Source organism: Streptomyces sp. NPDC054796 (assembly GCF_053611545.1).
This window is the reverse complement of record NZ_JBSHAO010000051.1, coordinates 1-56108: the sequence shown is the minus strand read 5'-3', so window position 1 is coordinate 56108 and position 56108 is coordinate 1. Positions and strand designations below refer to the sequence as shown.

At 71.9% G+C, this 56108-nt stretch carries 52 protein-coding genes (1 of these 52 running past the window's edge); 32 read left to right on the top strand and 20 right to left on the bottom strand.

The window, feature by feature from the left end; all coding sequences use genetic code 11:
* Positions 1 to 1369: the 3' portion of an arylsulfatase gene (locus tag ACWGJ2_RS31780; protein ID WP_453349752.1), read on the top strand. It extends 158 nt beyond the left edge of the window; only the last 1369 of its 1527 coding nucleotides appear in the window; the start codon falls outside the window, past its left edge; it ends in the stop codon at positions 1367 to 1369.
* A 289-nt stretch (positions 1370 to 1658) separates the two neighbouring features.
* On the opposite strand, the gene ACWGJ2_RS31775 is transcribed toward ACWGJ2_RS31780, so the two are convergent.
* Positions 1659 to 2537: an SDR family NAD(P)-dependent oxidoreductase gene (locus ACWGJ2_RS31775; protein WP_453349751.1), complete on the bottom strand. Its 879-nt coding sequence runs from the start codon at positions 2535 to 2537 to the stop codon at positions 1659 to 1661.
* A gap of 69 nt (positions 2538 to 2606) precedes the next feature.
* On the opposite strand from ACWGJ2_RS31775, the gene ACWGJ2_RS31770 reads away from it, so the two are divergent.
* Together ACWGJ2_RS31770 and ACWGJ2_RS31765 are read left to right on the top strand one after the other, a co-directional pair.
* Positions 2607 to 3200 carry a TetR family transcriptional regulator gene (locus ACWGJ2_RS31770; RefSeq protein WP_453349750.1) on the top strand — a complete coding sequence of 198 codons (594 nt, stop codon included), beginning with the start codon at positions 2607 to 2609 and terminating at the stop codon, positions 3198 to 3200.
* A gap of 185 nt (positions 3201 to 3385) precedes the next feature.
* Positions 3386 to 4693 (top strand): sulfite oxidase, encoded by a 1308-nt coding sequence (locus ACWGJ2_RS31765; RefSeq protein ID WP_453349749.1) that lies wholly within the window; start codon positions 3386 to 3388, stop codon positions 4691 to 4693.
* 48 nt (positions 4694 to 4741) lie between these two features.
* On the opposite strand, the gene ACWGJ2_RS31760 is transcribed toward ACWGJ2_RS31765, so the two are convergent.
* Entirely contained in the window at positions 4742 to 5326 is a 585-nt protein-coding gene (locus ACWGJ2_RS31760) for a TetR/AcrR family transcriptional regulator (RefSeq protein ID WP_453349748.1), read from the bottom strand.
* 166 nt (positions 5327 to 5492) lie between these two features.
* On the opposite strand from ACWGJ2_RS31760, the gene ACWGJ2_RS31755 reads away from it, so the two are divergent.
* Complete coding sequence (locus ACWGJ2_RS31755) at positions 5493 to 6434, top strand: alpha/beta fold hydrolase (protein ID WP_453349747.1); 942 nt, start codon at positions 5493 to 5495, stop codon at positions 6432 to 6434.
* Positions 6435 to 6440: 6 nt separating this feature from the next.
* Here ACWGJ2_RS31755 and ACWGJ2_RS31750 read toward each other — a convergent pair whose 3' ends face one another.
* On the bottom strand, positions 6441 to 6848 hold the full coding sequence (locus ACWGJ2_RS31750) for a hypothetical protein (RefSeq protein WP_453349746.1): 408 nt from the start codon (positions 6846 to 6848) through the stop codon (positions 6441 to 6443).
* Positions 6849 to 6851: 3 nt separating this feature from the next.
* The gene (locus ACWGJ2_RS31745) at positions 6852 to 6989 is read right to left on the bottom strand and encodes a hypothetical protein (protein ID WP_453349745.1); all 138 of its coding nucleotides are present in this window, start codon (positions 6987 to 6989) and stop codon (positions 6852 to 6854) included.
* 803 nt (positions 6990 to 7792) lie between these two features.
* Here ACWGJ2_RS31745 and ACWGJ2_RS31740 point away from each other — a divergent pair.
* A complete protein-coding gene (locus tag ACWGJ2_RS31740; RefSeq protein WP_453349744.1) occupies positions 7793 to 8053 on the top strand; it encodes a hypothetical protein in 261 nt (86 codons plus the stop codon).
* Between the two features lie 226 nt (positions 8054 to 8279).
* On the opposite strand, the gene aceB is transcribed toward ACWGJ2_RS31740, so the two are convergent.
* The 3 genes from aceB to ACWGJ2_RS31725 all read right to left on the bottom strand — a co-directional run bounded on the left by aceB (position 8280) and on the right by ACWGJ2_RS31725 (position 11950).
* Positions 8280 to 9899, bottom strand: a complete 1620-nt coding sequence (gene aceB / locus ACWGJ2_RS31735) for a malate synthase A (protein ID WP_453349743.1) — start codon at positions 9897 to 9899, stop codon at positions 8280 to 8282.
* A gap of 282 nt (positions 9900 to 10181) precedes the next feature.
* Positions 10182 to 10826 carry a response regulator gene (locus tag ACWGJ2_RS31730; protein ID WP_453349742.1) on the bottom strand — a complete coding sequence of 215 codons (645 nt, stop codon included), beginning with the start codon at positions 10824 to 10826 and terminating at the stop codon, positions 10182 to 10184.
* Positions 10817 to 11950: a sensor histidine kinase gene (locus tag ACWGJ2_RS31725; protein WP_453349741.1), complete on the bottom strand. Its 1134-nt coding sequence runs from the start codon at positions 11948 to 11950 to the stop codon at positions 10817 to 10819. The genes ACWGJ2_RS31730 and ACWGJ2_RS31725 overlap by 10 nt, the downstream gene beginning before the upstream one ends.
* 158 nt (positions 11951 to 12108) lie before the next feature.
* Between ACWGJ2_RS31725 and ACWGJ2_RS31720 the strand changes: the two genes are divergently transcribed.
* Positions 12109 to 12783, top strand: a complete 675-nt coding sequence (locus ACWGJ2_RS31720) for a DedA family protein (RefSeq protein ID WP_453349757.1) — start codon at positions 12109 to 12111, stop codon at positions 12781 to 12783.
* A 39-nt stretch (positions 12784 to 12822) separates the two neighbouring features.
* On the opposite strand, the gene ACWGJ2_RS31715 is transcribed toward ACWGJ2_RS31720, so the two are convergent.
* Positions 12823 to 13437, bottom strand: a complete 615-nt coding sequence (locus ACWGJ2_RS31715) for a nucleotidyltransferase family protein (protein ID WP_453349740.1) — start codon at positions 13435 to 13437, stop codon at positions 12823 to 12825.
* Between the two features lie 211 nt (positions 13438 to 13648).
* Here ACWGJ2_RS31715 and ACWGJ2_RS31710 point away from each other — a divergent pair, with 211 nt between their 5' ends.
* Positions 13649 to 13972: a DUF5955 family protein gene (locus ACWGJ2_RS31710; protein WP_453349739.1), complete on the top strand. Its 324-nt coding sequence runs from the start codon at positions 13649 to 13651 to the stop codon at positions 13970 to 13972.
* Between the two features lie 512 nt (positions 13973 to 14484).
* Here the strand turns inward: ACWGJ2_RS31710 and ACWGJ2_RS31705 are convergent.
* Entirely contained in the window at positions 14485 to 15303 is an 819-nt protein-coding gene (locus ACWGJ2_RS31705) for an IclR family transcriptional regulator (RefSeq protein ID WP_453349738.1), read from the bottom strand.
* A 549-nt stretch (positions 15304 to 15852) separates the two neighbouring features.
* Between ACWGJ2_RS31705 and allB the strand changes: the two genes are divergently transcribed.
* The 5 genes from allB (at position 15853) to ACWGJ2_RS31680 (ending at position 20022) form a co-directional block, all read left to right on the top strand.
* Positions 15853 to 17193 carry an allantoinase AllB gene (allB, locus tag ACWGJ2_RS31700; protein ID WP_453349737.1) on the top strand — a complete coding sequence of 447 codons (1341 nt, stop codon included), beginning with the start codon at positions 15853 to 15855 and terminating at the stop codon, positions 17191 to 17193.
* Positions 17190 to 18362 carry an allantoicase gene (alc, locus tag ACWGJ2_RS31695; RefSeq protein WP_453349736.1) on the top strand — a complete coding sequence of 391 codons (1173 nt, stop codon included), beginning with the start codon at positions 17190 to 17192 and terminating at the stop codon, positions 18360 to 18362. The genes allB and alc overlap by 4 nt, the downstream gene beginning before the upstream one ends.
* Positions 18363 to 18519: 157 nt before the next feature.
* Positions 18520 to 19056 (top strand): hypothetical protein, encoded by a 537-nt coding sequence (locus ACWGJ2_RS31690; protein ID WP_453349735.1) that lies wholly within the window; start codon positions 18520 to 18522, stop codon positions 19054 to 19056.
* Positions 19043 to 19384, top strand: coding sequence for a transcriptional regulator (locus tag ACWGJ2_RS31685; RefSeq protein WP_453349734.1), 342 nt, complete (start codon positions 19043 to 19045; stop codon positions 19382 to 19384). The genes ACWGJ2_RS31690 and ACWGJ2_RS31685 overlap by 14 nt, the downstream gene beginning before the upstream one ends.
* A gap of 191 nt (positions 19385 to 19575) precedes the next feature.
* Positions 19576 to 20022, top strand: a complete 447-nt coding sequence (locus tag ACWGJ2_RS31680) for a ribonuclease domain-containing protein (protein ID WP_453349733.1) — start codon at positions 19576 to 19578, stop codon at positions 20020 to 20022.
* Positions 20023 to 20086: 64 nt separating this feature from the next.
* On the opposite strand, the gene ACWGJ2_RS31675 is transcribed toward ACWGJ2_RS31680, so the two are convergent.
* The 5 genes from ACWGJ2_RS31675 to ACWGJ2_RS31655 all read right to left on the bottom strand — a co-directional run bounded on the left by ACWGJ2_RS31675 (position 20087) and on the right by ACWGJ2_RS31655 (position 26432).
* The gene (locus tag ACWGJ2_RS31675; RefSeq protein ID WP_453349732.1) at positions 20087 to 21568 is read right to left on the bottom strand and encodes a glycoside hydrolase family 30 protein; all 1482 of its coding nucleotides are present in this window, start codon (positions 21566 to 21568) and stop codon (positions 20087 to 20089) included.
* 105 nt (positions 21569 to 21673) lie between these two features.
* Positions 21674 to 23080, bottom strand: coding sequence for a GH1 family beta-glucosidase (locus ACWGJ2_RS31670; RefSeq protein ID WP_453349731.1), 1407 nt, complete (start codon positions 23078 to 23080; stop codon positions 21674 to 21676).
* Between the two features lie 20 nt (positions 23081 to 23100).
* Entirely contained in the window at positions 23101 to 24003 is a 903-nt protein-coding gene (locus ACWGJ2_RS31665; protein ID WP_453349730.1) for a carbohydrate ABC transporter permease, read from the bottom strand.
* A complete protein-coding gene (locus tag ACWGJ2_RS31660; RefSeq protein WP_453349729.1) occupies positions 23996 to 25018 on the bottom strand; it encodes a carbohydrate ABC transporter permease in 1023 nt (340 codons plus the stop codon). The genes ACWGJ2_RS31665 and ACWGJ2_RS31660 overlap by 8 nt, the downstream gene beginning before the upstream one ends.
* A gap of 13 nt (positions 25019 to 25031) precedes the next feature.
* Positions 25032 to 26432 (bottom strand): ABC transporter substrate-binding protein, encoded by a 1401-nt coding sequence (locus ACWGJ2_RS31655; RefSeq protein WP_453349728.1) that lies wholly within the window; start codon positions 26430 to 26432, stop codon positions 25032 to 25034.
* A gap of 140 nt (positions 26433 to 26572) precedes the next feature.
* Here ACWGJ2_RS31655 and ACWGJ2_RS31650 point away from each other — a divergent pair, with 140 nt between their 5' ends.
* From ACWGJ2_RS31650 to ACWGJ2_RS31615, 8 genes are all read left to right on the top strand, one after another.
* Positions 26573 to 27874, top strand: coding sequence for an ROK family transcriptional regulator (locus tag ACWGJ2_RS31650; protein WP_453349727.1), 1302 nt, complete (start codon positions 26573 to 26575; stop codon positions 27872 to 27874).
* An 88-nt stretch (positions 27875 to 27962) separates the two neighbouring features.
* Positions 27963 to 28892, top strand: coding sequence for a sugar kinase (locus tag ACWGJ2_RS31645; protein WP_453349726.1), 930 nt, complete (start codon positions 27963 to 27965; stop codon positions 28890 to 28892).
* 294 nt (positions 28893 to 29186) lie between these two features.
* On the top strand, positions 29187 to 29837 hold the full coding sequence (locus tag ACWGJ2_RS31640; protein WP_453349725.1) for a bifunctional 4-hydroxy-2-oxoglutarate aldolase/2-dehydro-3-deoxy-phosphogluconate aldolase: 651 nt from the start codon (positions 29187 to 29189) through the stop codon (positions 29835 to 29837).
* Between the two features lie 145 nt (positions 29838 to 29982).
* Complete coding sequence (locus ACWGJ2_RS31635) at positions 29983 to 30984, top strand: NAD-dependent epimerase/dehydratase family protein (RefSeq protein ID WP_453349724.1); 1002 nt, start codon at positions 29983 to 29985, stop codon at positions 30982 to 30984.
* Between the two features lie 83 nt (positions 30985 to 31067).
* Complete coding sequence (locus ACWGJ2_RS31630; RefSeq protein WP_453349723.1) at positions 31068 to 32408, top strand: cytochrome P450 family protein; 1341 nt, start codon at positions 31068 to 31070, stop codon at positions 32406 to 32408.
* 1393 nt (positions 32409 to 33801) lie between these two features.
* Entirely contained in the window at positions 33802 to 34314 is a 513-nt protein-coding gene (locus tag ACWGJ2_RS31625) for a GNAT family N-acetyltransferase (RefSeq protein ID WP_453349722.1), read from the top strand.
* Positions 34307 to 35176 (top strand): class I SAM-dependent methyltransferase, encoded by an 870-nt coding sequence (locus ACWGJ2_RS31620; protein ID WP_453349721.1) that lies wholly within the window; start codon positions 34307 to 34309, stop codon positions 35174 to 35176. Before ACWGJ2_RS31625 ends, ACWGJ2_RS31620 begins: the two co-directional genes overlap by 8 nt.
* Positions 35177 to 35350: 174 nt before the next feature.
* On the top strand, positions 35351 to 36397 hold the full coding sequence (locus ACWGJ2_RS31615; protein WP_453349720.1) for a methyltransferase: 1047 nt from the start codon (positions 35351 to 35353) through the stop codon (positions 36395 to 36397).
* A gap of 230 nt (positions 36398 to 36627) precedes the next feature.
* Here the strand turns inward: ACWGJ2_RS31615 and ACWGJ2_RS31610 are convergent, their stop codons facing one another.
* Positions 36628 to 37644 carry a Gfo/Idh/MocA family protein gene (locus tag ACWGJ2_RS31610; RefSeq protein WP_453349719.1) on the bottom strand — a complete coding sequence of 339 codons (1017 nt, stop codon included), beginning with the start codon at positions 37642 to 37644 and terminating at the stop codon, positions 36628 to 36630.
* 137 nt (positions 37645 to 37781) lie between these two features.
* On the opposite strand from ACWGJ2_RS31610, the gene ACWGJ2_RS31605 reads away from it, so the two are divergent.
* The 8 genes from ACWGJ2_RS31605 to ACWGJ2_RS31570 all read left to right on the top strand — a co-directional run bounded on the left by ACWGJ2_RS31605 (position 37782) and on the right by ACWGJ2_RS31570 (position 47444).
* Complete coding sequence (locus ACWGJ2_RS31605; protein ID WP_453349756.1) at positions 37782 to 38501, top strand: GntR family transcriptional regulator; 720 nt, start codon at positions 37782 to 37784, stop codon at positions 38499 to 38501.
* A gap of 1259 nt (positions 38502 to 39760) precedes the next feature.
* The gene (locus ACWGJ2_RS31600; RefSeq protein ID WP_453349718.1) at positions 39761 to 41149 is read left to right on the top strand and encodes a hypothetical protein; all 1389 of its coding nucleotides are present in this window, start codon (positions 39761 to 39763) and stop codon (positions 41147 to 41149) included.
* A gap of 96 nt (positions 41150 to 41245) precedes the next feature.
* On the top strand, positions 41246 to 42247 hold the full coding sequence (locus ACWGJ2_RS31595) for a sugar ABC transporter substrate-binding protein (protein WP_453349717.1): 1002 nt from the start codon (positions 41246 to 41248) through the stop codon (positions 42245 to 42247).
* 238 nt (positions 42248 to 42485) lie between these two features.
* The gene (locus ACWGJ2_RS31590; RefSeq protein WP_453349716.1) at positions 42486 to 43454 is read left to right on the top strand and encodes a sugar ABC transporter substrate-binding protein; all 969 of its coding nucleotides are present in this window, start codon (positions 42486 to 42488) and stop codon (positions 43452 to 43454) included.
* Positions 43451 to 44539: an ABC transporter permease gene (locus tag ACWGJ2_RS31585; RefSeq protein WP_453349715.1), complete on the top strand. Its 1089-nt coding sequence runs from the start codon at positions 43451 to 43453 to the stop codon at positions 44537 to 44539. The genes ACWGJ2_RS31590 and ACWGJ2_RS31585 overlap by 4 nt, the downstream gene beginning before the upstream one ends.
* Positions 44536 to 45444: an ATP-binding cassette domain-containing protein gene (locus tag ACWGJ2_RS31580; RefSeq protein WP_453349714.1), complete on the top strand. Its 909-nt coding sequence runs from the start codon at positions 44536 to 44538 to the stop codon at positions 45442 to 45444. The genes ACWGJ2_RS31585 and ACWGJ2_RS31580 overlap by 4 nt, the downstream gene beginning before the upstream one ends.
* A gap of 291 nt (positions 45445 to 45735) precedes the next feature.
* Positions 45736 to 46899, top strand: coding sequence for an ROK family glucokinase (locus ACWGJ2_RS31575; RefSeq protein ID WP_453349755.1), 1164 nt, complete (start codon positions 45736 to 45738; stop codon positions 46897 to 46899).
* The gene (locus ACWGJ2_RS31570) at positions 46896 to 47444 is read left to right on the top strand and encodes a hypothetical protein (protein WP_453349713.1); all 549 of its coding nucleotides are present in this window, start codon (positions 46896 to 46898) and stop codon (positions 47442 to 47444) included. Before ACWGJ2_RS31575 ends, ACWGJ2_RS31570 begins: the two co-directional genes overlap by 4 nt.
* Here ACWGJ2_RS31570 and ACWGJ2_RS31565 read toward each other — a convergent pair.
* The 3 genes from ACWGJ2_RS31565 to ACWGJ2_RS31555 form a co-directional block, all read right to left on the bottom strand.
* Positions 47380 to 47889, bottom strand: a complete 510-nt coding sequence (locus ACWGJ2_RS31565) for an ASCH domain-containing protein (RefSeq protein ID WP_453349712.1) — start codon at positions 47887 to 47889, stop codon at positions 47380 to 47382. The two genes, ACWGJ2_RS31570 and ACWGJ2_RS31565, sit on opposite strands and share 65 nt — an antisense overlap.
* A gap of 24 nt (positions 47890 to 47913) precedes the next feature.
* Positions 47914 to 48897, bottom strand: a complete 984-nt coding sequence (locus ACWGJ2_RS31560; protein ID WP_453349711.1) for an XRE family transcriptional regulator — start codon at positions 48895 to 48897, stop codon at positions 47914 to 47916.
* A gap of 366 nt (positions 48898 to 49263) precedes the next feature.
* The gene (locus ACWGJ2_RS31555; RefSeq protein WP_453349710.1) at positions 49264 to 49485 is read right to left on the bottom strand and encodes a hypothetical protein; all 222 of its coding nucleotides are present in this window, start codon (positions 49483 to 49485) and stop codon (positions 49264 to 49266) included.
* Positions 49486 to 49500: 15 nt separating this feature from the next.
* Between ACWGJ2_RS31555 and pcaDC the strand changes: the two genes are divergently transcribed.
* The 3 genes from pcaDC to ACWGJ2_RS31540 are packed head-to-tail and all read left to right on the top strand — an operon-like array spanning position 49501 to position 52255.
* Complete coding sequence (gene pcaDC, locus ACWGJ2_RS31550) at positions 49501 to 50766, top strand: bifunctional 3-oxoadipate enol-lactonase/4-carboxymuconolactone decarboxylase PcaDC (protein WP_453349709.1); 1266 nt, start codon at positions 49501 to 49503, stop codon at positions 50764 to 50766.
* Positions 50767 to 50826: 60 nt separating this feature from the next.
* Complete coding sequence (locus ACWGJ2_RS31545) at positions 50827 to 51465, top strand: MBL fold metallo-hydrolase (protein ID WP_453349708.1); 639 nt, start codon at positions 50827 to 50829, stop codon at positions 51463 to 51465.
* Positions 51466 to 51475: 10 nt separating this feature from the next.
* Positions 51476 to 52255, top strand: coding sequence for an exodeoxyribonuclease III (locus ACWGJ2_RS31540; RefSeq protein ID WP_453349707.1), 780 nt, complete (start codon positions 51476 to 51478; stop codon positions 52253 to 52255).
* Positions 52256 to 52309: 54 nt separating this feature from the next.
* On the opposite strand, the gene ACWGJ2_RS31535 is transcribed toward ACWGJ2_RS31540, so the two are convergent.
* Positions 52310 to 54079, bottom strand: a complete 1770-nt coding sequence (locus tag ACWGJ2_RS31535; protein WP_453349706.1) for an SGNH/GDSL hydrolase family protein — start codon at positions 54077 to 54079, stop codon at positions 52310 to 52312.
* A gap of 233 nt (positions 54080 to 54312) precedes the next feature.
* Here ACWGJ2_RS31535 and ACWGJ2_RS31530 point away from each other — a divergent pair, with 233 nt between their 5' ends.
* Positions 54313 to 54753, top strand: a complete 441-nt coding sequence (locus tag ACWGJ2_RS31530) for a DUF6278 family protein (RefSeq protein ID WP_453349705.1) — start codon at positions 54313 to 54315, stop codon at positions 54751 to 54753.
* Between the two features lie 109 nt (positions 54754 to 54862).
* Here the strand turns inward: ACWGJ2_RS31530 and ACWGJ2_RS31525 are convergent, their stop codons facing one another.
* Positions 54863 to 55639: a GntR family transcriptional regulator gene (locus ACWGJ2_RS31525; RefSeq protein ID WP_453349704.1), complete on the bottom strand. Its 777-nt coding sequence runs from the start codon at positions 55637 to 55639 to the stop codon at positions 54863 to 54865.
* Positions 55640 to 56108: the final 469 nt, after the last annotated feature.

Sequence of the window (56108 nt, the reverse complement as noted above, 5' to 3'; positions counted from 1 at the left end):
CCGCCGCCGCCCCAATATCGTGCTCGTCGTCGCCGACGACCTGGGCCAGCGGGAGCTGGGCGCGTACGGACAGCGTCTCATCAAGACCCCGCGCCTCGACGAGGTGGCGGCGGAGGGGATGCGGTTCACGCAGGCCTACGCGGCTGCCGCCGTCTGCGCCCCCTCGCGCTGCTCCCTGCTGACGGGCATGCACGCGGGCCACGCCCGCGTCCGCCAGAACCCCTTCAACGGAGCCCAGGGCGCGCTCGGCGACGCCGACACCACCTTCGCCGAGGTGCTGAGGGAGCGCGGCTACCGCACCGGGTGCGTCGGCAAGTGGGGCTTCGGGCCCGAGGCGCCGGACCAGCCCAGCCATCCGAACAGCCGGGGTTTCGACGAGTTCTACGGCTACCTCACGCACCATCAGGCCCACGACTACTACCCGCCCTACCTCTGGGACAACGGCGAGCGCGCCTCGCTCCCCGGCAACACGCTGGGACGGCGCACCACCTACGCGCCCGACCTGTTCCGGCGCAGGGCGCTGGACTTCATCCGCAGGCACGCCGACGAGCCGTTCCTCCTCTACCTCACGCCGAACTCGCCCCACGCGCCGAGCCGCGCGCCGCACTCGGGCCCTTACGCCGCCGCGTACGAGGAGGAGCGGGGCTGGAGCCGGGCCGACAAGGCGCACGCGGCGCAGGTCGGGCATCTGGACGCGACGGTCGGCATGATCGTGGACGCGCTGCGCCGCGAGGGCATCGAGAAGGACACGGTCCTCCTCTTCACCAGCGACAACGGGCCCCACGAGGAGGGCGGCACCGACCCCGACCTGTTCGTCGGGAACGGGCCGCTGCGCGGCTACAAGCGCAACCTCTACGAGGGCGGCATCCGGGTGCCGCTCCTCGCCTGGTCGCCCGGCCGTATCGCGGCGGGCGGCAGCAGCGACCGCCCCACACCGCTCATCGACATGCTGCCCACCATCGCGCACCTGGGCGGGGCGCGGGCCCCCGGCGGCATCGACGGGCTGTCGGCGGCGCCGCTGATCGACGGGTCCAGGGGCACCCCGAAGTCGCACTCGTACCTCTACTGGTACCGGAACGACCCCATCAGCACGGCCCGGGCCGACGCCGTCGACAAGGGGCGCGGCAACACGGTCTGCGAGGCGCTGCGGCAGGACGACTGGAAGGCGGTCCGCTTCGCTCCGGGGCGTGACCGGCTGGTGCCGGACGACGAGTGGGACGTCGAGCTGTACGACCTGCGCGAGGACCCCGGCGAGCGCCACGACCTCGCGGCCCGCCACCCCGAAGTGGCCGACCGCATGGTGAGGCGGATGCGCCGCGCCTGGTCGGACCGGCCCAAGAGCGGCGCGCTGGAGGGGGCCGAGGTCTAGTTGTACGTGGGCTGGACGTCGGTGACGCCGTCCCGGAGGCGAGATGCCGGGGGCTTGCCGTCGGCGATCGCGTGAAGGCAGACGTAACCGCGCTTCGCTCCGGCCGCCTTCGCCCGGCTCGTTGCCTTGGCCTGATCGCTATTCTGGCCCGGCCGACGAGTCAGGTGGCGGCTGACCGTGCGTCGATTGATGACGACGGCCAGGTCGGCGAGTTCGTCGGTGACGCGTCGGGACTGAGCGGGGCGTTGCGGTGTGTCATGAGCGCTTCCGTCCTCGTCGATGGCGGGTGTTACGGCGTCAGCCGGTCGCGTTGTGTCTCGCACAGTTCCCAGATCGCGTTGCGATTGGTTTCGTCCAGGGCTGCTTCGGGCCACGGGGCCGGGGTGGCCTTGCTGTTGAAGTAGGTCCCGCTGATGTCCCGGACTTCGGGACTGGCCGCGAGGTACAGGCTGGAACGCGTGGCCTTGAGCAGCGCGCGATGCCCGTACACGATCGGCATCGCCAGGCGCAGGAGCGGCACGATCGGGCGTGCCAGCGGCGGGTAGGTGCCGATGGTCAGGTTCTTGTTCATCGAGGTGTAGGCGTGCCCGGGGTAGGCGACATTCAGCGTCACCGGCGACCCGTCGAGTTCCTGGGCGAAGCGGTAGCTCATCGCCATCTGCGCCAGCTTGGTCTGGTTGTAGAACGACAGCCCGACATATGACTTCTCGCCCTGTAAGTTGTCCAGGTCGATCCGCCCCTGCGGGATGCCGCCGGTGATATTGATGACCCGGGAGGGGCCCGAGGCCGTCAGGGCCGGCATCAGCCAGTGAGTGAGGCAGAACGGCGCGACCACGTTGACCGCGAACGCGGTCTCGATGCCGTCCTCGGTCAGCTCGCGGTGCGATCGGGTGGCACCCGCATTATTGATCAGCACATCCATGCCACCGGTCCGGGTGCCGGCCTCCTGGGCGAGGCGACGGACATCACGGAGCCGGGACATGTCGGCCGTGATCGCCGTGACGTTCTCATTTCCACTGGAGTGACGGATGTCCCCAACGGCAGCGTCGGCGCGGTCCTTGTCGCGGCCGACAAGGATGACGTCGGCGCCGAGCCCTGCCAGCCGTCGCGCGGTCTCCTTGCCGATGCCCCCGGTGCTACCGGTCACCAGCACGGTCTTGCCTTCCATGCCACCACCCCTTCGAAGTGTCACCTGGTGACACTATAGACATCGAGTGATTCAAAGTAGCCTGGGTGCATGAAGAAAGGGCTGCGCGAACGGACGCGCCGAGCGGTGCGGGCAGAGCTCGCCGAGGTGGCCATCGGCCTGTTCGCCCACCAGGGCTTTGACGAGACGACCGTCGAGGACATCGCTCGCGCAGCCGGAATGACCAAGCGCAGCTTCTTCCGGTACTTCCCCACCAAGGAAGACGTCGTCTTCGACGGCGTCGACCTCACCGGGGAGAAGGTGGTCGCCGACATCGCGGCGCGACCGGCGGACGAAGATCCTTGGGTCTCCCTGCATCACGTCCTACGGGCCTGGCAGGAAGAGATCCATGCCAGTGAGCAGGTACTCGAAACCCTGCGGCTCATCGAAGCCACACCCGCACTGGTCGGGCGGCTCCACCAACGCAGAACGGAATGGCGTCGACGGGTAAGCGACGCGCTCCAAGACCGGCCGGGGGCTGAAATCGACCCATATGCCGCGGACCTGCTCACCAACGCCGCCACCGCTGTCCTCGACGCCGTGTCCAGTCAGTGGGTGCGATCAAACGGGCAGGCGAACCGACCGGCTCTACTGGACCAGGGCTTCATGCAGATCCGCGTAGCCCCCGGCCCGCCACAGGCATGAACCCGTGGCGTCCGTCGACCGTCATCAACGTCCTACCCCGCAACATCTGGTCGGCGTCGTCAACCTCCCGTCCGGGCCGCGACGCCCGGCCTCCCGCACCCCGCATGCCAGAACCGGGTCAGAACGGCGTGAAGTTCACGCTGTCTCAATGGTTTCCGGCGGCCCCCGGCGACATCATCGACTCCATGTCACGGTTCCCCAGGACTCCTGTCGACGAAGGTGCCTACGACCGCAGCAGACTCCGCCAGTGGCTGGCGGGCGAGGCCCGCGCCGAGGGCGTCGCGCGGCGCGATCTGCTGAGGCTGGGCGCGGCGGCCGGTGCCGCCGTCGCGCTGCCGACGGCGTTGCCGTCCCCGGCCGTCGCCGCAGCTCGGACCGCCCCCGACGTCCCCACGACGCGGCCCGCCGCGGCCCCCGGCATCGTGAAGCCGCTGCCGCCCGACCTGTTCACCGTCCACGGCACCAACGCCGAAACGCGTTTCCAGGCCCTGCGCGGTACGGGCCTCCACACACCGGCCGACCGTTTCTTCGTCCGCAACCACACCTCCACCCCCGTCCTCGATCCGGCCACCTGGAGCCTGCGCGTGTGGGGCGGCGGGCTGGACGGCGGTGAGCGGGAGTTCGGGCTCGACGAGCTGCGCGCGCTGCCCGCCACCGAGTGCGGCGCGTTCGTCGAGTGCGCGGGCAACGCCCGCAGCTTCTACGCCACCCAGCAGGGCGAGCCCGTCTCCGGCACCCCCTGGGGCACCGGCGCCGTCGGCAACGCCCGCTGGCGCGGGGTGCGGCTCGGGGAGGTGCTGCGCAGGGCCGGGATCACCCGGCGCGCCGTGGACGTGATGCCGCGCGGCCTGGACGACGCGTACGTGACGGACGACGGCACGTCCTACGGCCGGGTGCGCAGGCCGATGCCGGTGGCGAAGGCGCTGGACGACGTGCTCCTCGCGTACGAGATGAACGGGGAACCCCTCCCGTACGACCACGGCTTCCCCGTCCGCGTCCTGGCGCCCTCCTGGGTGGGGATCGCGTCGGTGAAGTGGCTGGGCGACATCGAGGTGTCGGCCGAGCCGCTGTACTCGCCGTGGAACACCGTCCTCTACCGGCTGTTCGGGTCCGCCTACCCGCCGGAGGGCAGCGCCCCGCTGACCCGGCAGACGCTGAAGAGCGTCTTCGAACTGCCCCTGGACGCCGAGCTGCGCGCGGGGCGCACCCACCTCCTCACGGGCCGCTCCTGGTCGGGCGGCGGGGGCATCGCCGGGGTGGAGGTCAGCACGGACGACGGCGCGCACTGGGCGCCCGCGCGGCTGCTCGACAGGCCGAGGGCCGACAACTGGTCGCGCTGGTCGGTGAGCTGGCGCCCCACGGCGAAGGGCCCTGCGCGACTGCTGGCCCGCGCGACGGACGTACGCGGCACGACCCAGCCCGCGACCTCGGTCCACAACGAGCAGGGCTACCTCTTCGACGCGGTGATCCGCCACCCCGTGACGGTGACCTGAGCGGGGCGGGTGCGGGTGCGGGTGCGGGCCGGGGATGGGGGCGGGCCGTTACGCGCGCAACGCCCGCGACAGCGCGTCCACGGTCACGTCCACGATGGCCAGGAGCTGCGCCGGACTCGCCCCGGCCCTGCTCATGACGGCGAGCGACTGGTTCACGGCCGCCGCGTGTACGGCGAAGCCCTCGGCCTCCTGGTCGGTCAGCCGGCCGGTCTTCAGCGCGGTGAGCAGGCGCAGGCGCTGGGAGCCGAGCGCCTGCTTGGCGTGCTCCGCGACGGCCGGACTCAGCACGGGGACCGCCATGGCCGACTGGGCGATCAGGCATCCGTCGGGCAGTCCGGGATCGGCGATGCGGCCGAGGGTGACGTCGAAGAACGCGCGGACGGCGGCAACGGGTTCCGAGGCCGCACACGACAGGGCGGCGTCGTACTTCGCGCCGTAGCGCGCGGCGTAGAGATCCAGGCAGCGCAGGAAGAGCGTGTCCTTGCCGCCGAGGGAGGAGTAGATGGAACTGCGGTTCAGTCCGGTCGCCCGGGACAAGTCGTCCAGTGAGGTGTCGGCGTAGCCGTCGCGCCAGAACTGGATCATCGCGGCGTCGAGCGCCGTGTCCATGTCGAACTGCTTCTTGCCTGCCACGCGGTACTTCCTTGCCGTCGCGTCGATGGTCAGTGCTGTGCCGTGCGCCATTCTATCTTGAACTGATTGGTTCAAGATGTGTAGCCTTCAAGCGTGGTCATGACCGCGGCGCCCGCTGTCGGCCACACCGTCCCCACCGCACACGTGACACCGATGGAGAGTCCCCGTGACCAGCCAGGCAACCAGCACCCCGCACGTCTCCGAAAGCGACAACCCCGTCCCCGACCTGCCCCTGCGCCATCTGGACGGATTCACCCACCGCTGGGTCGACGCGGGCGGTGTCCGCCTCCATGCCGTCGAAGGCGGACGCCTCGACGGCCCGGCCGTCGTCCTGCTCGCCGGGTTCCCGCAGACCTGGTGGGCCTGGCGGAAGGTGATGCCCGGCCTCACCCGCCGGTTCCACGTCATCGCGCTCGACCTGCCGGGCCAGGGCCACTCCGAGCGACCGGAGCGCGGCTACGACACGCACACGGTCGCCGCGCACGTCCACGCCGCCGTGCAGGCGCTCGGAGTGTCGTCCTACTCCCTGGTCGCCCACGACGTCGGTGCCTGGGTCGCCTTCTCCCTCGCCCTCAACTTCGAGAGCCGGCTGCGCCGGGTCGCTCTGCTCGACGCCGGAATTCCCGGTATCACCCTCCCGGAGGCGATTCCCACCGACCCGGACCGCGCGTGGAAGACCTGGCATTTCGCGTTCCACACCGTGCCCGACCTGCCCGAGACGCTGCTCGCAGGGCGCGAACGCGAGTACATCGGCTGGTTCCTGAGGGCGAAGACCCTGTCTCCCGACACGTTCGACGACGCCGAGATCGACCACTACGCGGCGGCCGTCGCCGCCGACGGCGGCCTGCGCGCTTCCCTCGCGTACTACCGGGACGCCGCGGAGTCGGCGCGCAAGAACCGCGAGGCGCTCGAGCGGCGGCACCTGACCGTGCCGGTCCTCGGGATCTCCAGCAGCCACGGCTCCATTCCGGACATGGCGGCCTCCATCAGCCCGTGGGCCGACGACGCCACCCGCGTCGTCGTGCCCGGCGCCGGGCACTTCATCCCCGACGAGCAGCCCGAAGCCGTCGCCGCCGCGCTGGCGGACTTCATCGCCGACGGGGACTGACACCCCCTAGAACGGGCGTCGTTCGTCGCTCGCGAAGAAGAAGCCGAAGGCGGCGCTGGCGAGGGCCACGACCGGGGTGAACACGAGGCTCAGTTCGCGGTACGCCTCGGTGCTGAAGTGGGTCCAGTGCGCGAGGACGAGGGCGAGCGTGGGCAGCAGCGCGATGGCCGCGACGAGCCACAGCATGCCGACGGCCAGTGTGCGGCGCGTCTCGTCGAGGATCTTCTGCGGTTTGCCCTCGCGCACGGCGGCGCGGGACGGCGGCGCGGGATCCTCGTCCTCGACGAATTCCTCCGCGAGCGGGTCCGTGGGGTCCGTGGCGCCCCTGCTGTCGTCCGGGGTCCGGCCTACCGGTGTTCTCAGGAGATAGACGGCGCCGTTGTCGGGCACCTCGTCCTCCGCGAATGTGTCCACGTGCTATTCGTCCTCTTCGCGGCTGTGCGGCAGGGGGATCTCGGGGCCGATGCGCAGGAAACTCTCGTCCGTCGAGGGGATTTCGTCCTCCCACAGGACGGTGGGGACGGTGGGCGGGGGAGGGCGGTCCGCTGTGGTCACTCGTGCTCCCCTCGCCGGCACATGCAGATACGCACGGGGCGCGGTGGTCCGAAACCGCAGGTTTCCTCGTGCGCGGGTGGCGGGAAGTCCTCTTCGAACTCGCCCTTTCCCTTCCTCTGTCCCTGGTGTTTCACGAGCGTGGCGGTGACGCTGTTCCGAGTGGCCAGCTCCCTTTCACGTGAGGCCCGTTCGAGAGTCCGCACGTGAACTCGTTCGTTGTGCCACTCCTGAAATGGCGTGACGAACCGCCAGGCACCGTTGTGCAGTACCTCGAATGCGGAGTTCTGATCGGTCGCCATGCAGGGTGCCCCCTCCGATGGTCGCCACCGATGGGGCCCGGCCAGAGCGGCACGCAGGGCACCCAAGCGGCGCTTGGGCCAGATCGTAGCACATGCGATGTGATCATTTTCCACATCCAGTGTGGAATCGAGGCGCATTGGGTACACATTGGGTGCGCATCCGATGTGCTCTCGATGCTGATTCTCTTGACATCGGATGCTCATCGCTGCATGATGTCGGTATCCGGTTCCATCCGGCCCACGTAGGGGGGAGTTTCGTATGGGTCATTTACGCGCCCTTGATCTCGCCCGATGGGCCGGTTGGGCCATCGCTGATACCGCATCCTCGCGGGGGACCACGCAGGACCGGCCGTCGCCGGTTGCTTCGGTCATATGTGCGGGAAGGCGCTGACTCATTCACACAGAGCCGTTCGGGGGCCTCCGGCATCGACGCTGAGAGGTGAAGCCCGGACTTTGCCGTGTCCAGGTCTGCGTGAGCGACACCTCTATTCAAGGAGCCTTGGCATGCCCGAGAATTCGACCGATACCGATGCCGCGGTGAGGACGCAGTCCGAGCCATCGATCACCCGACTCAGTGTGAACATCAATGAAGACACGGCCGCGAGGCTGCGGTGGTACAAGGAGCACAAGGGAATCTCGATCACGGAGACGGTCAGGCGAGCGGTCGCGCTGCTCGATCTGGTGGAGCGGGAGACGGCCGATGGCAGTGAGGTTCTGCTGAAGTCGCGTGACGGCAAGTCCGTCCGTCAGCTCTGGCTCGTCTGAGCCCTCTCGTCCGAGTGATGCCGCCCGGGTGATGCCGAGCGAATCCGTGCCGTTCATGCTTCGTGGTTTGCCATAGCTCTTTCTCCGCCCGGCTCTGCTCGCCCAGCCACCCCCCGGTCCGATCCGACGCGTGAGCGCGTGGACGGGGACCTCGACACAGCGAAACGCGCCGTGGCACGGAGTCCTCCCGTGCCACGGCGCGCTCTTGTGCCGGTGCGTGCGGTGCTCAGCCCCGCAGTTGCTCGTAGGCGGGCAGCGTCAGGAACGCCTCATAGGTCTCGTCGAGACCCACCCGCAGCAGCAGGTCGTGCGCCTGCTGCCACTGGCCGCCGTCGAACGCCTCCTGGCCGACCTCTTCGCGGATCTCTGCGAGATCCCGGGCCGCGACCTCGCGGACCAGCTCGGGAGTGACCTTCTCGCCGTTGTCGAGGACGACGCCCGCGTCCACCCACTGCCAGATCTGCGAGCGCGAGATCTCGGCCGTCGCCGCGTCCTCCATCAGGCCGAAGATGGCGACGGCGCCCAGGCCGCGCAGCCACGCCTCGATGTAACGGATACCGACCTGCACGGCGTTGACCAGCCCGTCGTAGGTGGGCTTGGCCTCCAGCGTGTCGACGGCGATCAGGTCGGCGGCGGTGACGTGCACGTCCTCGCGCAGTTTTTCCTTCTGGTTCGGACGGTCGCCGAGCACCGCGTCGAAGGACTTCTTGGCGATCGGCACCAGGTCGGGGTGGGCGACCCAGGAGCCGTCGAAGCCGTCGCCCGCCTCGCGGTCCTTGTCGTTCCTGACCTTCTCCATGGCCTTCTCGTTGGCCTCGGGGTCCCGCCGGTTGGGGATGAAGGCCGCCATGCCGCCGATCGCGTGCGCGCCGCGCTTGTGGCAGGTGCGCACGAGCAGCTCGGTGTACGCGCGCATGAACGGCGCCGTCATGGTGATGGCGTTGCGGTCGGGGAGGACGAACTTCTCGCCGCCGTCGCGGAAGTTCTTGACGATCGAGAACAGGTAGTCCCAGCGGCCCGCGTTCAGCCCGGAGGCGTGGTCGCGCAGCTCGTAGAGGATCTCCTCCATCTCGTACGCTGCGGTGATCGTCTCGATCAGGACCGTGGCGCGGATGGTGCCCTGGGGGATGCCGCAGTAGTCCTGCGCGAAGACGAACACCTCGTTCCACAGCCGCGCCTCGAGGTGCGACTCGGTCTTGGGCAGGTAGAAGTACGGGCCCTTGCCGAGGTCGAGCAGGCGCTGCGCGTTGTGGAAGAAGTAGAGGCCGAAGTCGACGAGCGCTCCGGGCACCGGCTTCCCGTCGAGCTGGAGGTGCCGCTCGTCCAGGTGCCAGCCGCGCGGCCGGGTCACCACGGTGGCCAGCTCATCGGCGGGGCGCAGCGCGTACGACTTGCCGGAGCGCTCGTCGGTGAAGTCGATGCGGCGCTCGTAGGCGTCGATGAGGTTGAGCTGGCCGCCGACGACGTTCTCCCAGGTGGGGGCCGAGGCGTCCTCGAAGTCGGCGAGCCACACCTTGGCACCGGAGTTGAGCGCGTTGATGGTCATCTTCCGGTCGGTCGGACCGGTGATCTCCACCCTGCGGTCGTCGAGCGCCTCGGGGGAAGGGGCCACCTGCCAGTCGCCCTCGCGGATGTGCGCGGTCTCCGGGAGGAAGTCCAGCGTGGAGGTGCGGGCTATCTCGTCCCGGCGCTCGGCGCGCTTGGCCAGCAGCTCGTCACGGCGCGGCGTGAACCGGCGGTGCAGCTCGGCCAGGAAGGTCAGGGCGGCGTCGGTCAGCACCTCCCCCTGACGCTCCACGGGCGCTGCGTCGACGATGGCCAGCGGGGACGGCGCTGGTGCGGACATGGTGTGTCACTCCTTCATCGGGCGGTGCCTTACGGCCGCCGGTTCGCTTGCGTCGCGGCACGGGGTGCCGCGCCGTTCGCGGTACCCCGGAACACGGCGCCGGACGCCGTCGGCGCGTGCGGGCGCTTCTGACCAGTGGAGAGTAGTTTCCTCATGGTGGAACTTCAATAGTTTGTTGACGTCGAGATATCTCACACGGGCCGAGAGTGCCGCGCGGTGGCGCGCAGTGCCACCCTCGTCACAGCACGCGGCCGAAGATGCCCAGGAACGACCCCGCGGCGATCACGAACCGAGGTACCGCAGCACCGCGAGTACCCGTCGGCTGTAGCCCTCACCGCTCGCGAGCCCCAACTTGTCGAAGAGCGCGTTGCTGTGCTTCTCGACGGCGCTCCGCGAGACGTGCAGCCGCTCCGCGATGGCCGCGTTCGTGTGCCCCTGCGCCATCAGGTCCAGCACGTCGCGCTCGCGCGGGGTCAGCCGCTGGAGCGGATCGGTGTGGGTGCTGCGCGCCACCAACTGCCGTACGACCTCGGGGTCGAAGGCCGTACGGCCCGCGCCCACCCGCTCCAGCGCGTCCAGGAACTCGTCGATCTCGACGACCCGGTCCTTCAGCAGATAGCCGACGGCCTCCGAGTTCTCGCCCAGCAGCCGGGCCGCGTACCGCTTCTCCACGTACTGCGACAGCACCAGCACCCCCACCCGTGGCCACGTCTCGCGGATGCGCAGCGCGGCGCGCAGCCCCTCGTCGGAGTGGGTGGGCGGCATCCGTACGTCGATCACCGCCACGTCGGGCGGATCGGCCGCCACCGCCTTCAGCAGTGCCTCCGCGTCCCCGACGGCGGCGGTGATCTCGTGGCCCTCGTCGGCCAGCAGCCGCGCCAGGCCCTCGCGCAGCAGGATCGAGTCGTCGGCCAGCACTACGCGCACGGCAGCTCCGCCGTCACGGCCGTCGGCCCGCCGGGCGGGCTGGTCACCGTCAGGGTGCCGTCCAGCGCCGCCAGCCTGCGGGCCAGGCCCAGCAGCCCGCCGCCCGCCGAGGGGTCGGCGCCGCCGCACCCGTCGTCCTCCACCCGCACGCTGAGCCTCCCGTTCTCCTGCCGGACCCGCACCGTCACCCCGGAGGCGCCCGCGTGCTTGACCGCGTTCGTCACCGCCTCGCACACCACGAAGTACGCCGCCGTACGGACGGCGTCCCCCGGCTCCTCCGTCAAGCCGTACTCCAGGCGCACGGGCATCCCGCCCGAGCGCTCCGCCACCGTCTCCAGGGCCGCGCGCAGCCCCGCCTCGTCCAGCACCGACGGATACACCCTCCAGGCCACCTCCCGTAGTTCCTCCAGCGCCCGGCGGCTCTCCTCGTGCGCCTGGCGCAGCAGCAGCGAGGAGCGGGCGCTGTCCTCGCCGCCCTCCGCGCGCCTGGCCCGGCCCAGCAGCATGCCCAGGGCCACCAGCCGCTGTTGCAGGCCGTCGTGCAGATACCGCTCGATGCGGCGCCGTTCGTCGTGCACCGCCTCCACGACGGCGGCGCGGCTCGCGGCCAGTTCGGAGATCCGCCGCTGGAGCAGCTCCTGCTCGCTCGGCCCCAGGAAGCGCCGCGCGAGACGGTCCTCCAGCGAGACCACCGCGTACATGCCCTGCACGCCGAGGAAGAGCAGGAACAGGCCGCCGACGTCGGACGAGACCAGCGTCCACGGGTCGTCGACGGGGGAGAAGATCCACACCCAGGTGAGGACGGTGCCGTAGAGCGCGCCCGCCACGACCGTGGCCAGCACCAGGCCGCCGAGCAGCCCCGCCGTCCAGCGGGCCGCGAGGTAGTGCAGCGCACGCGCCGGTGCCTCGTCCGAGCCCGCCTCCACCGCGAAGTAGCGCGCCAGCCTGCGCCGCTCCAGGCGCACCAGCCGCTCGGCGCCGCGCAGCACGGGCGCGGGCACGGCCCGCCGAGGCAGCCAGGAGACCCCCACGACCAGCAGGAAGACCAGCTCCACGACGGCCGTCGCGGTCCCTGTCGCCACACCGGCCGCGGTCATCGCGCCACGGCGCAGCACTCCTCGCATGCCGTCACGCTAGCGGCGCGTGCCGCCCGCGCGTACTGCGGTTCTCCGCACCCCGGGGCTGCGGTCGGCCGCACAGGGAATGTACGGAGAGCACTTTGGCGCCGCACAGCCGGGGTTCTTAGGCTTGCCGCATGATCGAAGAATGGGCCACCGGCCTCATGAGTTCTCTGGGCGCGGTCGGCGCTGGTATCGCCATCGCGCTGGAGAACCTCTTCCCGCCGCTCCCCAGCGAAGTGATCCTTCCGCTGGCGGGCTTCACCGCGCACAAGGGCGGGATGAGCCTGGTTGCCGCGATCATCTGGACGACGGTCGGCTCGCTCGTCGGGGCCCTCGCCCTCTACGGGGTGGGCGCGGTACTCGGCCGGGAGCGCACCGTCGCGCTGGCGGCGAAGCTGCCGCTGCTGAAGGTCTCGGACATCGAGAAGACGGAGGCGTGGTTCGCGCGGCACGGCACCAAGGCGGTCTTCTTCGGGCGCATGATCCCCATCTTCCGCAGCCTGATCTCGGTTCCCGCCGGCGTGGAGCGGATGCGGCTGACCGTGTTCCTGGTGCTGACGGGGCTCGGCAGCCTGCTGTGGAACAGCATCTTCATCCTCGCCGGGTACGGGCTCGGCGCGCAGTGGCACCGGATCACCGAGTACGTGGGGCTGTACTCCAAGGTCGTGCTCGGGGTGGCCGTGCTCGCGGTGGTCGCCTTCGTCGTGCTGCGGGCGATGCGCGCCGGGGGCGGCAAGCGGCGGGCGCCGAAGGGGCGGGACGCGGAGGCCGGGCGCGACGGGGAAGCCGGCCGGGACCGTGAGGCCGAGCCGGGCCGGGGCCGCCGCGGGCGCTGACGCCGACGCCGCCCTTGGGGGCGTCCGCCCGTGCGGGGCTCACGGGCCGCCGAGCCGCGACAGGTCCTCCGGGGTGTCGATGTCGCCGGGGTCGGCGATGTCACCGCACTCCACCAGCGCGAGCGCGTCCGCGTGCTCCCGCAGATACGCGCGGGCCCCCTGGTCACCGGCGGCGCCCGCCGCCACCCCCGCCCAGTGCCCGGCGCCGACGAGGACGGGGTGCCCGCGCCGTCCCCCGTACGCGGCGGCGGCGAGCGAACCGGGCGAGCGGTACGCGGCACGGACGCGGGCGACCGCTTCCGCGCCCACCCCCGGCTGGTCCACCAGCGAGACCAGGGCCGCGTCGGCGCCCGTGGCGGCGAGGGTGCCGAGGCCGAGGCGCAGCGAACCGCCCATGCCCTCGGCCCAGTCCGGGTTGTCCAGCAGGACGCAGCCCTCCAGCGCGGCGCGCTCCCGCACCTCGCGCGCCGCCGCGCCCAGTACGACGTGCACCGTGTCGCAGCCCCCGTCGCGCAGTGCCCGCACCGCGTGCTCGACCAGCGGTCGGTCGTGGTGCGGCAGCAGCGCCTTCGGCCTGCCGCCGAGCCGCCGCCCGCCTCCGGCGGCGAGCAGCAGCCCTGCGACCAGCGGCGCCGTCCCGTTCGTGTCCGTCATGGCTCCTGCATACCTCATGGCATCGCGCCTCGGCGGAGTGCCTGAGGTGAACTGGTGAAGTCTGGTTGCCTTTGTTGCCCGAGGCACAAATCACGCCGTGAATCTTGCCCTCCGTGTGGCGTGATGCGCGGAGAGTGGCGTTTACTGTGGCGGGCGTTCGGCCCGTCGTCGCGAGGAGAGGGGAACGGTCCCGGTGTGGGGGGAACGAGCAGTGGTGCGCAGCGGCGCTGCGGAGCAGGGGACGGTCACGGACAGCGCGGTGGACCCGCGGGTTTCCGAGCTGGGCCGGGCCGTGACGAGACTGCGGCGTGAACTGGACTCCTACCCCGCCGACTTACGCGACAGAGAGGCCGCCGAGGACGCGCTCGACGCGCTCGGTGCGATGGCGGGCGCGGGCGTTCCCGAGGTGACGAGGCTGCGGCAGTCGCTGCTTCTGGTCGCCGCCGCGGTCGGGTCGGTCAGCGCGCTGGCCGCCGCGCTCGCGGACGTGCGCAACGCCGTCGAACTCTTCGGCGAGCCCCCGCGCACCGGCTGACGGTCCCTTCGCGGGGCGACGGGGCGGCCTCCGTGCCGTAGGAGGTGCCGTCGACGTCCCGTCCGGGCCGCGGCCTCTGGCGCGCACGCGCGCTCGCGGCGTTGTCGGTCGTCGGCGCAGCCCTCCCCAGGCCCTGCCGGGCCGGGAGGTGCCCCCTGCGGCCCCCGGCCCAACGGCCGGACGACGCCATGTTGAAGACACCCCTAGCGCCGTACGGTCTGCTGCCTGCTGCCTGCTGCCTGCTGTCTGCTGCCTGCTGTCTGCTGTCTGCTGTCTGCTGCCTGCTGCGGGCGGCCGGGCGACGGACATGGCGGGTCCGGCACCTCCAGGCCCGCCGACCGGCCGACCGGTCCGGCCCCGTCGGCCGGTTCAGCCGGTCCGGCGGCCGTCAACTGCCGACCGTCCGGCTGGTCCGAGCGGTCCGGCCCCGTCGAGCGTCGTCAACCGTCGGCCGTACGCGCACCGTGCCGACCGTGGCGCACGCTGTCACCCGTCGCCGACCGCCCGGCCGGTCAGGCCGAATTGGCGTTCGTGTTCGCCAGGGCCGTCGAGAGGTCCTGTGCGACCTCGTGGAGCAGTGGCACGAACTTGTCCGTCGCCGCGTCCGTGACCCGCCCCGCTGGACCCGAGATGGAGATCGCCGCGGCGGTCGGGGAGTCGGGCACGGAGACCGCGATGCAGCGCACGCCGATCTCCTGCTCGTTGTCGTCCACCGCGTATCCCGCGTCCCTGACCTGCTCCAGCGCGTGCAGGAAGCCGTCGGGCGTGGTGATCGTCTTCTCGGTGGCCGCGGGCATCCCCGTACGGGTGAGGAGTGCGCGCACCTCCTCGGGCGGGGTGTGCGCGAGCAGCACCTTGCCCACACCGGTGGAGTGCGGCAGTACGCGCCGCCCCACCTCGGTGAACATCCGCATCGAGTGGCGGGACGGCACCTGTGCGACGTAGACGACCTCGTCGCCGTCGAGCAGCGCCATGTTCGCCGTCTCGCCGGTCTCCTCGACCAGCCGCGCGAGGTACGGGCGCGCCCAGGTGCCCAGCAGGCGCGACGCGCTCTCGCCGAGACGGATGAGGCGCGGGCCCAGCGCGTAGCGCCGGTTGGGCTGCTGGCGCACGTAGCCGCAGGCGACGAGGGTGCGCATCAGGCGGTGGATGGTGGGCAGCGGGAGCCCGCTGCTGCTGGACAGCTCGCTCAGGCCGACCTCGCCCCCGGCGTCCGCCATCCGTTCCAGCAGGTCGAAGGCGCGCTCCAGTGACTGGACACCGCCCGTGGAGGCGGTCGTCGGGGCAGGGGCGGCTGAGGTGGTGGGCTTGTGCTCGGCGGACGACGGCACGTCGCGTTCCTTTCCTGCGGGTGTGGCGCATGCTACCGGCCCGGATCGGGGGCCACATGACTCTCGGCGCAGCGTTGTGGCCGGTCACGGCCGGTTTGTCCCCATGAAGGGCCGGATCGGGGGCCTCGGCGCGCGTGCACCAGTGGCTGTTGGCACATCCCTCATCCGAAATACGAGTTCCATCTTATGGAAACCTCCAAAGCGGCCTTCCGGTGCTCCCGCCGTGCCGGAGCGAGGGTGGCGAGCCGTCCCCGGCGGTGCCGTTCTCGCGGGAGGCCCAGCTCAGGGGGTGCGGCGGAGCACCCGGCGGCGGCCAAGGGGGTCTTGACGGAGCCGGGTGCGGAGGTGAAGACTCCCTCAACAGAAAGTTGATTCCGCACTCCGGAAGAAACCCTCCGGAAGACGCGCTCGGACGGCGCGTCCGGACGACGACGCGGACCGGCCGTCGAGGAGCACGCAGCACAGCACCGAGCGGCGGCCCCCTCCCGTCGCTCCGTGGCCGTACCGGCCGTGCGGCGTCAGCGCGCGACATCAGGAGGAGGGGCCGAGTTGGCCGACGCACAGCTCGTACTGCGCTCGACGCGCGTCATCACCCCCGAGGGCACCCGCGCCGCATCCGTGGCCGTGGCCGACGGACGCATCGCGGCCGTGCTCCCCCATGACGCCGAGGTGCCGCAGGGCGCACGGCTGGAGGACGTCGGCGACGACGTGCTGCTCCCGGGACTCGTGGACACACACGTCCACGTCAACGACCCGGGCCGCACCGAGTGGGAGGGCTTCTACACCGCCACGGCAGCGGCGGCGGCCGGCGGCATCACCACCCTCATCGACATGCCGCTCAACTCGCTGCCCCCCACCACCACCGTCGAGAACCTGCGCGTCAAGCGGGAGGTCGCCCGGTCCAAGGCGCACATCGACACCGGCTTCTGGGGCGGCGCCATCCCCGGCAACGTCAAGGACCTGCGCCCCCTCCACGAGGCCGGGGTCTTCGGCTTCAAGTGCTTCCTGTCGCCCTCGGGCGTCGAGGAGTTCCCCGAGCTGGCCGCCGCCGAGCTGGAGGCCGCCGTCGCCGAGATCGCGGGCTTCGACGGGCTGCTCATCGTGCACGCCGAGGACCCGGCCCACCTCGCCTCGGCCCCGCAGCGCGGCGGCGGCGCCTACAAGCACTTCCTCGCCTCCCGCCCCCGTGCCGCCGAGAACGACGCCATCGGCCTGCTCATCGACCTCGCCAAGCGCTACGGATCACGGGTGCACGTGCTGCACCTCTCCTCCAGCGACGCGCTGCCGATGATCGCCGACGCGCGGCGCGAGGGCGTGCGGATCACCGTCGAGACCTGCCCGCACTTCCTCACCCTCACCGCCGAGGAGGTGCCGGACGGCGCGACGGAGTTCAAGTGCTGCCCGCCCATCCGCGAGCGGGAGAACCAGGACGCGCTCTGGCAGGCGCTGGCCGACGGCACCATCGACTGCGTCGTCTCCGACCACTCGCCCTGCACCGCCGACCTCAAGACCCCCGACTTCGGCACCGCCTGGGGCGGCATCTCCTCGCTCCAGCTCGGCCTGCCCGTCATCTGGTCGGCGGCGCGCGAGCGCGGGCAGAGCCTGGAGGACGTCGTGCGCTGGATGTCGGCGGGCCCGGCCCGGCTCGCGGGCCTGGAGCACAAGGGCGCCATCGAGGCGGGCCGGGACGCGGACTTCGCCGTCCTCGCGCCCGAAGAGACCTTCACCGTGGACCCGGCGGGCCTCCACCACCGCAACCGGGTCACCGCCTACGCGGGCAGGACACTGCACGGCGTCGTGCGCTCCACCTGGCTGCGCGGAGAGCGCATCGCGGAGCACGGGCGCCTGACGGACAAGACCGGCCGACTGATCGAGAGGACCAGCGCATGACCGCGGCGACCACCGGAACCCCCGGGACCTCCGGCACCCCTGGCACCCCGGGGACCTCCGGCATCGCCACCTTCACCGGTGACGCGAACCCGTACGGCGGCGGCGACCCCTACGCCGACTACCGCAGCGCCGACCTGCCCTTCACCCACCTCGCCGACCTCGCGGACCGCAGGCTCGGCGCGGGCGTGATCGCGGCGAACGACGAGTTCTTCGCCGAGCGCGAGAACCTCCTCAAGCCGGAGCGCGCCGAGTTCGACCCCGAGCACTTCGGGCACAAGGGCAAGATCATGGACGGCTGGGAGACCCGGCGCCGCCGCGGCGTCTCGGCCGACGTGCCGCACCCGAAGGACGAGGACCACGACTGGGCCCTCGTGCGGCTCGGCGCGCCCGGCGTCATCCGGGGCATCGTCGTGGACACGGCCCACTTCCGCGGCAACTACCCGCAGGCCGTGTCCATCGAGGCCACCTCGGTCCCCGGCTCGCCCTCGCCCGAGGAACTGCTCGCCGACGACGTCAAGTGGACGGTCATCGTCCCCAGGACCGTCATCGGCGGCCACGCCGCCAACGGCTTCGAGGTGACCGCCGAACAGCGCTTCACCCACCTCCGCGTCAACCAGCACCCCGACGGGGGCATCGCGCGCCTCCGCGTCCACGGCGAGGTCGCGCCCGACCCCGAGTGGCTCGCGGCGCTCGGCACGTTCGACCTGGTCGCGCTGGAGAACGGCGGCGCCGTCGAGGACGCCTCCGACCGCTTCTACTCACCGGCCACCAACACCATCCAGCCCGGCCGCTCCCGCAAGATGGACGACGGCTGGGAGACGCGCCGCCGCCGCGACAAGGGCAACGACTGGATCCGGTACGCGCTGGCAGGGCAGGCCGAGATCCGCGCCGTCGAGATCGACACGGGCTACCTCAAGGGCAACTCGGCCGGGTGGGCCGCGCTCGTCGGCAAGGACGGGGAGGACGGCGAGTGGGTCGAGCTACTGGCCCGCACCCGCCTCCAGCCCGACACGGTGCACCGCTTCCTGCTCGACGCGGCTCCGCCGGTCACCCATGTCCGTCTCGACATCTACCCCGACGGCGGCATAGCGCGCCTGCGCGCACACGGCTCGCTGACGGCCGAGGGGGCACGCCGCGTGGCGGCCCGCCATCAGGAACTCGGCGCGTAGCCCTCGCGCTTCGCACAGAAGGGGCCCCTTTCCCGCTTCGCGGGGGAGGGGCCCCTTCGTGCTGCCGGGGACCGGGTTGACGAGCCGCCGCCGGGAAACTAGTTTCTTCTCAGGAAAGTAGTTTCGGTGGAGCACGCAGCATCTTGTGGAGGTACTCATGCCATCCGTTCCCGACGGCTCCTTCCCCTCGGCGGACGAAGCCGCCCGCTCACTGGAGGACATCGAAAAGCGCCGGAACCAGATGCGCGGGTCGGCCACCGAAGCACGGTGGGTGTACGTGCTGTCCGGTGTCGTGTTCTTCGCGCTCTTCGCGTCTCCCGACTTCCTCGGAGAGGCGGCCGTGGCCTGGATCTCGCCCGCTCTCGGGGTGTTCGGCCTCGGCTACGTCGCACTGCTCAACACCCGTCGTGGCTCGGCCCTGCTGGGCAGGCCCGTCCGCCCGCGCAGGCAGGAGATCTCCTGGCGGCCCCGCCTCTACCTGCTGCTCGCGGTGGCCGTCGTACTCCTGGCCGGCCTCGCCCTCCGGCTCGCGCAGCCGGACTGTCACCTCGCCATGCCGTACTGGCGGACCGTGATCGGCGCGGTGGCCGGCGCCTCGCTGGCGGTCTTCGGTCCCGCCTGGCAGCGGGCGCTGCTGTCGGGCGCCGCGCCCGGTGGCCGTACGGGGAAGAGCGCCGTCAATGGCGCACGCTGACTTCGACCCGGTCCTGCTCGACCCCACCCGGCTGTCGATCGTGTCGCTGCTCGCGGGGGCCGAGTGGGCCGAGTTCGGGTGGGTGAGGGAGTCGGCGGGACTGTCGCCCTCCGCTCTGTCCAAGCAGATCAGCACGCTGGAGGGGCACGGTTACGTCGAGGTGCGCAAGGGGTACGTCGGCAAGCGGCCCCGCACCTGGGTGCAGCTCAGCGACGGCGGGCGGGCGGCGCTGGAGGCGCACGCGGCGGCGTTGCAGCAGATCGTCGAGAGGTCGCGGCGTGCGGCCGACGGGAGCGAGGGTGAGGGTGGGGCCGGGGGCCGGGAGTGAGGGCGTCCACGGGGGGCGGGGCCCATGTCCGGTGAGCGGACGACGGCCCCCGCCCCGGCCCCGACCCCGGCTGTGTGCGACCGCGAGCGGCGCCCCGCGCGCCGCATCAAGCCGGGTGCCCCATGTGAACTCCTGGGAAAATTCGTGCAGTTGGCGTTGACATGTCATCTACGCGCGTCACCATGGATGCCATGAGATTCCCCCCACGAATCGCACGCATCAGTGCCCTCAGCGCCCTCGCCGCCGCCCTCCTCGTCGGCGGACCCGCCGTCGCCGGAGCCGCCACCGCCGAGCAGGCGCCCGCGCCCGCCAGGATCTCCGCGCCCGCCGCCTCCGGCGTCTCCGCCGCCGACGTCGGCAGCATCTGTTACAACGAACTGCCCGCCGAGGCCCACGAGACGCTCGACCTCATCGAGCAGGGCGGCCCCTACCCGTACCCGCAGGACGGCACCGTCTTCCAGAACCGGGAGGGCATCCTCCCGGACCAGAGTGACGGCTACTACCACGAGTACACCGTCGAGACGCCGGGCTCCGACGACCGCGGAGCCCGGCGCATCGTGACCGGTGAGGAGGAGCAGGAGGACTACTACACGGCCGACCACTACGAGTCGTTCGACCTGGTGGACCACGGCTGCTGAGCCCTCACGTCCCGCACACCCCACCCCCCACACCCCACCCCCCACACCCCACCCCCCACACCCCTCATGCCCCGGTGGGCGCCCCCGGCCAGGTGAGCGTGGCCACGGCGCCCGCCGGGAGCCGGTACGTCAGGGACCTGCCGCTTTCGGTGACGGAGAAGGCGCGGGCGCTGTCCGTCGCGTTGAGCACCACCGCGGCCCGTGATCCGTCCGGGTTCTCGAAGGCGACGTTCTGCACCCCGCCGGGCCCCTCGGTCGTGGAGGCGATGCGGTGGGCGCCGCGGTCGACGAACCGGGACAGATGGCCCAGCGTGTAGAACTCGGCGTTCTTCGCGACGTTCCCGCCGTCGATCTCCACGACGCCGTTGCAGCGGGTGCCGCAGTTGCCGAAGTGGGGCCCGCCCCTCCCGTCGAGGGCCAGGTTCCACAGCACGACGGTCTCCGCGCCCGCGCGCATGCTCCGGATCACCAGGTTCTCCGTCTGCCACTTGAGGCTGTCGGCGAAGGTCCGCGACGCGTCGTCGCTGTCGGTCCCCGAGCACTCGGTGAAGAAGACCCGCGCGCCCGTGTCCCGCACCTGCCGCTGTGCCTCGGGCTGCCCGCCGTAGCAGTGGAAGGCGGCGCCCTGAACACGCTCGATGTCCGACGTCTCCGCCAGGACGTCGAGTGGATAGTCGGGACGGTCCCAGTTGTGGTCGTAGGCGAAGAGGCGGGTGCCGAGGCCGGCGGCCGTCAGCTTCCCGTCGAGTACGCGGAAGAAGTCCGCCTGCTCGGCCGCCGACATGCCCATCGACGGATACGTCGTCTCGAACAGGGGCTCGTTCGCGACGGTCAGGTCCTCCAGCGGTACGCCCGCCTCGCCGTAAGCCCGGATCGCCTTGACGAGGTAGTCGGCGTAGTCACCGTAGTGCTCGGGCTTCAGCTTGCCGCCCTCCAGTTTCCCGCTGTCCTTCATCCACGCGGGCGCCGACCAGGGCGAACCCATGAACCGGATGCCGGGGTTGAGGGAGCGGGCCTGGCGCAGCAGGGGCAGGATCTCCTTCTCGTCGCGGGCGATGGAGAAGGAGCCGCGCTGGTCCTCGTAGGAGTAGTAGGGCAGCTCGGCGACGAAGTCGCTGCCGCCCAGGGGCTGGCGCAGATAGTCGAGGCCGATGCCCTCGCCGTCCTCGGTGAAGAGGTCGGCCATGAGCTGGTCGCGCTCGCCCCGCGGCAGCCCCGTCAGCAGCCGCGCCGAGGCTTCCGTGACGGACGCGCCCGCGCCGGTGAACTCCTGCTCGCGCACGCGTGAGTCCACGGAGATGTCGGTCTGCTGCGGCGTGCCGTCGAAGGCCAGATCGGCTTCCCTGGCCAGGCGCTTGCCGCCGTCCGGGGTGGTGATCCACACCTGGGCGCTCGTCGCGGCCGACGGCCTCGCGCCGTCCGCCTGTGCCTGTGTCTGTGCCTGCGCGGTCAGGACGCCTCCTCCCGCCGTGAGCGCCAGCACACACGCCAGCGCGACGGTTCTCCGGTGCTTCCGTCTGCCGTGTCTTCCTTGCGTCCTTCTCATGATGCGGCTCCTTCATGTGGGGGATGGAGCTTCCGCCCTCCATACGGGAGGGGGACGGGGAGATCCCGCCGCGACGGCGTCCCTTCCGTCGCGACGGGACGCACCTCACGCCGCGCGCCGCGCCCTCCTGCGGTGCTCGCGGACGTGGTCGGCGTAGCGGCGCCCGCTGCCCTTGACGGTGCGCCGCTGCGTCGCGTAGTCGACGTGGACGAGGCCGAAGCGCTTGTCGTAGCCGTAGGCCCACTCGAAGTTGTCCAGCAGGGACCAGGCGAAGTAGCCCGCGAGCGGGGCGCCCTGGGCGACCGCGTCCGCGCAGGCGGCGAGGTGCTGGTCCAGGTAGCGGGTGCGCTCGGGGTCGTCGATCTGCCCGTCGGGGCCGACGGTGTCGGGGTAGGCGGCGCCGTTCTCGGTGACGTAGAGGCAGCGGGCGCCGTAGTCCTCGGTCATGCGCAGCAGCGTCTCGGTCAGTCCGCGCGGGTGGACCTCCCAGCCCATGCCCGTGTGGTGTGCCTCGGGCAGCGGGACCTGGCGGGCGCGGGGGAGGGGGCCCGTGGGGTCGTCGGCGACGACGTTGCGGAAGTAGTAGTTCAGGCCCAGCCAGTCCAGCGGCGCCGCGATGGTCTCCAGGTCGCCGGGGCGCTCGGGCAGATCCACGCCGTACAGGTCGAGCATGTCCTGCGGGTAGCCGCGCCCGTGTACCGGGTCCATCCACCAGCGGTTGGTGTGCCCGTCGGAGCGGCGTGCGGCGGCCACGTCGGCCTCGTCGTCGCTCGCGGGCTCGCAGTGGGTGAGGTTGTTGACGAGGCCGACGCGTGCCCCGGGGACGGCGGCGCGCAGCGCGGCCGTCGCCAGCCCGTGGCCCAGGTGCAGGTGGTACGAGGCACGCACGGCCGCCGTCAGATCGGTCAGGCCGGGGGCCATCAGGCCCTCCAGATGGCCGATCCAGGCGGAGCACAGCGGCTCGTTGAGCGTCGCCCAGTCCTTGACGCGGTCGCCGAGGCGCTCGGCGACGACGGAGGCGTAGGCGGCGAAGTGCTCGGCCGTGTCCCGCTCCGGCCAGCCGCCCCGGTCCTGGAGCGCCTGCGGCAGATCCCAGTGGTAGAGGGTGGGGAAGGGGGTGATGCCCGCTTCGAGGAGGGCGTCGGTGAGGCGGTCGTAGAAGGCGAGGCCGCGCTCGTTGACGGGCCCGTCGCCGCCGGGCACGACGCGCGGCCAGGCGATCGAGAAGCGGTAGGAGTCGACGCCCAGCTCCCGCATCAGGGCGATGTCCTCGCGCCAGCGGTGGTAGTGGTCGCAGGCCACGTCGCCGGTGTCGCCGCCCGCGACCTTGCCGGGGGTGTGGGAGAAGGTGTCCCAGATGGAGGGTGAGCGGCCGTCCTCCGCCGCCGCGCCCTCGATCTGGTACGCGGCGGTGGCCACGCCCCAGCGGAAGTCCGCGGGAAGCGCGCTCAGGGCGGGCGGCGCGGGCCGGGCGGACGGGGCGGGCGGGACGGAGGCGGAGGGGTCGGACACGGAGTTCCTTTCCGTACGGGTCACTTGACGGCCCCGGCGGTGAGACCGGCGACGAGATAGCGCTGGAGCAGCAGGAACCCGGCGACGACGGGCACGCTGGCGACGAGCGAGGCGGCCATGACCTGGTTCCAGTAGACCTGCGTCTGGGTGGCGTAGCCCTGGAGGCCGATGGCGAGGGTGCGGGTCGTGTCGTTCGTCATCACCGAGGCGAACAGCACCTCGCCCCAGGCGGTCATGAAGGAGTACACGGCGACGGCGACGATCCCCGGCACGGCGGCCGGTACGACGACGCGGAAGAGCGCACCGACCGGGCCGCAGCCGTCCACGAGGGCCGCCTCGTCGAGGTCGCGCGGGATGGAGTCGAAGTAGCCGATCAGCATCCACACGGAGAACGGCAGCGTGAAGGTGAGGTAGGTGAGGATGAGCGCGCCGCGCGAGCCGTAGAGCGCGATGCCCGTGGCGTTCCCGAGGTTGACGAAGATCAGGAACAGGGGCAGCAGGAAGAGGATGCCGGGGAACATCTGCGTGGACAGGATGGTCACGGTGAAGACCCGCTTGCCCCGGAAGCGGTAGCGGCTGACGGCATAGGCGGCGAACGTCGCGATGACGACCGAGCACAGGGTGGCCGCACCCGCCACGATGAGCGAGTTCAGGAAGTAGCGGGCGAGCGGGACGGTGTCCCAGATGTCGATGTACGGGCGCAGCGTGAGCCCGCTCGGTATCCACCGGAAGGCGCCGGAGACGTCCTCCAGGGGCTTGAGGGAGCTGCTGACCATCACATAGACGGGCGTGACAGCGAAGACCGTGAGCAGCGTCAGCACGATCCGCCGGGTCCACACGAAGGCGGCCGGGGGCGCGGTGGGCGACGGGTGGCCGCCGTGGCCGACGCGGCCGTCGGCGGGGCTGGTGGAGAGCCTAGGCATCCTGTTTCCTTCCCCGGCCGCCGCGGTTCGTGACCAGCAGATACGCGGCCGTCACCACGAGCAGGAACAGCAGCAGCAGGACGGACATGGCCGAGCCGTAGCCGAAGTCCCAGGTGGCGAAGGACGACTGGTAGATGTGGACCGAGATGAGGTCGGCCGCCTCTGGCGCCGACTTGCCGAAGAGGATGTAGGGCACGTTGAAGTCGTTGAAGGTCCACAGGAAGAGGACCAGGACGAGGACCTGGTTGACGGGCTGGAGCGACGGGAGGGTGATCTGGCGGATCTGCTGCCAGATCCCGGCCCCGTCGAGCTGAGCCGCCTCGTACAGGTCGCGCGGGATGTTCTGGAGCGCGGCCGTCAGGATCAGGAAAGCGAACGGCCAGGTCCGCCACACGGAGACCACGACGAGCGCGGTGAAGCTGTTGTCCCCGATCAGCCAGAAGGACGGCGAGTCCGTCACCCCGAGCTGGTCGTGGAGGACGTGGTTCACCAGGCCGTTGTCCCGCTGGAGCATGAACGACCAGGTGATGACGGCGGTGTAGATCGGCAGCGCGTACGGCGTCAGGAACACGGCGCGCAGCACCCCGCGCCCCCGGAACCCGTCCTGCGTCAGGATCGCCGCCGTCACCCCCAGCAGCCAGGCGAGGCCCACGGCGAGCACCGTGAAGGCACAGGTGACGGCGAAGGAGTGCAGCAGGGCCTGGCCGACGGGCGCGTCGACGTCGACGGCGATGCGGAAATTGTCGAGCCCCGCCCACGGGGCCGCGCCCCAGTTGCGGATGTACTGCTGGCTCAGGTCACGGAAGCTCATCAGCACGCCGACGGCCATCGGCGCCAGGTGGATGAGGATCTCCAGCAGGAGCGCGGGCAGGAGCAGCAGATAGGGCAGCCCCGCCCGGCGCACCCGGTCGGGCAGGAGGTGCCCGCGCCGGGTGCGGCGGGTGCGCCGGGAGGGCCTGCCGCCTGTGGGGGGTGGCGTGTCAGGGGGAGTACGGGGAGGGCTGAGCGCGGTCATCGGCTGCGCTTCCTCACTTCTTCATCTGCTGCTGGGCCTTGGTCAGCCGCTCCTGCACGGAGCCGGTGGTGACCTTCCGCCCGGCCGCCGCGTCGGCGAACAGCTCCTTCATCGCGGTGCCGACGAGCGTCTCGAACTTGGACTCGTCGGCGACCTGGGGGAGGGGCGCCGAGGAGGAGGCCAGCGTCTCGCGCAGCACCTTGAGGTCGGGGGTGCTGAAGGCCGGGTCGTCCTGGGCCGCCTCGACGGGCGGGACGGCGCCGTAGGTCGCGTTGAGCTTGCGCTGCTCCTCGTCCGAGGTCATGAACTTCACGAACTTCATGGCGCCGTCGATGTTGTCGGTGTTCTTGAAGACGGCCAGGTTGATCCCGGCGACCATCGAGTTGACGGCGCGCTCCCCGGTGGCTCCCTCAGACTGGACGGGGATGGGCGCGACGCCGTACTCGTCGGGCTTCATCCCGTGCGACTTGAGCGAGGTGGCGGCTGCCTGCCACATCAGCATGGCGGCCTTCCCGGTGGCGAAGTCCTTGACCGACTCGTTCTTGGCGTACTCCGCGTTGCCCTCGGCCGCGATCCCGTCGGCGGCGAGGAAGTCGATGTACTGCTTGACGGCCTTGACGGCGGCGGGCGAGTCGAAGTCGGGCTTGCCCGAGGCGTCGAAGAAGTCGTGACCGTGCTGCTTGCCGAGGACGAAGGCGTGGTGCGCGTTCTCGACGGGGTTGCCGCCCTCGACGGCGAGCCCGTAGTGCCCGTCGCCCGTGAGCTTCTCGCCCGCTTCGACCAGCTCGTCCCAGGTGGCGGGCGGTTCGTCGACGCCCGCGTCCTTGAGCATCTTCTTGTTGTAGTAGAGGCCGTAGGCCAGCGAGTACAGCGGCACGGCGGCCGGCGGCTTGCCCTCGGCGCCCGTCGCCGCGAGTGCGGAGGGCACGAAGCGGTCGCCGCCGCCGATCTTCTTCAGGTTCTTCTCGTCCCAGGCGAGCAGCGCGTCGGTGGCCTGGAGCGAGGCCGACCAGGTGTTGCCGATGTTGAGGACATCGGGGCCCTGCCCGGAGGAGGTGGCGGCGAGGATGCGGTCCAGGAGGCTGTCCCAGGGGACGACCTCCAGCTTGACCTTGATGCCCGTTCGCTTCTCGAAACGCTTCAGCTCGGGGGTGAGCACCTTCTTGTCGTGCTCGATGCTGGCGCCCTGGTTGCTGGCCCAGTAGGTCAGCTCCTTGGGGTTCTCGTTGCTGCCCTCCTCGCCGCCGGTGGTCGAGCCGCCCCCGCAGGCTGCTGTGGTGGCGGCGAGCGCCACGGCGAGGACACCGACGGCGGCGGTCCGCGAGGCGCGTGCGGTCCGCGGGGCGCGTGCGGTACGGACGGTGCGGGTGGCGCGCGCGGTGCGTGCGGCGGTACGGACTCGACTGGTGCGCATGGTCAGTTGGCCCCTCTCCGAGGCGGCTGCGTTCGACCTCTGAATGGTCGCCCGGCTTAATTCACGGCGTGAGTTAAGTAGTGAGAGAAGAGCCCGTCAAGACTTCTGACAGAGGTAGGTTCGGTGCGGGAGGGAGCCACATGGCAGAACGGAACAAACGCACGGTGCGCGACCTGCGGCGCACCAACCGGGCGGCGCTGCTGCGCCATCTGTATTTCGAAGGGCCCCTCAGCAGACAGGAGTTGGGACAGGGGACGGGCCTCAGCTCCGGGTCCGTCAGCAATGTGGCGGCCGAACTCCTCGCCGAGGGCGTGCTGGAGGAGGCGGGCTCCGTCGAGTCCGACGGCGGCCGTCCCCGCACCCTGCTGCGGGTGGCCCCGCACAGCGCGTACCTCATCGGCGTCGACGTGGGTGAGACGCGGGTGCGCGTCGAGCTGTTCGACCTGACGCTCGCTGAGGTCGCCCGCGGCGAACTCCCGCTGGAGGACGGCGGACACGACGTGGCGCTCGTCGTCCGCCTCATCGCCGACGGGCTCCGCGAGGTGCTCGCAGGCGCGGGCGTGGACGAGGGGGCGGACGTGGGCGGGCCGGGGGGCGTGGCGGCCGGGGGCGCCGCCCCGCTGAGCAGGCTGCTGGGGATCGGCGTCGGCGTCCCCGGCATCGCCGAACAGCGCCCCGAGGGCGGCGCGCTGGTGCACGCCCAGACCATCGGCTGGGACGCGGTGCCCCTGGAGGCGCTGCTGCGCGCGGCGGCCGGACTGCCCCGTGAGGTGCCGGTGCTCGTGGACAACGGCGCGAAGACCCTCGGCCAGGCCGAGATGTGGTTCGGCGCCGGACGGGGAGCGCGCGACGCCGTGATCACCCTGCTCGGCTTGGGCGTCGGCGCCTGCGTGGTCACCGGCGGCGTGCCCTACGGGGGCGCCGCCAGCAGCGCGGGCGAGTGGGGCCACACGGTGCTGAACGTGCGGGGCCGCCGCTGCCGCTGCGGCGCGCTGGGCTGCCTGGAGGCGTACGTCGGCGCCGGAGCTGTGCTGGAGCGCTGGCGCGAGGCGGGCGGCAGCCCGCTGGAGGGCGACGAGGAGACGGCGCTCGCGGGGCTCCTGGCGACCGAGGGGGAGGGCGCGGCAGCGGTGGAGCGGGTGCTCGCCGAGACCGCCGAGTACCTGGGCGCCGGCCTCGCCGACCTGGTGAACCTCTTCAACCCCGAACGCATCGTGCTCGGCGGCTGGGCGGGACTGTTGCTCGGGCCACGGCTGTTGCCTGCGGTGCGGGAGGCGACGGGAGCGTACGCTCTTCGGTATCCGGCGGCGCGTACGGCCATCGAACTGGGGCGCCTGGGGCCGGACGCGGTGACCGTCGGAGCGGCGACACTGCCGCTGCTCCGCTTTCTGGATGCGGGAGGAAGTGCCCCCGGGGGTGGCTTTGTCGGCCTGAGCGGGTAACGTTACCTACAGAGAGTGATGCCGTGCGGGCAGATGTGGGGAGATACCGGTGGTAAACGGACCGGAGGCGGTTACTTGCGGTGAGGCCATGCTGTTGATGCTGGCCGAACCCGGCATGCCGCTGGACCGCGCGGTCTCCTTCCGGCGCTCCGTGGCCGGTGCCGAGTCCAACGTCGCGCAGGGACTGGCCCGTCTCGGGCACTGGGCCCGCTGGATCGGCCGTGTCGGCGACGATCCGGCGGGGGAGGCCGTCATGCGGGAGCTGCGGGCCGACGGCGTGGATGTCTCCTGCGCCCAGATGGATCCCGAGGCCCCCACGGGGCTGCTGCTGCGCGACAGCCACGAGCGGCGCCCCATCGACGTCCAGTACTACCGCTCGGGCTCCGCCGCCTCCCTCCTCGCACCGGCCCATGTCAGGGCCGAGGCGCTGGAAGGGGCGCGGGTGGTCCATGTGACGGGCATCACCCCGATGCTGTCCGAGTCCGCCGCGCAGGCCACATGGGCGCTGATCCAGCGGGCCAGAGAAGCGGGCGCCGCGGTCTCCTTCGATCCGAACGTGCGGCGCAAGCTCGGCACCGACCACCAGTGGATCCGCACGGTGGGCCCGCTGCTCAGGGAGGCCGATCTCGTCCTCGCGGGGGAGGACGAGCTGGAACTGCTGCTGGGCGGCGGCGCGGAGGAGGCGGCGAAGGCGCTGCTCAACCTGGGCCGGGCCCGCACGGTCGTCGTCAAGCGCCGCGACCACTCCGCGGTGACCATGGACCACGACGGGCAGTGGACGCAGCGGGCCTTCGAGGTCCCGGTGGCCGATCCCGTCGGCGCGGGCGACGCGTTCGCCGCGGGCTGGCTCTCCGGCTGGCTGCGCGGGCTGCCGCCCGAGCGCTCCCTGGCCGAGGCGGCGTGCGTGGCGGCGCTCGTCGTCCAGGCGCCCTCGGACACGGACGGCCTGCCCACCGCCTCGGCACGCGACCGCGCCCTGGCCTCCCTCACCCGCGGGGGCGAGACCGTGCACCGCTGAACGGCCCGCCACGACGGGCACCGCTTACGGACCGGCACCACCACCGCAGGCACCACCCAGGAACGGCGCGACGCACGTACCGCACCGCCGCGCGGCGGCGCGGTACGTGCCGGGCGCGCGAGCGGCGGAGCGGCGTCGGCCGAGCGGCACCGCACCACAGGCACACGTAACGAGTACGCGCACAAGTAGCAAGTACAAGCACGAGCACCGGCACAAGCGCAGGCACTGGCACCGACACAGGCACGAGCACTGGCCCGGGAACCGAGCAGGCGACAAGAAAGGCGGCGAACTGCCGTGTACCGCTGGGAGATCACCCGCGTCGCGCTGGAACAGCGCGTCTTCGCCATCGTCCGCAGCGACAGCTACGAGCACGCGACGGCGTCGGCCGACATCCTGCTGGGCGCAGGCATCACCAGCCTGGAGATCTCGCTGACCACTCCCTTCGCACTGGAGGCCATCAGCACCCTCCGCCGCGAGACCGGCGACGACTCCGTCATCGGCGCGGGCACGGTCCTGGACGCGACCACCGCCAGCATGGCCGTCGACGCGGGCGCCCGCTTCCTCGTCTCGCCCAGCCTCGACGCCGAGGTCATCCGCACCGGGCACCGCTACGGCATCCCCGTCTTCCCCGGCGTGGCCACCCCCACGGAGATGGTCCGCGCGCTGGAACTGGGCGCCGACGCGCTCAAGCTCTTCCCCGCCTCGGGCCAGCACCCGGGCTGGCTCAAGGACGTACGGGCAGCGCTGCCCCAGGCGGCGCTGCTGCCCACGGGCGGCGTCACGCCGGACACGGCGCCGGAGTGGATAGCCGCCGGAGCGGTCGCGGTGGGCATGGGCTCGGCCCTCGCGGAGGGCGACAGGGAAACCGTGTCCAAGCGCGTCACGGAACTGCTCCAGCGCCTGGAGGACGCGGTTCCGGTGACCCCGCGCCGCAGGCGTCGCTGACGGGGGCGTCGGCGGGGGCGTTCGGCCGGGCGCGGTGACGGCAGCCCGGTCCATGAAGCTTCGTCCACGCGGCCTCGCCCACGTCGGGCTCCGCTGTCGGCGAACCCGCAGGGCGCCCGGCGTCCCGGGTGCTTGAGTGGCCCGCATGGAGATTCTGGTACTGGGCGGCACGGCATGGGTGGGCCGGGAGGTGTCCCGGCAGGCGCTCGCGCGCGGTCACCGTGTGACCTGCCTGGCACGCGGCGAGAGCGGCGAGGTCGCGGAGGGCGCGCGGCTGGTGCCCGCCGACCGTCGCGTACCGGACGCGTACGAACCGCTGCTCGACCGGGAGTGGGACGCCGTCGTCGAGGTGTCGTGGCAGCCGGGCTTCGTGCGCGGCGCGCTCGAAGCGCTGGGCGCCCGCGCCCGGCACTGGACCTACGTCTCGTCCATCAGCGCCTACGCCTCCCACGCCGCCCCGGGCGCCGACGAGGCCACGCCCCTCCTCGCCCCGACCGCGCTCGGCGAAGTGGACCGCTCCTCGTACGGCGAGGCGAAGTCCGCCTGCGAGGAAGCCTCGAAGGCCGCCGTCGGCGACCGCCTCCTCGTCGCCCGCGCCGGGCTCATCGGCGGCCCCGGCGACCACACCGGACGCTCCGGCTACTGGGTGGCCCGCGCCGCACGCGACCCGCTCGGACCGATGCTGGTGCCCGACGTACCGGACATGCCGACGCAGGCCGTCGACGTGCGCGACCTCGCCGCCTGGCTGCTCGACGCGGCGGCGAACGGGACCACCGGCACGTACGACGCCGTCGGCCCCGTCCTCCCGTTCGCCGAGTGGACCGAGCTGTCCCGCGAAGTGGGCGGGCACACCGGGCCCGTCGTCCCCGCCGACTCGGCGTGGCTGCTGGCGCACGGCGTGGCCGAGTACATGGGGGCCGAGTCGCTGCCGATGTGGCTGGTGGAGCCGGGCTGGGAGGGGATGTCGGCCAGGACGGGCGCCGCGGCACGCGCCGCCGGGCTGCGGCACAGGCCGCGCGCCGAGCTGCTGGCCGACACGCTGCGCTGGGAGCGGGCGCAGGGCCTGGACCGGGCGCGCCGGGCCGGCCTGAGCGCGGCGCGGGAACGCGAGCTGCTCGACGCGCTCGGTGCGCCCGGTGTGCTTTGACGTGTTCGGCCGGGGCCGAGCGCCGTCGAACCCCTGGCCGGATAACGGTATTGACGTGCGGCGGCGCCCGTACGATCGCACGCATGACTGACGGGACACAGGCGACCGCCGCGCCGGACGCCGCACCGCACCCGACGACTCCCGCCCCCGTGGCGGCTCCCCCGGGCACCCCCGACGGCGCCCGCACCGGCCCCCTCGCTGACGCCATCGCGGCGGCGACCGGCACCGACGGCGTGCTCGATCTGGACGCGCTGGGCGACCTGTTCACCAGGGACCCGTACCCCGTCTACGCGTGGCTGCGCGAGCGCGGCACCGTGCACCGGGTCCGCATCCCGGAGGGCACCGACGCCTGGCTCGTCCTGGGCCACGAGGCGGCGCGCGCCGCGCTGAACGACGACCGGTTCTCCAAGAACTGGGCGCACGCCTCGTCGGACCTCGGTCTGGAGAAGCTCTCCTCCGGCACCAGCATGCTCGTCTCCGACCCGCCCCGGCACACGCGGCTGCGCAAGCTCGTGGCACGGGAGTTCACCGCCCGGCGCGTGGAGGCGATGGCCCCGCGCGTCCAGGAGATGACGGACGAACTCCTCGACGCGATGCTGGCCCGTCCCGACGGGCGCGCCGACCTGCTGGACGCGCTGGCCTTCCCGCTCCCGATGTCGGTCATCTGCGAACTCCTCGGCGTGCCCTTCCTCGACCGCGACAGCTTCCGCGGCTGGACGGAGGCGATCCTCACGGCCACGCCCGCGACGATGGGCAGGGCCGCGGCGGCGAAGGAGTCGGCCGACGCGTATCTGGCGGCCCTCGTGGAGCGCCGCCGCGACGAGCCCGGCGACGACCTGTTCAGCGGGCTCATACGCACGACCGACGAGGACGGCGACACGCTCTCGTCCACCGAACTCCTGGGCATGGCCTGGCTGCTGCTGGTGGCGGGACACGAGACCACGGTGCACCTCATCGCCAACGGTGTCCTCGCGCTCCTCACGCACCCCGAGCAGCTTGCCGCGCTCCGCGCAGACCCGTCGCTCATCGACAACGCGGTCGAGGAAATGCTCCGCTTCGACGGCCCCGTGGAGACGCCCACCTACCGCTTCACCCTCGACCCCGTGGAGATCGACGGCACCGTCATCCCCGGCGGTGGCGCCCTCGTGCTTCCCGTCCTCGCCGACGCCGACCACGACCCCGCGCGCTTCCCCGAGCCCGGCCGGTTCGACATCCGCCGCGAGACCCGGGGCCACGTCGCCTTCGGGCACGGCATCCACTTCTGCCTCGGCGCGCCGCTCGCCCGGCTCGAGGCGCGAACCGCCATCGCCACGCTCCTGAACCGCGCCCCCAACCTGGCACTCGACACCCACCCCGACGCCCTCATCTGGCGCCCCGGCATGCTGATCCGCGGCCCCCGCCGCTTGCCGATCCGGTTCGCGTAGGGGGTGTTGCGGTTCCCCTTCGCGGGGTGCGGAAGGAAACGGGGGGTTGCCCCTTCACGCTGGTGTGCCCCTTTACGGGGTGCGGGGTGATGGCTTCACGGGGTGCCCGGTTCTTGTGGGGGTGCGCCTTGGCTGGTGCCCCTTTGGGTTCGTTCGCGTGGTGCGGTCCGGTGGCACGGGTTGTGCCCACCCGTCCCGCCTTGCGGGACGATTGCCCACAACTTTGGCGTGCCGTCGCCTGGCGGGGGCGTCCCTGGGTGGCCCTTGGGGTTCCGTTGCCGGGCGCGGGCCGGTGGCTTCGGCGCGGCGTGTGGATCTGTAGTTCGCGGCTTGCGCCGCGTGGTTCTTGGCTTGTGCCGGTGGCCGTGTGGGGTTGCTGTGTGGTGGGGGTCGGCGCCGCGGTGGGGTGTCTCCTCGGCGTGAAGGTCTCGTGTTCGGCTTTCGGCCGGTGACTTGCTCGTCCTGCGGGGACACCCCACCACGTCCCCTCCCGCCCGGTGGCCAACTATCGGCCGGTGCCCCCTCCGCTTGTTCCCATGCTGTGGACCGGTGCCGTACCGGAGGGGCTCCGCCCCCACCGTTGTGGGCAGGCGTTCCGCATGGGGAGGGGGCACCTCCCAGTGGTAGCTGGGGGAGGGTGGGCACAACCCGTGCCACCGGGCCGCAGCACGCGAACGAAAGGCCAGGGGGCACTCGGTTAGGCGCACCCTGCCAAGGGGGTGTTGCGCGGGACGGTTGGCCCGGGGAGTGGGGACCGTAGGTCCCGCGCTGGGGGCGTGGCGCCGCACGTGATGGAGTCGGCCCCGGCCGACCCGGAGTGGCAGTGGGCCACCGGCGGGACGGGGGCGTGGTGGGGTGTCCCCGCAAGTGGTGGCGACGAGTGCCGGGGGAAACCCGTAAACGAGACCCGCACTTGTCGCCGCCCGAGGAGACACCCCGGCGCGGCACCGGACACCCAAGAACACGTACCCCACACGGCCACCGGCAGGCACCAAGAATCACGCGGCGCCAGCCGCGACGCACCGCAACCACACGCCGCGCCGTAGCCACCCACCCGCACCCGGAATACGGCGAACCCCACAGCGCAGCGCCCCGTGCAGCAGCGCAAAAATCAGCGCGGGACCCTACAGTGCCCACCTCACAGGGCAACCGTCCCGCGCAACACCCCCGTGAAGCGGGAACCCACCGTTTCCTTCCGCACCCCGCGAAGGGAACCCGTCCCGCGCAACACCCCCGACGAACGGGGCAACCCCGAAAACGCCGAACCGCACAGCGCAGCGCCCCGCGCGCCGTGGCCGTAATGCCCCGCTCTGCCCTCGCGAATCTCGGAATTGCCGCACGGGCAGAGGCATCGGCCCGCACGGCGCACCGCGAGGTCTTTAGGGTGAGGCGAATGAGGATCAGCGAGTGCCGGGAAGAAGACCTCGTACTGCTCGACGAGCACATGCCGTCTTCGGGCGCCACCTCGCACCACGCCGTCCGCTACGCCCGCCACAGCGCGGGGACCAGCACTTTTCTGGTGGCCTGGCGGGACCTGGTGCCCGTCGGATGCTGCGAGGTGCGCTGGGACGGATGCGCGGCCCCCGAGATCAGAGCGGCCCATCCGGGCTGCCCCGAGATCAATGGCCTGGCCGACTGGCCGGGGACCCTGCGTTCCCAGGGCGTCGGCACCGGACTGATCGCGGCGGCCGAGAGACTCGCGAGACGCCGTGGCTGCGGCTGCGTCGGCCTCGGCGTCGAGAAGAACAACCCCCGCGCCGAAGCGCTCTACAAGCGGCTCGGCTACCGTCCGTCCGTCCCCTATCTCGACTGCTGGTCCTACGAGGACGGGTCGGGCCTGACTCATCGCGTCGCGGACGCCTGTATCTTCATGGTCAAGACCTTCGCGGGGCCCGAGGATGACTGACTCGGCCCCGTTCTCGTTTCCGGGCCCGTCTTCCGGATCCGACGCGCCCCCCGCCCCCGCCCGCACCTTCGACGCGGCGCTCGAAGCCTGGCGCGCCTGGCAGGAGAGTCCCTGGGGGCGGCTGCGTTACACGCTGGCCGAGGCCAACCTCCTCCGCCACCTCCACCCCGCCGCCGACGCCCCCGTGCGCGTGCTGGACCTCGCGGGCGCTGACGGCGGTGACGCGCTGCGGCTGGCCCGCCTCGGCCATCACGTCACCCTCGTCGACTACGCGCCGGGCATGCTCGCCGCCGCGCGCGAGCGCGCGCGGCAGGCCGGGAGCGCCGCGCTGCTGGAGACCGTCGAGGCCGACGTCTTCCGGCTCCCCGGCTCCGTGACCGGCCGCGCCTACGACGTGGTGCTGTGCCACAACCTCCTCCAGTACCAGGAGGATCCCGCGCCCGCGCTGCGTGTGGCCGTGCCGCTGGTGAGGCCGGGCGGTGTCCTGTCCGTCATGGCACTCAACCGTCACGCCACGCCCCTCGCCCACGCCGTACGCGACCTGGACCCGGCGGCGGCGCTCGCCTCCCTCGGGCGGCGGCACGCGCGCGGCGACACCTTCGACACCCCGCTCACCCTGCACACGGCCGAGGAGATCGTCCCGCTGATGACGGCGCTCGGCTGCGCGGACATCGAGCACTGCGGCATCCGCACGGTCAACGACCACATCACCGACGACGCGCGCAAGCACGACCCCGCCTTCTTCGCGGACCTGGAGGCGCTGGAGCTGGCGCTGACCGCGCGCATGCCCTACCCCCACACGGCGAAGATCTTCCAGCTCCTGGCCCGCGTCGGCGCGCCGGTGGCCGTGACCGCTCGCTGACGCAGGTGACGCGTGGTGAGCCGGGTAAGGATGTGGACGTGACGTGTACTTGTGACGGTTCGGTGAACCTGGCGCCCGCGCCGCGCGTACGCACCGGGGACCGCCGCCCGGCGCGTCTCCGCCGGTTCCGTTCCGTCGGTCCCGTCGGCCCGTCCGCCGCGCCAGGAGGCACACATGGAGACACCCGAAGCCCTGCTCATGGACTCGCTCATGGGAACGGTGCGGACACAGGCGCTGCGGACCGCCATCGAACTGGGCATCCCCGGGCTGCTCTCCAGAGGCCCCCGTTCGGCCGGCGCCCTCGCCGTCGACTGCGGCTGCGACCCCGTCGCGATGCGGCGCCTGCTGTTCAGCCTGGCCGCCTCCGGGGTGCTGGAGGAGACACCGGAGGGCTGGTTCGGGCTGACGCGCGTGGGCGCGTGCCTGCGCCCCGGGAGCAAGGGCGGCATCCGCGAGTACGTGCAGTTCGTCTGCGACGACGCGCTGCCCGCCGCGGCCCATCTGACGGAGCTGGTGCGCACGGGGCGGGGCGGCAGCGCGTTCGAGGCCGCCAAGGGGCGCCCGTTCTTCGCCCACCTCGCCGAGGACCGCGAGGCGGGGGCCCGTTTCGACGCCGCGATGAACGTCTCCGTCAGCGGGCTGCGGGACGGCATCCTCGACCGTGACTGGCGCGTCTCGCGCACCGTCGCCGACGTCGGCGGCGGAACCGGCAGGCTGCTGGCCGAACTCCTCGTGCGCCACCCCCACCTGACGGCCTGGCTGTGCGAGCAGCGGCACGTGCTGGACGCGGCAGGGCCCGTCCTCACGGAGGCCGGTGTGGAGGACCGCTGCGTGCTGACGCCCTGCGACTTCTTCACCGAGGTCCCCGACGGACTGGACGTCTATCTGCTCGTACGGGTCCTGCACGACTGGGACACCGAGCGCGCCTCGCGTGTCCTCGCCGCCGTGCGCGCCGCGATGCGCCCCGACTCCCGGCTGCTCGTCGCCGACCTGCTGCTGCCCTCCAGCCCCGACGCGGAGGGCGCGGCCTGGCGCGCCGCGTACGACCTCTACATCAACCTCCTGCTGCCCGGATACGAGCGCACGGCCCAGCAGTGGCACGATCTGCTCGCCTCCAGCGGCTTCCGCATCGAACGCACCACGGAGGCGGGCTGGCGCGGCAGCCTGCTGGAGTGCGTGCCGGATGTGCCTGACGTGCCGGAGGCGCCGGGCGAGGGGTGACCCGTCCGCGCGGCTCACCCGGCGGCGCGCTCCGGCGACGGTCCGTACGCGCACCGGCCCGGCGGAACCGGGCTGACGGGGCCGGGGGCGGGCGCGGCCTCGCGGAGGCTCCCGTACCGCACTCCTCGGCCGCTGCCGCCGGGCAGCCGCACCGGGTCGCGTGAACGCGGCCCGCGCGGGAGGGCCGACGAGAACGACCGGCCCGACCGGAGCGGCCGACCCGAGCAGGATCAGCCCGGATCAACCCCCACCTCGGCGATCCGCACCGCACGCCCCTCCCGCCGCGACACCTCGCACGCCTCCGCGATCCGCAGCGCCTCCCACGCCTCGTAGCCGTCGCACGGGTTGGCGGTCTCGCCGCGCACGGCCCGGAGGAAGGCGGCGAGTTCGGCCTCGTACGCGGGCGCGAAGCGCTCCAGGAAGCCCGGCCAGGGCTTGTCGGTCGCGGGCGCGCCCGTCGGCTCGACGGAGGTCAGCGGGGTGCGCGGGTCGAGCCCGACCGCGATCTGGTCGCGCTCGCCCGCCAGCTCCATGCGCACGTCGTATCCGGCGCCGTTCACGCGCGTCGCCGTGGCCGTGCACAGGGTGCCGTCGTCCAGGGTGAGGAGCGTGGCGGCGGTGTCCACGTCGTCGGCGTCGCGGAACATCCCGGGCCCGGCGTCCGAGCCCGCCGCGTACACGGACACCACCTCGCGGCCCGTCACCCAGCGCAGCGCGTCGAAGTCGTGGACGAGGCAGTCGCGGTAGAGGCCGCCGGAGAGCGGTAGATAGGCGGCGGGCGGCGGCGCCGGGTCGGAGGTGACGGCCCGCACGGTGTGCAGCCGCCCCAGTCTGCCGGAGCGCACGGCCTCACGGGCCGCCGCGTAGCCCGCGTCGAACCGGCGCATGAAGCCGATCTGGAGGAGGGCGCCCGCGGCGTCGACCGTACGCAGCGCCGCCAGCGTTCCCGGCAGATCGAGGGCGATGGGCTTCTCGCAGAAGACGGGCAGCCCCCGCCCGGCCGCCGCCGTGATCAGCTCCGCGTGCGAGGCGGTGGCGGAGGCGATCACCACGGCGTGGGGTTGCGCCGCGAACAGCCCGGCGGGCGACGACGTGGCGGTGGCCGTCGCGCCGAGCTCGGACACCACCTCCGCGGCGCGCTCGGCGTCCGCGTCCGCGAGGAGCAGCTCGGTCACCGCGGGGTGCGCGGCGAGCGTACGAGCGTGGAAGGCGCCGATCCGGCCGGTTCCGATGAGTCCGATGCGCATGACACCTACGCTCGCCCGGCCCGAGGCGCGCTGTCAACGCTTTGTCCTGACAATCGAACGTGCCGCTTCCTGTGGCACCGCCGGGGCACTACGCTCCCCCCGTGGCCAAGAATGATCCCGTCGACCTCCAGTTCAGCGTGGACCGCAGCAGTCCCGTCCCGCTGTACTTCCAGCTCTCGCAGCAGCTGGAGACCGCCATCGAGCGCGGCAAGCTCGCTCCCGGCAGCCTGCTCGGCAACGAGATCGAACTGGCCGGACGGCTTGGCCTCTCCCGTCCGACCGTCCGGCAGGCCATCCAGGCGCTCGTCGACAAGGGCCTGCTCGTGCGGCGGCGCGGGATCGGCACGCAGGTGGTGCACAGCCAGGTCAAGCGCCCGCTGGAGCTGAGCAGCCTCTACGACGACCTGGAGGCGGCCGGTCAGCGTCCGGCGACGCGGGTGCTGCGCTACGACACGGTCGAGGCCACGGCCGAGGTCGGGGCGGCCCTCGGGGTGGCCGAGGGGGCCGAGGTCAGGCTCGTCGAACGGCTCCGGCTCACGCACGGCGAGCCCATGGCGTACATGCGCAACCATCTGCCGCTGGAACTGCTCGGCGCGGAGGGGACCGCGCTGGAGTCCACGGGGCTCTACCGGATGCTGCGTGGGCAGGGGATCACGTTGCACAGTGCGCGGCAGTCCGTCGGGGCGCGGGCCGCGGGGGCGGACGAGGGTGAGCTGCTCGGCGAGCCCGAGGGGGCGCCGCTCCTCACGATGGAGCGCACCACGTACGACGACACGGGCCGCCCCGTAGAACACGGCTCCCACCTCTACCGCGCCTCACGCTACGCCTTCGAGTTCCAACTCCTGGTCCGCCCATAGCCGGTTCCCCTTCACGGGGTGCGGGGTGAAGGCTTCACGGGGTGCCCGGTTCTTGTAGGGGTGCGCCTGCTGTGGGTGCCCCTTGGGGGTTCGTTCGCGTGCTGCGGGCCGATGGCACGGGTTGTGCCCACCCTCCCCCAGCTACCGCTGGGAGGTGCCCCCTCGCCAGCGGGACGATTGCCCACAACAGTTTTGGCGCCGTCGCCCGGCGTGCCGTCGCCGGTCGGGTGCGGGTGGGTGGCTTCGGCGCGGTGTGTGGTTGCGGTGCGTTCGCGGCTGGCGCCGCGTGGTTCTTGGTTTGTGCCGGTGGCCGTGTGGGGTGTGTGGGTGGGGGGTGTCCGGTGCCGCGGTGGGGTGTCTCCTCGGCGTGAAGCTTTCGTTTTCGGCTTTCTGCCGTCGTTCGTCTCGACCTGCGGGGACACCCCACCGCGTCCCCGTCCCGCCGGTGGCCCACTGCCACTCCGGGTCGGCCGGGGCCGACTCCATGCCGTGCGGCGCCACGCCCCCAGCGCGGGACCTACGGTCCCCACTCCCCGGGTCAACCGTCCCGCGCAACACCCCCGGCGCAGGGTGCGCCTAACCGAGTGCCCCCTGGCCTTTCGTTCGCGTGCTGCGGCCCGGTGGCACGGGTTGTGCCCGCCCGTCCCGCCTTGCGGGACGATTGCCCACAACAGTGGGGGCTGGGCCCGTACCGCCAGGTGCGGGCACACAGCATGGGAACAACGGGAGGGGGCACCGGCCGGGAGTTGGCCACCGGGCGGGAGGGGACGTGGTGGGGTGTCCCCGCAGGACGAGCAAGTCACCGGCCGAGAGGCGACAACGAGACCTTCACGCCGAGGAGACACCCCGGCGCGGCGCCGACCCCCACCACACAGGCACCCCATATCCACGGTCGCAACCAAGAATCACGCGGCGCCAGCCGCAACGCACCGCCACCACACGCCGCGCCGAAGCCACACAGCCGCGCCCGGCAACGAAACCCCAAGGGCCACCCAGGGACGCCCCCGCCAGGCGACGACGCCAAATGTTGTGGGCAATCGTCCCGCTGGCGGGACGGGTGGGCACAACCCGTGCCACCGGCCCGCAGCCGCGAACGAACCCCCAAGGGGCACCCACAGCAGGCGCACCCCTACAAGAACCGGGCACCCCGTGTGGCCTTCACCCCGCACCCCGTGAAGGGGCTCAACCCGGCGAAGGGGCAACCCCCCGTTTCCTTCCGCAGCCCCGCGAAGGGGACCCGCAAGGCGGATAATAGGGATATGGCACTCCACGCCGTTCTGCCCCGTACCCACCGCCCGCGCGGAGGGGGACCCCTCGCGGTCCTGGTGACCTTCCTCCTCGCCGTCGTCACCCTGCTGGCCATGGCGGCCCCCGCAGGAGCCGCGCCCGGCGCCTCGGGCCCCGCCACCCCCGAGGAGATCGGAAAGGCGCTGCGCGAGCGGCCCGTCTACGTGGACGAGGGCGCCCGCGGCCGGCTCGGCGCGGCCGGCCAGCGCGCCCTTTCCGAGCGCATCGGGTCGGCGGGCGAGCCCGTCTACATCGTGGTGCTGCCCAAGGACGCCGCGTACCACCAGAGCACGGTCATCTCCGACATCCGCGAGGCGACGGGCCGCGCCGGTGTCTACGGCGTGCTGCTCGGCGACCAGTTCGGCGCCGCCGCCGATACCTCGCTCATGCCGGGTGACAGGGCACGGGACCTGGCGCGCGAGACCGAGCGCCGGAGCGGCGGGGTGGACGCCGCGGCGCTGACGGGGTTCGCCGACCGCGCCGCCGCCTCCGTCGGGGAGGGCGCGGGCGGCACGTCAGGCGGCGCCGGGCGCGCGGACACCGGTGGGTCCGGCGCCGTGGGCATGGTGCTCGGGGTGCTGCTGCTCGGCGGCATGGCGGCGGCGGTGCTCTTCGTCGGCCGCGGCGCCGTGCGCGCCCGCAGGGAGGAGGCGGCCGAGCTGGCGCGGGTGAAGGCGACGGTGGACGAGGACGTCACCTCCTACGGCGAGGAGCTGGACCGGCTCGACTTCGCACCCTCCGCGCCGGGCGGCGCCTCGCCGGAGGAGAACGAAGCGCTCGTCGCGGAGTACGGCGCGGCCCTCGACGCCTACGAGGAGGCGAAGGCGGCCATGGCCCGGGTGCGGACGCCGCGCGACGTGCGGGAGGTGACCAGTGCGCTGGAGGGCGGCAGGTTCGCCCTCGCCACGCTGCGCGCCCGTCGCGCGGGCGAGCCCCTGCCCGAGCACCGCGCGCCCTGCTTCTTCGACCCCCGGCACGGCCCGTCCGTCGAGGACCGTGAGTGGAGCCCCGAGGGCGGCGCCCCGCGCCCCGTCCCGGTCTGCGCCGCCGACGCGGCCCGGCTGGACGGCGGCGAGCCGCCGATGGCCCGCCACGTCGAGACGGCGGGCGGGCGCCGTCCGTACTGGGAGGCGGGTCCCGCGTACGGGCCGTGGGCCGGAGGGTTCTTCGGCGGCTACGGCACGACGGTGGTCTCCGGCATGCTCATCGGCACGATGCTCGGCTCCGCCATGGGCGCGGGCACGGCCTGGGCGGACGATGGCGGCGGCTACGGCGGGGACGGCTTCGGTGGCGGCGGGTTCGACGGTGGCTTCGGAGGCGGTGGCTTCGGTGGTGGCGGCGGGTTCGACGGCGGGTTCTGACGCCGCACGCGCCCCGGCCCTCGGCGGCCGGGCCCCCGGTTGAGAATGTTCGGACAAAGTATTGACGCTGTCATGGCGCCCCGCTAGAACTCCGCCATGGTGCTTCGGCGTACAGCACGTACAGCGGCGGTCCTGGCCACAGCGGCGCTCCTCGCCACCGGATGCAGCGGTTCCGGCGGCAAGGGCGCCGAGGACAAGGACGAGGGCGGTGGCAGCGGGGGCAAGGGCGTCAGCACGCCCCGGCTCACGATCGCGATGGTGTCGCACTCCGGGGAGGGCGACACGTTCTGGGACATCGTCCAGAGCGGCGCCAAGGAGGCGGCCCGCAAGGACAACGTCGAGTTCGACTACGCGCACCACAAGGAGGGCGGCAAGCAGGCGCAGCTCGTGCAGGCCGCCATCGACAAGGACGTCGACGGGCTCATCGTCACCCTGGCCAAGCCCGACGCGCTCAAGAGCGTCGTCAAGAAGGCCGTCGACGCGGGCATCCCCGTCGTCACCATCAACTCCGGCGGCCAGTTCTCGGCCGGGCTCGGCGCGCTCACCCACATCGGCCAGGACGAGGCCGTGGCGGGTGAGGCGGTCGGCGAGGAGCTGAGCGAGCGGGGGAAGAAGAAGGTGCTCTGCGTCATCCACGAGCAGGGCAACGTCTCCCTGGAGGAGCGCTGCGCCGGCGCGGAGAAGACCTTCGACGGCGAGCTGGAGACGCTCAACGTGGACGGCACGAACATGCCGGGCGTCCAGTCCTCCGTCGAGGCCAGGCTCCAGGCCGACGAGGACATCGACGCGGTCCTCACCCTCGGCGCCCCCTTCGCCGCCACCTCGGCCAAGGCGAAGGAGCGCGCCGGCAGCGAGGCGGAGATCGACACCTTCGACCTGAACGCGCAGGTCGTCAAGGAGATGAAGGCGGGACGCATCGGCTTCGCCGTGGACCAGCAGCCGTTCCTCCAGGGGTACGAGGCCGTCGACGCGCTGTGGCTGCACGCCTACAACGCCAACGCGCTGGGCGGCGGCAAGCCCGTGCTCACCGGGCCCGAGATCGTCACGCGCGAGGACGTGCCGGAGCTGGAGAAGTACACCGGGCGCGGGACCCGGTGACGGCCCCCCTGGCAGCGGTGACGGATACTTGTGCGGAGATCGGGAGTGATCGGGTCAGGGACGGCCGCAGCGATCACCGGGACGATCGGCCGAAGCACCCGCACCGAGAGGGCAGAACCGCGTGTCCACGCTGGAGAGGTTCCGTACGGCTCACAAGGGGCGCACGGGACGTGAGGGCCGCCGGAGCCGCCGGGGACGCGCGGCGGTACGGACGACGGTACGGGCGACGGGGGCCGTCATGGCGGCCGTGATCGCCGCGAGCCTCGCGGGGTGCAGCAGCACCGGCGGCAAGCGCGCCGAGGAGGAGCGCAACGCCGCCGCCTCGGGCAAGGCGAACGTGGACACGCCGCGCTGGAAGGTGGCCATGGTCACCCACTCCGGTGACGGCGACACGTACTGGGACATCGTCCAGAACGGCGCCAAGCAGGCAGCCGCGAAGGACAACATCGAGTTCCTGTACTCCCACGACAAGGAGGGCGGCCAGCAGGCGCAGCTCGTGCAGGCCGCCATCGACAACGACGTGGACGGGCTCATCGTGACCCTGGCCAAGCCCGACGCGCTCAAGGGCGCCGTCAAGAAGGCGGTCGAGGCGGGCATCCCGGTGATCACGATCAACTCGGGGCAGGACGTCTCCAAGGAGTACGGCGCGCTCACCCACATCGGCCAGGACGAGTCCATGGCGGGCGAGGCGGTCGGTGAGGAGCTGAACAAGCGCGGCAGGAAGAAGGCCGTCTGTCTGCTGCACGAGCAGGGCAACGTGGGCCACGAGGAGCGCTGCCGCGGCGTCCGCAAGACCTTCGACGGCAAGGTTCAGGACCTGTACGTGGACGGCACGAACATGCCGGGCGTCCAGTCCTCCGTCGAGGCCAAGCTCCAGTCGGACAGTAAGGTCGACACCGTCGTGACCCTCGGCGCGCCCTTCGCGGCCACGGCCGCCAAGGCGGCGAAGGACGCGGGCAGCGAGGCCGAGATCGACACCTTCGACCTGAACGACCAGGTCGCCGCGGGCCTGGAGGACGGCTCGATCGGCTTCGCCGTCGACCAGCAGCCGTACCTCCAGGGGTACGAGGCCGTGGATCTGATGTGGCTGTACCGCTACAACGCCGACATGCTCGGTGGCGGCAAGCCGGTCCTCACGGGCCCGCAGATCCTGACCAAGAAGGACGCGGCGGCCCTCCAGAAGTACACGAAGCGAGGCACCCGATGACGGTGAAGCGCACACCGGCGCCGACACCCGCGGCCGAGGGCGGGGACGGGGACGGGGCGACGAAGGCGCCGGACGAGCGGATCGTGCACCGGCCGCTGTGGCGCAGGCTGATGAGCAGGCCCGAGCTGGGCGCCGTGGTCGGCGCGCTGGCCGTCTTCGTCTTCTTCTCCTTCGCCGCCGACAGCTTCCTGAAGGCATCCAGCCTCTCGACGGTCCTCTACGCCTCCTCGACGATCGGCATCATGGCGGTGCCGGTGGCGCTGCTGATGATCGGCGGGGAGTTCGACCTGTCGACGGGCGTGATGGTCACCTCGTCGGCGCTGGTGTCCTCGATGTTCAGCTACCAGATGACGGCGAACGTGTGGGTCGGCGTCGGCGTCTCGCTGCTGGTCACCCTCGCCATCGGCCTCTTCAACGGCTACATGCTGGTCCGTACGAAACTGCCGAGCTTCATCATCACGCTCGGCACCTTCCTCATGCTGACGGGCCTCAACCTCGGCCTCACCAAGCTGATCAGCGGCACCGTGTCCACCAAGGCCATCGGCGACATGGAGGGCTTCGAGTCCGCGCGGATCCTCTTCGCCTCCCAGCTCAGCCTGGGCAGCGTGAACCTCCAGGTCACCGTGGTGTGGTGGATCGCGCTGGTGGCCCTGGCCACCTGGATCCTGCTGCGCACGAGGGCGGGCAACTGGATCTTCGCGGTCGGCGGCGGCGCCGACGCGGCCCGCGCGGTCGGCGTCCCCGTGGGCCGGACGAAGATCGGCCTGTATCTGGGTGTGGCGTTCGCCGCCTGGATCTCGGGCCAGCATCTGCTCTTCAACTACGACGTCGTCCAGTCGGGCGAGGGCGTCGGCAACGAGCTGATCTACATCGCCGCGGCCGTCATCGGCGGCTGCCTGCTGACGGGCGGCTACGGCTCGGCGGTCGGCGCCGCGGTCGGCGCCTTCATCTTCGGCATGGCGGACAAGGGCATCGTCTACGCGCAGTGGAGCCCGGACTGGTTCAAGTTCTTCCTGGGGGCGATGCTGCTGCTCGCCACCCTCCTCAACGCGTGGATCCGTAAGCGGGCGGAGGCGAGCCGATGACTGACGGCACCGAGAAGAACGACGGCACGAAGAAGGACGCCGTGGACGCCGTACCGGAGCCGGACCTCGTACCGGAACCGGAGCCGGAGGCGGACGGGCCGCGTCCGCTCGTCGCGCTGCGCGACGTGAGCAAGTTCTACGGCAACATCAAGGCGCTGGAGGGCGTCTCGCTGGAGGTGCACCCCGGCGAGATCACCTGTGTGCTCGGCGACAACGGCGCGGGCAAGTCCACCCTCATCAAGATCATCGCGGGGCTGCACCAGCACGACGCGGGCGGCTTCGCGATCGACGGCGAGGAGACCCGGCTCGGCTCGCCCCGCGAGGCCCTGGACCGCGGCATCGCCACCGTCTACCAGGACCTCGCCGTCGTGCCCCTGATGCCGGTCTGGCGCAACTTCTTCCTCGGCTCCGAGCCGACGAAGGGCCGGGGCCCCTTCAAGCGGCTCGACGTCGCGCACATGCGCCGCACCACCCACAGCGAGCTGCTCCGCATGGGCATCGACCTGCGCGACGTGGACCAGCCGATCGGCACCCTCTCCGGCGGCGAGCGGCAGTGCGTGGCCATCGCGCGGGCCGTGTACTTCGGCGCGAAGGTGCTCGTCCTCGACGAGCCGACGGCCGCGCTCGGCGTCAAGCAGTCGGGCGTCGTGCTCAAATACGTGGCCGCGGCGCGTGACGCCGGTCTCGGCGTGGTCCTCATCACGCACAACCCGCACCACGCGTACCTCGTCGGCAACCGCTTCGTCCTGCTGAAGCGCGGCACGATGGCCGGGAGCCACACCAAGGAGCAACTGGAGCTGGACGAGCTGATCCGCCAGATGGCGGGCGGCAGCGAGCTGGAACAGCTCAGCCACGAGCTGGAACGCGCACCGTCCCCGCACCTGGGCGGCGGCATCACCGGCTGACGGGCCCGTCACCGGCCGTCGAGCGCCGTCGGGCTGCGGTAAGGCACAATCGGCGACGCGGGACGGACCGGACTGGACCGGACCCGGACCGGACCGCACCGCTCCGTCCCGAGACCAGCAGCCACGCAGAGACGAGACGACGTTGCGCGCACGTACCCGCAGCCACCGCCCACGCCCCGCGTCAGGCGAGGAGGAGGGCGCGCGATGAGCAGCAGCATGAGCGGCACGAGCAGCATGGGCAGCATGAGCGGCAGCACGTACAGGGACGCGTACAGGGAGATGTACCGGGACATGCACCGGGACCGGAGCGGGGGCGGAGGCGGGGACCGCGTCTACCGCCGTACCGCGCCCAGCGCGAGCGTCCTGCGCACCGTCAGCACCCGCGAGCGCCGCTCCCACCTCTCCGCGCCCCGCGTGCCCACCGTCGGCATCGACATCGGCGGCACCAAGGTCATGGCGGGCGTCGTGGACGCCGACGGGAACATCCTGGAGCAGGTGCGCACCGAGACGCCCGAGAAGTCCAAGAGCCCCAAGGTCGTCGAGGACACCATCGCCGAGCTGGTGCTCGACCTGTCCGACCGGCACGACGTGCACGCCGTGGGCATCGGCGCCGCCGGCTGGGTGGACGCGGACCGCTCGCGCGTCCTGTTCGCGCCGCACCTCGCCTGGCGGGACGAGCCGCTGAAGGACGCGCTCACCGCGCGCCTGGCCGTGCCCGTCATGGTCGACAACGACGCCAACACCGCCGCCTGGGGCGAGTGGCGCTTCGGCGCGGGCCGTGGCGAGGACCACCTCGTGATGATCACGCTCGGTACGGGCATCGGCGGCGCGATCCTGGAGGAGGGCCGCGTCAAGCGCGGCAAGTACGGGGTCGCGGGCGAGTTCGGGCACATGCAGGTCGTGCCCGCAGGCCACCGCTGCCCCTGCGGCAACCGGGGCTGCTGGGAGCAGTACAGCTCGGGGAACGCGCTGGTCAGAGAGGCCAGGGAGCTGGCGGCCGCCGAGTCGCCCGTCGCGTACGGGATCATCGACCGCGTCGGCGGCCGGGTCGCCGACATCACCGGGCCCCTCATCACCGAGCTGGCCCGCGAGGGCGACGCCATGTGCGTCGAACTGCTCCAGGAGATCGGGACCTGGCTGGGCACGGGCATCGCCAACCTCGCCGCCGCCCTCGACCCCTCCTGCTTCGTGATCGGCGGCGGCGTCAGCGCCGCCGACGAGCTGCTGATCGACCCGGCACGCGCCGCCTTCCGCCGCCAGCTCACCGGGCGCGGTTACCGCCCCGAGGCCCGCATCGCGAAGGCCCAGCTCGGCCCCGAGGCGGGCATGGTCGGCGCCGCCGACCTGGCCAGGCTGGTGGCGCGCCGCTTCCGCCGCGCCAACCGGCGCCGCCTGGAGCGCTACGAACGCTACGAACGGGCCGCGGACAACCTGCGCAGGGCGGTCGGCCAGTGACCGTGTCCCGCGCCCCCCAGCGCCCGCCGCATCTGCCCAGGCACCGGGTGCTCACGCTGCTCATCGTCGTGCTGCTCATCGCGATCCCCGCGGGCTATCTCGTCATCTCCGCCTTCCAGAGCCGCGACAGCGGCGAGGACAAGGAGCGCAGCGCGGGGGCCACCAGCCTCACCTACCAGTGGCCGAGCAAGGTGCAGCGCCGCATCTACGACGTGCCGATCCCGCCGCTGTCCACCCGGGTCGGCTTCTACGAGGAGAACGCCTGGGACACCAGCAGCCTGTGGGTCCAGTTCCGCAACTCGGACCGGCGGCTCTCCCAGTTCCTCGCCGACCTCGGCACCAGCACGTCGGCGCTGGAGGAGGGCCGCGTCACCATCAGCGACAAGCGCGCCGAGAAGGTCGGCTGGGACCTGGACGAGGAGGGGCACACCTTCGCCGGCACCACCGTCGAGCAGTCGGGGGACCAGCCCGATCTGGCGATCACCGTCGACACGACGTTCGAGAACAGGCCGAGGGTCTACGTCGTGTCGAAGGCCGAGTTCTGACGTTCTGACGGCGACCCGCCGGAACGCCCACGTTCTCACCCATGCTCACACTCTCACGAGCCGCTGCCGGTGTCGGCGTCCGTGGCCGGAGCGCTGAGCAACTGCAAGTGGATGGCGAAAGCGCCCAGGGCTTCCTTCTCCGGGGGTAGATGTCGCGGATGGCCGCCATCAGCTTCTCCCAGGACTCGGCGGTGCCAGCGATTGCGGTCGGGTCCTCGGCGTTGAGCAGAGCCGTGAATGACTCGTACTCATTGACTGCGGTAATGCGGGTGAGCAGGGTATCGGCGCCAGAGTTGAAGCGCAGCAGGCCGCCGACCGCCATTTTGCGAATCTTGGTATAGCCGACCCGTACCTCGACTGTCTTGTCGCCGGAGGCGATCAGATCGAAGTAAGGCTTGCGCAGGTTGAGTGTGTGCTCGACGGTGGCTGGGTTCTGGTCGCTCATCGAGGTCTCCTCTTCTCCCTACGGTCATGTCTCTGACGGGGTGGCGGGCAGGGCCGGTCGGGTGGCCTTGGCTGATGCGAGCCGTTCGTTGAGGGACTCCACGGCCGGGTCGCGGGGGTAGGCGTGGGCAAGGGCCAGATCGATGCGGGCGATGGCCTCCCGACCGGGCGAGCGGACGTCGGCGGGAGCGGATTCGTAGACGGTCAACGCGTGTTCGGCATGCTCGCGGGCCTTCTTGGCTTGGCCAAGCCAGACGTAGGAGGTCGCCGGATAGGAGGTGAGGGCGTACTGGGCAAGCGGGGTGACCTCCCTGCCGAAACGGTGTGGCGAGCGCGCGGGCAGTAGCCGATACGCCTCCTCGGCGGCATGGAACTGCGCGGTGAAGGTCTCGGCGTCGCCGTCGGCGGCTGCTGCCCGAGCGGCTTGGGCATGCAGCCGTACTGTAAGTGGATGGGAAGCTGGCACTTCCGTCAGGCCCTTCAAGGCGGCCTCACGGGCTCTGTCGGGCCGTTGGCGATAGAGGCTGATGGAGGCGGCGGCGTCCATCGCCCATGCGCACAGTTGGCCGTGTCCGGCTTGCTGGCCGTGGACAAAAGCGTCGGTGGCAAAAGCCAGGCCGGTGTGGTTGTCGCCAAGATCGTGAGCGAGCCAGGCCAACATCTCCGATAGCCATCCGGCGAACGTCAGCAACTCGCGCTGCTGGCGGTGGGTGACTTTCGCCTGGAGCAGGGCACCAACCTTGCGGCGGTAATCCAGCGCCGCGTCGAACAGATTTTGCGGCGGTTTGAGGGAGTAGGCATCGTTGAATTCAGTGACCGCGAGGTCGAGGTGATCGAGGGTGCTGGCACCGAGTGCGGTTGCCTCGGCCTGCCGAGTGAAGTCCAGGGCCTCGGCGGCAGCCTGATTGAGGATTTCCGCTGCGACAGCCGGAGAGGCCATGGCCAGCCCAGCGAGTTTCACCGCGTCGCGCCGCCCGGCTGGCCCTGTCTGCTGGCCAGCAGACGCCATCTGCCTGGGCTGTGACATGCGAGGGGCCGGTGTGAGTGCTTGGAGTTCCCCCCCCAGCTTTGACGGCCTTGTCGAGTGCTTCCGCGATTTCCGGTGAGGGTGTCCTTCGCCCCGCTCTCAAGATCGCCTACGTAGCCCTTACTGCAATGGGCGAGTTGGGCCACGGCGCGCATGGTGCGGCTGCCGCGAAGGCGCCGTAACGCCTGCCCGAATGTCTCCGTCGGGAGCCTTCCTGCCCGCTCGGGTGCGGACTACTGCGGACACGTAAGTCCTGTGCCCGGTCGGGTGGTTGGCAACGCTACCGGCTGTGCGGAGGCGAGGGTCTGTGGAAATCGTTCCTGCCGCTGCCTGTCCGTTCTGGAAGTGTCAGCACCCGATGTCGTATTCGAGTTCGTCGTAGTGGCGCTCCGCGAGCTGCTCCCGGGTCCCCGAGATGAGGGTGATGTATCCGTCCGAGTGGGCGACCGCGCCACCGGGCCTGCGCCGGACGCGGGCCCCGCAGGTGGCTCCCGCGCCGTGAGATCTGTTGTGATGAGCACGCCAGGGGACGGTCCCTTCGCCCCGGTCGTATGAGATCTTTTGAGACATGAGAGGGTCTGACGGGTGAGCGAGACACCGATGAACACCCTGCAATACCGCATTGACGGGCCAGAAGGCGCTCCGGCCCTCGTGCTGGGTCCCTCGCTGGGTACCACATGGCACATGTGGGACCGGCAGATACCCGAGCTCACCCGCAACTGGCGCGTCCTGCGGTTCGACCTCCCGGGCCACGGCGGATCGCCCGCCTACGGCGCCGATTCGGTCGGCGCGCTGGCCGACCGGCTGCTGGCCACCCTGGACTCGCTGGGCATCGAGCGCTTCGGCTACGCGGGCTGCTCCCTCGGCGGAGCCATCGGCATCCAGCTCGCCCTCACCGCACGGCAGCGCGTCTCCTCGCTCGCGCTCGTGTCCAGTTCGCCCCGCTTCGGCACCCCCGACTCCTGGCGGCAGCGCGGCGTCGTCGTCCGGACGAACGGCCTCGACCCCGTCGCGCGCTCCACGCCCGAGAAGTGGTTCACGGCGGCCTTCGCCGCCGCGCAGCCCGCGATCGTCGAGTGGGCCGTCCAGATGGTCCGCACGACCGACCCCGGCTGCTACATCTCCGCCTGCGAGGCCATGGCCGCCTTCGACGCGCGCCAGGACCTGAACCGCATCGGCGTCCCCGCGCTCGTCGTCACCGGCGCCGAGGACGAGACGACGCCGCCCGCCGACGCGCGGGCCCTGGTCGCCGGCATCCCCGACGCACGGCTCGCGATCGTGCCGGGCGCCTCGCATCTGACGCCCGTCGAGCAGCCGGGCGCCGTCACCGAGCTGCTGATCAGGCACTTCACCACCACCTGGCAGGAGTCCCCCGCCGGCCCGCCGGCCCCGGCCCCGGTGATCACCCCGGCCCCGCCGCGCGCCTCGGCCGTCGCGGAGCTGGAGTCAGCCGAGCAGGCCGCGATCCGCAAGGACCCGTACGACGGCGGCATCAAGGTGCGCCGCGAGGTGCTGGGCGACGCGCACGTGGACCAGGCGCTGGAGAACGCGGACGACTTCACCGAGGACTTCCAGAACTTCCTCACCCGCTACGCCTGGGGCGAGGTGTGGACCCGCCCCGGCATCGACCGCCGCACCCGCTCGGTGATCACCCTCACGGCGCTCGTCGCCCGAGGCCACCTCGACGAGCTGGCCTTCCACGTCCGCGCGGCCCTGCGCAACGGGCTCACCCCCGCCGAGATCAAGGAAGTGCTGCTCCAGACGGGCGTCTACTGCGGCGTCCCCGCGGCGAACTCCGCCTTCGCGGTCGCGCAGCGCGTGATCCAGGAGGAGACCAAACCGGAGGACTGAGCCCGTACCCGCCGGGCGCCCCGCGGGCGACGACAGCGCTCCGCGAGAGACAATGGCGGCATGAAGCTGATCAAAAAGGGCCACGCCTGCGTACGGATCGAGCGCGAAGGACGCACGCTCGTCATCGACCCGGGTGGCTTCAGCGAGGGCGACGCCGCCGTGGGCGCGGACGCGGTACTGGTCACCCACGAGCACCCGGACCACTTCGACGAGGGACGCCTGCGGGCCGCGATGGAGGCCAACCCCGCGGCGCAGATCTGGACCCTGCGCAGCGTCGCCGAGCAGATCTCCACCGCCTTCCCCGGCCGCGTCCACACCGTCGGTGAGGGCGACACCTTCGACGCCGCGGGCTTCGGCATCGAGGTGCACGGCCAGTTGCACGCCGTCATCCACCCCGACATCCCGCGCATCGCGAACGTCGGCTACGTCGTGGACGGCCAGGTCTTCCACCCCGGCGACGCGCTCACCGTGCCCGAGCGCGACATCGACACCCTGCTGCTGCCCGTGCACGCCCCGTGGAGCAAGGTCTCCGAGGTCATCGACTACGTGCGCGCCGTCGCGCCCCGCCAGGCCGTCGACGTCCACGACAGCCTGCTGACGGACCTCGCGCGCCCCGTCTACGACCGCATGATCGAGAACCTCGGAGGCGTCAGCCACAGCCGTCTCACCCCGGGCGAGAGTGTCAGCCTCGCGCGGTAGATTGCGCGGTATGCGTATCGCGACCTGGAACGTCAATTCGATCACCGCCCGGCTGCCGCGGCTGCTGGCCTGGCTGGAGTCCTCGGGCACCGATGTGGTCTGCCTCCAGGAGCTGAAGTGCTCCGCCGAGGCGTTCCCCGCCGAGCCGCTGCGTGAGCTGGGCTACGAGGCCGTGGTGAACGGCGACGGCAGGTGGAACGGCGTCGCGGTCCTCTCCCGCGTCGGCCTCCAGGACACCGTCGTCGGCCTCCCCGAGGGCCCGGACTACGACGGCGGCCAGGAGCCCCGCGCCGCCGCCGCCACGTGCGGCGGCGTCCGCGTCTGGTCGGTCTATGTGCCCAACGGGCGCGAGATCGGCCACCCCCACTACGCCTACAAGCTGGAGTGGCTCGAAGCGCTCCGCAGGACGGCCGAGAAGGAGGCACCGGGGGAGCTGCCCTTCGCCATCATGGGGGACTACAACGTGGCGCCCACGGATGACGACGTATGGGACGTCTCCCGCTTCGAGGGCGCCACCCACGTCACCGAGCCCGAGCGCGCCGCGCTGGAGGGCCTGCGCACGGCGGGCCTGTCCGACGTGGTGCCGCGGCCCCTCAAGTACGACCAGCCGTTCACCTACTGGGACTACCGCGAGCTGGGCTTCCCGAAGAACAAGGGCATGCGCATCGATCTCGTCTACGGCAACCAGCCCTTCGCCACCGCCGTCAAGGACGCCTACGTCGACCGCGAGGAGCGCAAGGGCAAGGGCGCCTCGGACCACGCCCCGGTCGTGGTGGACCTGGAGCTGTAGCGCCCGGTGAGGGCTCTTCCCGCGAGAGGAGCCCTCACCGGTCCTGCCTCGGCCTCAGCCCGCCAGCTTCCGCAGGTCGACGGACTCGCCGAGCTTGCGCAGCCCCGCGTCGCCGGGGTGCAGATGGTCGCCGCTGTCGTAGGCGGGCAGCATCCGCTGCGGGCGCTCCGGGTCGCGGATCGCCGCGTCGAAGTCGAGCACCGCGTCGAAGGTGCCGCCGTTCTCGCGGATGAAGTCGTTCACCTTCGTGCGACGGGCTTCCACCTCGGCCGTGCAGTCGTGGTAGCCCTCGCACGGCGCGATCGTCGCGGCCACCACGCGGATGCCGCGCTCCCTGGACCGCTGCGCGATCGCCTTCATCCCGGCGATGACCTGCTCGGGCGTGGTGTTCCAGCGCACGTCGTTGATGCCCTCGAAGAGGACGACGGTACGCACGTCGGTCTGCGCCAGCACATCGCGCTCCAGCCGGTGCTGGGCGCTCACCCCGCCCGTGTCGGTGCTGACGCCGTCGCCCGGATAGCGGTCGGTGACGATCCGGTTCGCCGAGATGCCGTGGTTCAGCACGCCGTAGCGCGGCACCTCGTTCTGGTCGAGCAGCCGCCTGGCCAGCACATTGGGCCAGCGCCTGTTGGTGCCCTCCGTCGACTTCACACCATCGGTGATCGAGTCCCCGAGCGCGACGACCGAGCCGGGCCCGCCCCGCACGTCCACGCCTGTCAGCAGCGGCCACACGGACGTCGACGCGGTGTAGGCGCCGCCGCCCGCCTCACCCGTACGGTCGCCGCTGCCCTCCTCGCTCAGATACGAGCGCTGAATGGCCTGGCTGTGCACGGGCGCCGCCGCGACAGGGCCCGGCAGATGGATGCTCACCAGCAGATTCGTGTCCGCGGGCACGGAGAAGCCCACGGGATCGCTGACAGCGCGCGCACCCGCCGGAATGCGCGTACCGTCCCGGCCGCCGAAGCGCAGTGGCACCGGAGCGCCCTTGGTGGCCGCGCCCTCGCCCTGCACGGCGATGGAGGCGTGGCCGATCTCGACCGGGGTGGAGGCGAACGTGTTCTCCAGCCGGATGCGGGCCTTGGGACCCCCGGCCGAGGTGTGCACCACCAGCCGCATCGTCCGGTCCCGCCAGCCGCCCATGTCCGTGTAGCCCGCGGGACTCGCCGACCAGCTGCCCGTCCAGCCCGGCGACCCGGCGCGCACGGAGGCCGCGAAGACGTGCAGATCGGCGTCGCGGCCCGGATCGCGCGGCAGCTCGACGGAGCGCACCTCGCGCCCCTTCTTCACCGGCACCGTCACCGCGTACAGCTTGGCCTTCTCGCCGAGTTGCCCCGACTTCGCGGTGTTGACGTGGGGGAGCGCCACCGCCTTCGTCGCCAGCGGGCCGCCGCGCCAGTCGGGCGCCCGCAGCGTGTACGCGCTGCGCGAGCCGTCCGCGTACCGCACCGTCCCGCTCCCGCTCACCTCACCGCCGGCGCCGCCCGGCGAAGTGGCCGCGACCAGGAAGGAGATGGCGTCGCCCGCGCCGCGCAGCCGCACGCGCTGCCCGTCGGCGCGCACGTTGTCCGGCTGCCCCGGGCGGCGCTCCGGCCAGCGCAGGGTGGCGGCGTCGAGGTCGAGCGCGCCGCCGGGGGACCACCCGGCGGCGCGCAGATCCTGCGCGGAGAGCGAGTTGCCCGCCCCGTCGAAGTCGGCCCTCCCGGGGCGGTTGTCGTCGCTCACGGCCCGGTTGTCGAAGAGCCGCTCCAGCGGAAGCGGCTCGTGGGTGGTGGTGGTTCCGCCGTCCGTACGCCCCTCGGCCACCGCGAGCGCCGGAGCGCTCACGGCGGTCACCAGGACCGCGACGGATGAGACGGAGGCTCTCCACAGACGTCTGTGCACGGATCAGCCCTCTCGTGCGACTCCAACAGTCGTGTGTGCGGCCCCGATTCGATCGAGGTCCGGTGAAGGTAGGGAGGCGCTACGGGGTCGTCAAGGTGTCCAGCAGGGCAAACGGCGCGCGCTGTGTACCGCGCGCCTGTGGTGTCGGGGGCGGGACGGGTGCCACTCTGATCTGTATGAACATCCCCTTCCTGGACAACTGGCGCAAGCGGCGCGCCGACGGCGAGGGCGTCGGGCTCGCGGAGGCGATGTCACGGGACCCGGAATCGGTCACGCAGTTGCTCTCCGAATGTCAACTGCTGCGCGACCAAGCGGAGGACGCCGGGGTCGAACTCGACGACACCCCGGAGTCGTTGGCGGCCCTCGACCAGCTACTGCCGCGCTGGCGCGAGGACCCCGAGATCTCGCCCTGGCTGGGCAGCGACGCGGGGCTCTACCTCGGTACGGTCCTCGTGCGTACGGTGCCGGGCACGGCGTGGGTGCTGAGCGAGGACGGGCAGCCCGTGGTGCGGCTGACCTCCGGCAGGGAGCTGGACGTCCTGGAGGAGGGCGCGGCCTGGGCGGAGACGGGCACTCCGGAACTGTCCCAGCTCTACGGGGAGGCCACCCAGAGCTGACCTCCCGTCAAGGTTTCCCCCGACTGCCTCGCGGACGCTGGGCCGTACGGGGGTAACCGGAACCGGCCGGGGTGCGCTGGCCCGAACGGGTGGGCGGGGCGGTCGCGGGTCAGCCCGTGAAGCGGATGCCGTACTCCAGGCGCCAGCGGTCGGCCCGTACGACGATGTCGGAGGTCTCCACCGGGCGGTCCTCCTCGTCGTAGTGGGTGCGTTCGACGGCCGTGACGCACTGGCCCGGCGAACAGCCCAGGCTCTCGGCCTCGGGGCTGGTGGCGGGCCGGGCGCCCACGAGTTCGGCGGCCCGCACCACGCGGATGCCGATGGCGGCAAGCCTGCCCCGCACGCCCCGTCGCGCGTAGGGGCCGCGCTCCGGATAGAGCACGTCGGTGCCCTCGGTGATGGCGAGGGGCTCCCAGCTCGTGGCGAGCTGAACGGGGCGGCGGTCGGCGAGGTACTCGTACTGGGTGCACATGACGCGCTCGCCCGGCGTGATGCCGAGGCGCTCCGCGATACGGGGCGGTGCGACGGTCGCCGTGGAGGTCGCCTCCCAGGCGATGGCGGCGAGCTGGTCCTCGTCGGCTCCCTCGCCCTCGTCGGAGGAGGCGACGCGGGCGGCGAAGGGGGAGTCCACGGCGCCGGTGGAGCGCAGGAGGGTGCCGACGGGGGCGCGGTCGGCGACGAAGACTCCGCGGCCGAACTGGCCCTCCGCGTAGCCCGCGGCCTTGAGTACGCGTACGGCGCGGTCGACGGTCTGGTCGCTGGCCTCGTAGGAGCGCTTGAGTTCCGAGCGGGAGGGGATGCGGGCGCCGACGGTCAGCGTCCCCTCGTCGATCTGACGGCGCAGGTCGTCGGCGATCCGCTGGTACACCGGTCTGGCGTCAGCCATCACGGGCTCCTTTCCCCTCAGGTGAACCCGAGGCTAGGTACCCAGGCGGGGCCTCCGTACCTAGGGCGAGCTGTCGCGCTAGGCCGCCGATGAACCGGTTCCGCCCCTGTGTGCTGCGGCGCGAGGGCCCACGGTGCGTTGGTGCCGCGCCTCGCATTCCCCCCAGGAGGGGGACCCCCTCACCCCCATGCTGACGCCCTCCACCCATATCCCGGTCCGGTTTCCGGGTGCGCCCTTCGCCGGGGGTGTTGCGCGGGACGGCTGACCTCTCAGGTGGGCACCGTAGGGTCCCGCGCTGATTTTTGTGCCGCGTCACGGGGCGCGGGGCGCTGCGCTGTGGGGTTCGCCGTATTCCGGGTGCGGCTGTGTGGCTTCGGCGCGGCGTGTGGTTGCGGTGCGTCGCGGCTGGCGCCGCGTGATTCTTGGTGCCTGCCGGTGGCCGTGTGGGGTACGTGTTCTTGGGTGTCCG

Bases quoted from the DNA above. Each gene is read 5' to 3' on its own strand.
- alc (WP_453349736.1), top strand. From the start codon at position 17,190: ATGACCGCGGCGACCACCGGAACCCCCGGGACCTCCGGCACCCCTGGC.
- ACWGJ2_RS31565 (WP_453349712.1), bottom strand. From the start codon at position 47,889: ATGAGCGACCAGAACCCAGCCACCGTCGAGCACACACTCAACCTGCGC.
- ACWGJ2_RS31560 (WP_453349711.1), bottom strand. From the start codon at position 48,897: ATGGCGTCTGCTGGCCAGCAGACAGGGCCAGCCGGGCGGCGCGACGCG.
- ACWGJ2_RS31665 (WP_453349730.1), bottom strand. From the start codon at position 24,003: ATGCCTAGGCTCTCCACCAGCCCCGCCGACGGCCGCGTCGGCCACGGC.
- ACWGJ2_RS31645 (WP_453349726.1), top strand. From the start codon at position 27,963: ATGCTGTTGATGCTGGCCGAACCCGGCATGCCGCTGGACCGCGCGGTC.
- ACWGJ2_RS31725 (WP_453349741.1), bottom strand. From the start codon at position 11,950: ATGCGAGGAGTGCTGCGCCGTGGCGCGATGACCGCGGCCGGTGTGGCG.
- ACWGJ2_RS31655 (WP_453349728.1), bottom strand. From the start codon at position 26,432: ATGCGCACCAGTCGAGTCCGTACCGCCGCACGCACCGCGCGCGCCACC.
- ACWGJ2_RS31545 (WP_453349708.1), top strand. From the start codon at position 50,827: ATGAAGCTGATCAAAAAGGGCCACGCCTGCGTACGGATCGAGCGCGAA.
- ACWGJ2_RS31680 (WP_453349733.1), top strand. From the start codon at position 19,576: ATGAGATTCCCCCCACGAATCGCACGCATCAGTGCCCTCAGCGCCCTC.
- ACWGJ2_RS31525 (WP_453349704.1), bottom strand. From the start codon at position 55,639: ATGGCTGACGCCAGACCGGTGTACCAGCGGATCGCCGACGACCTGCGC.
- ACWGJ2_RS31555 (WP_453349710.1), bottom strand. From the start codon at position 49,485: ATGTCTCAAAAGATCTCATACGACCGGGGCGAAGGGACCGTCCCCTGG.
- ACWGJ2_RS31690 (WP_453349735.1), top strand. From the start codon at position 18,520: ATGCCATCCGTTCCCGACGGCTCCTTCCCCTCGGCGGACGAAGCCGCC.
- ACWGJ2_RS31775 (WP_453349751.1), bottom strand. From the start codon at position 2,537: ATGGAAGGCAAGACCGTGCTGGTGACCGGTAGCACCGGGGGCATCGGC.
- ACWGJ2_RS31530 (WP_453349705.1), top strand. From the start codon at position 54,313: ATGAACATCCCCTTCCTGGACAACTGGCGCAAGCGGCGCGCCGACGGC.
- ACWGJ2_RS31575 (WP_453349755.1), top strand. From the start codon at position 45,736: ATGCACCGGGACCGGAGCGGGGGCGGAGGCGGGGACCGCGTCTACCGC.
- ACWGJ2_RS31620 (WP_453349721.1), top strand. From the start codon at position 34,307: ATGACTGACTCGGCCCCGTTCTCGTTTCCGGGCCCGTCTTCCGGATCC.
- ACWGJ2_RS31715 (WP_453349740.1), bottom strand. From the start codon at position 13,437: ATGACGGACACGAACGGGACGGCGCCGCTGGTCGCAGGGCTGCTGCTC.
- ACWGJ2_RS31600 (WP_453349718.1), top strand. From the start codon at position 39,761: ATGGCACTCCACGCCGTTCTGCCCCGTACCCACCGCCCGCGCGGAGGG.
- ACWGJ2_RS31770 (WP_453349750.1), top strand. From the start codon at position 2,607: ATGAAGAAAGGGCTGCGCGAACGGACGCGCCGAGCGGTGCGGGCAGAG.
- ACWGJ2_RS31540 (WP_453349707.1), top strand. From the start codon at position 51,476: ATGCGTATCGCGACCTGGAACGTCAATTCGATCACCGCCCGGCTGCCG.
- ACWGJ2_RS31630 (WP_453349723.1), top strand. From the start codon at position 31,068: ATGACTGACGGGACACAGGCGACCGCCGCGCCGGACGCCGCACCGCAC.
- ACWGJ2_RS31660 (WP_453349729.1), bottom strand. From the start codon at position 25,018: ATGACCGCGCTCAGCCCTCCCCGTACTCCCCCTGACACGCCACCCCCC.
- ACWGJ2_RS31590 (WP_453349716.1), top strand. From the start codon at position 42,486: ATGGCGGCCGTGATCGCCGCGAGCCTCGCGGGGTGCAGCAGCACCGGC.
- ACWGJ2_RS31580 (WP_453349714.1), top strand. From the start codon at position 44,536: ATGACTGACGGCACCGAGAAGAACGACGGCACGAAGAAGGACGCCGTG.
- ACWGJ2_RS31675 (WP_453349732.1), bottom strand. From the start codon at position 21,568: ATGAGAAGGACGCAAGGAAGACACGGCAGACGGAAGCACCGGAGAACC.
- ACWGJ2_RS31595 (WP_453349717.1), top strand. From the start codon at position 41,246: ATGGTGCTTCGGCGTACAGCACGTACAGCGGCGGTCCTGGCCACAGCG.
- ACWGJ2_RS31720 (WP_453349757.1), top strand. From the start codon at position 12,109: ATGAGTTCTCTGGGCGCGGTCGGCGCTGGTATCGCCATCGCGCTGGAG.
- ACWGJ2_RS31685 (WP_453349734.1), top strand. From the start codon at position 19,043: ATGGCGCACGCTGACTTCGACCCGGTCCTGCTCGACCCCACCCGGCTG.
- ACWGJ2_RS31610 (WP_453349719.1), bottom strand. From the start codon at position 37,644: ATGCGCATCGGACTCATCGGAACCGGCCGGATCGGCGCCTTCCACGCT.
- ACWGJ2_RS31585 (WP_453349715.1), top strand. From the start codon at position 43,451: ATGACGGTGAAGCGCACACCGGCGCCGACACCCGCGGCCGAGGGCGGG.
- aceB (WP_453349743.1), bottom strand. From the start codon at position 9,899: ATGTCCGCACCAGCGCCGTCCCCGCTGGCCATCGTCGACGCAGCGCCC.
- ACWGJ2_RS31740 (WP_453349744.1), top strand. From the start codon at position 7,793: ATGCCCGAGAATTCGACCGATACCGATGCCGCGGTGAGGACGCAGTCC.
- ACWGJ2_RS31650 (WP_453349727.1), top strand. From the start codon at position 26,573: ATGGCAGAACGGAACAAACGCACGGTGCGCGACCTGCGGCGCACCAAC.
- ACWGJ2_RS31765 (WP_453349749.1), top strand. From the start codon at position 3,386: ATGTCACGGTTCCCCAGGACTCCTGTCGACGAAGGTGCCTACGACCGC.
- ACWGJ2_RS31635 (WP_453349724.1), top strand. From the start codon at position 29,983: ATGGAGATTCTGGTACTGGGCGGCACGGCATGGGTGGGCCGGGAGGTG.
- ACWGJ2_RS31625 (WP_453349722.1), top strand. From the start codon at position 33,802: ATGAGGATCAGCGAGTGCCGGGAAGAAGACCTCGTACTGCTCGACGAG.
- ACWGJ2_RS31615 (WP_453349720.1), top strand. From the start codon at position 35,351: ATGGAGACACCCGAAGCCCTGCTCATGGACTCGCTCATGGGAACGGTG.